Below are 57,671 nucleotides of genomic sequence, written 5' to 3' on the forward strand. Positions count from 1 at the left end.
ACCTTCACTATCTACTACACCACACAACGTGCCGACAACTACATTATACTGATAAGAGAACTTTTGGTCAAATGTATAGGTGGCATTCAAGCTTTTATCCTTATTCAAGATATCTACCTGCACAGCCCCTCCATCCGCACGGGAAGGAACAATACAATAAATCTGTGTACCGGAAGAGCTAACAACTTTCGCTTCCTTACCACCGACAACCACTCGTATCAGTGAGGGATCAGTCCCAAAATTACTACCATTGATAAACATGTTCGTGCGCACAGCACCTTCTAAGGGAGAATAGTCAGTAAAAACAACTTCAACATTAGGGTCAGAAGCTACATAAGACGGAAGATTTACTTCCACATTTTTGTCCATGCAACTACCTAATCCACCCAAGCAAATCAAGGAAAACAATACAAACCTAACCTGTTTCCCTCCTTTTTTTGTTTTAAAAAGGCTTTTCATTGTATTAAATTATTTGTTAAACAATAAATATAAAAATCAAAAGAAAAAATAACTATGCATTATTCCAATGTGCACTATTAACGAAATGCAAAATAAAACGCTATCCTATTAATAGAATAAAAATAACGGTTCAATAAATGACAAAAACAGGTCAAAAACCTATAAAACGACTATCCAAGTATGTTTTGGAGCACTTTTACTATTTTAGCTTATGTTGTGTGCTTTTCTCTATTATCATCCAACCTATATCTACCTCCCCGAAAGCGATGTTACATATAGCATAGTTATATAAATGGTCATAAAAATACAAACTTTTTCTAAAATGGAGCAACATCAGAAAATATCAACTACAGTATCTGGCTTGCCCTTCATTACTTATATAAAAAAATAGTGGGATGCTTTTATCACCCCACTATTACATTTCTCATACTATTGCTTGCTCCAGCAAATAGATTGCAAAAACCAAGCTTTATTTTCGTCATTCAAACCTTGACGCTTCAAAACCTCCGGGAGGTCAGTATAACTTTTCCAAAAATCGGAAACTAAAGAAGAGATCTTCTCCGGTGCATAGATTACCGCTTCACTCAGACTTCCCATTTTACCAAATTCTTCCTTGAAGCCAATATATGAATCACGGTATTTTAACCGCTCCATAGATTTAGCAATTCGTCTAGATACTCCCAACAAGCCGTTCATATCAACTGTTTCCGTAGGATAAACTATTTTAACAACCTTTTCCTGATCACATGACAAAACAGGCAAATCAACCGAAAGAGCAAACTCTTCACCCAAATATTCATATTTGGCAGGTTGACCATTTACAGTGACAGACCGAGGAACAAGTGATGAGAGCACTTTCACTTTGAATGAACGAGATTCAGGCATATCTTTATATCGGCCATCACGTTTACCGATAACAATCGTTCGTTCCTGCCCTTGGCTGGAAGATGTTAATTTAGTCACAGCATATTCCGAAGCATAGTTCTTATCATTTCCATTATCTTCATAAAAATTAAAGGACGAAATTCCATTTCCACCAGGGAATACGGTAACAACAACCTCCTCATCATTACCGTTCAGGTTCATCACCTTTCTTGTATACATCGGCAATACCGCTCCCGCTTTTACATAAATCGGATATTCGTCAATAGCAAAAGGACGTTCCACTATTTGTCCTCCTTTCAGCAAGGTGCCTGTATGCAACTCATACCATTCACCTTCGGGCAGCCACACACGCACTTGTACATAACCATCTTTTGCAGGAGCTGTGGCAGGAGCAACCAGAATATCATCTCCAAACATATATTCATTACGGAACTCATATGCTTCCTTATTATCCGGATAATCATAATACATCGGACGACAAAGTGATAATCCTTCATCATAACCTTTACGAGCCATTGTATAAATATAAGGCGCCATCTCATAACGTTGCTGGATTGTCTTACGAAGAACATCACAATATTCTTTGTTGAATACCCATGGTTCCTTATTCAAACCGGCACTTTTTTGAGAATGTGTACGCATAATCGGGCTTAAGGCTCCGAATTGCAACCAACGAGTGTACATTTCCGGATCTATACTTTCACCGATATGTCCTCCCAGGTCATGGCTCCAATAACCATATAATACATTGGAAGCTGTCGAGTTGAAGTAAGGCTGAAAATCTAATGATTTCCATGAAACAACTGCATCACCGGAGAAACCCACCTGATAGCGATGATTACCCAAACCTCCCCAACGGTGATATAGCATCGGACGTGTGTCCCTGTTCTTTTCCATATTACTAAAGAAAGCATAATTAATCCACCAAGTGTTGCTCAAATTCTTCACCTTCGGATCATATATCCCTTGTTGCCAGTCCAGCCACCAAAAATCAACACCATCTTTCTCCATTGGCGTCAATACATTCTTAAACATATTTTTAATAAACTTCTTATCTGAATTTATCCATGGAATAGTCTGTTTGGACTGAGGATCGACTCCCATATCTTTTGCTAATCCAGGATATTTTTCTTCATAAGAAGCTACTCCATCCGCCGGATGTAAGTTAAGGGTGATTTTCACATCATTCTGTTTCAAGTATCCCAAAAACTCCTTTGGATTCGGGAATAAATCACGGTTCCATGTCCAACCGGTCCAACCACCTTTTCCTTGTTCTGTATAATGCCAGTCCATATCTACCACCAATACATCCAAAGGAATCTGATAAGTATGGAAATTATCAATCAGATTACGGAACTCCCTGTCAGAATATAACCAATAGCGTGACCACCAATAACCAAATGCATACCGGGGAGGTAATGGTACTCTTCCCGCAAAGAGGGTATAATCTTTCAAGGCAGCTTTATAGTCATGTCCATATGCCATGAAATACCAATCCTGTCCGCCATTAGCCGGACGCTCTTTCACCCAATCCCAATCTTTATTATCATCAAACAAAAGTCCCTGAGAATCATCAATCAAAGTCCAACCGTCCGTAGCCAACAAGCCATCTTCCAGTTTCAGTTTATCACCTTTCTTTGTATCAGCCACCCATGTTTGTGTCTGTGTATCACCATCCATACCATCCAATGTACGATAAGTTCCTTTCAAGTTGCCCTTCTGTTGCATACCGGGTTTCCAAGTAAAAGGTAATATTTCTTTAGAGGCAGTGATAACCAAGTTCTTATCTGTAAACTGTCCACTGTTTTTCTTATAACGCATCTTCATTTTGGAAGTCGTTATTTCAACCCATCCCCCTCTTGTTTTTAGCTTGTAATCTACCTGGGGATAGTTACGATTCACAACGATGTGAGATCTATCGTTCACGAATTTCCCATCCGGTGCATATTCCAGACGGATTGCTCCATCAGAAATGACTGTAAATCTTACATTGTCATCTGTATAAGCAATATTTCGCTGTGTGTTTTGCGCATGCAATACAAATATAAAACTCTGCATGACACAGAGTAAAAGCAATAATCCTCTTTTCATGATAACATTTAAAAGCAATAAATTTATAATTCGAGAATAAAATAGGGTCGTTGCAGTTATCATAGCTACAACCACCCTATGTCAACTACTTACTCTTCTTGAAAGTCGGAGCTTCCGCCTTCACAACCGGTCCGTCCCCTACGAGATACGGCCAATCATCGTCATCCCAATAAACTCTATCAAGCAATACTACACGACCTAAAGATGGATCGGCAGTCCGGTAAGCATGATAGATAATCCAATCTTTACCTTCATCATCCTGCACTATTTCAGCATTGTGCCCTGTCCCTAGGAACGCATCATTTCTGTGTATCAGTACCTCATGTTTATTATCATTCATGTTGTCACCTGATTTATTCAAATAAGGACCAAAAAGCTCGGTGGAACGACATACAACTGTCTGGTATGTACTATTTGCACCGTCACAGCAAGTGCCTGTAGAGCAGAACAAATAATAGTATTTACCTCTTTTCAAGATATATGATCCTTCATAAGCATTGGTACCTCCAGTATTGGCAGCGACCTGTATTTTTGTCGCTTTTGCATTTTCAATACCTCCTTTCAGTCCAAGACCGTCTTCAGTCAATTCAACACCCCAAATACCATACCAACTTCCCCAGAAAAGATATTTTTTACCATTATCTTCAATATAGAAAGGGTCGATACTATTATGAACATCGATCTCATTGCTACGGAATAATTTGCCTTGATCAGTAAACGGTCCTTCCGGCTTGTCCGAAACAGAAACACCAATACCACAAGTTGCTCCACCTCCCCACTTGGACAAGGAGTAATACATCACATATTTTCCATTGATATAATTGATATCCGGTGCCCAAATACCTGCTTCCGGTTCCCATGACGGTTTTTTATCATCCTCGTAAGCGCCGCCCACATAAGTCCAGTGCACCAAGTCTTTGGATTTGTGTATCCATGTATTTCCTCCGGTAGCATACAAATAGAAATATCCGTCTTCCGCTTTTATCACTGTCGGATCCGGATTATCAGAGTCGATGACAGGATTTGAATACCACACTTTGTCTGCCAATGGAGCTTGTTCTGCTTCACCTTTCTGTTTATCGCTGTTACCACACCCCCATGTAAGCAGGGAGAGTATTCCAAGCGTAATTGTATGTTGTAAGTATAACATAAGTTCTCAGTTTTTTATTAATTTTACTAATCTATTCCATACTCGAATTCAATTCAACACCAGGTCCCAATACAATATGGATTATGGAAGTCTTTGATTCTTTGTCTGTTTCTGAAGTAATTGGCATACCATCCGACTGAAACGCTTCCAATGTAATGCTAAACTGAGCTTCTTTTTCGTCCACTCCAAAAGCTTTCATATATTCCATTATCTGTTGATTGGTAAAAAGCTGTTCGCGTACTCCGTTATAAGTAAGTATGCTTTTATCTTCCACACCCATTGTTTCAGTTGTTTCTCCATCTACCTGCAGTCCTAAAGTCATAACATACTTCGATGCTGTTTCTATATCCAGCCAACGGTAGACAAAAGCAACCCCATCCATATTTTCCTGTGTAATCTGTACATAATAATCATCAGATTCCACTTCTACTCTCGGTACACGTGGTTGTGGGTCACCCTCACTTTCCACATCTCCACATGCTCCCAATACAAATATATTAGTAAGCAGATATAGTATTATAAACAGTTTTTTCATGATTTTCATATTTTAATTTACTTCTTATGGAGATTATTCAGTCGGCTCCAAATATATCTTCATCTCATTAAGGTCTACTGTCAAAATGTATTTACCATCAGCAGCAACAATCCATTTCAAGTCACCGCCATTATTCTGATCCCTTGCTTCTCCGAGTTCATGTTCTACGGCTGGATTTGCTCCTTGTGAAGGAGCAAAAAAGAATTTTCCTGTAAAATCTGCTCCATTCGGCTCCAACGCCAACTTAAACTCTTTACCGCCATAAAAGTTACCTGTATACGTCCAACGTTCTGGATGGCGTGGATCATTATTCACAAATGCACCTTCCTTTTTCATTTTACCCCAATCCCATCCGATGGTACTAGCATCGCCAACAATCCAAATCCCATCTTGCGGTAAAGGGTAAATACTAACGATATTCACATCCAAACGATTTAAGTCCACAACTATTGTGTAGGTACCGCTCTTTGTGTTTTCAAACATCTCACCATTCCCTGCTTCTGCCACATATTGCAAAGAATTATCTCCATTCTCAGCTTTCATGTAGCATGGATAATCAGAATCCGGACTAAGTGCAAAGAAGTACTCACATGGCTTCAGTTCTGCTGTCGACTGATATACTCCTGAACCCACAACCTTCTCGGTCATTCGGCGAACAGTTTTCTCTCCAGCATCATCCACCATCACCATATATATCGCAGTAGCATTCTTATCATATCCGATCACGTCCAATTGCGTCTTCGACAACTCCGGTTTCAAGTATTCTACAGATGAATTGACCTGTCCTATAACCTCTGCTTCAATAGTCACCTTATCTCCAGGAAGTATACTCCAGGAAGCCAGTATATCATTCAACTCCTTATGCGTAAAACTAATGGAACGTTCCTCCGATTCAATCTCATACAAATCTGTCACATTAGAATGTAAATCTGCCATATACATTCTGAAAAAATAGGTGATAGTAGCATCAGCTCCCCCACGTTGAGCCGCAGCATCCCATGTAAATAAAACAGCAACTTCATTCTCCTTCTCTTTCTCCAAAGTAATTTCAGAAGAAGAAGCCTTCAAAAGCATCTGATCTACAGGAGTTTCAAGCGCGTAATACTCCGGATCTTTATTACAGCTCGCTGCTATCGACATAAGAAAGAGCAAGCATATTAGTTTCATTATCTTATTCATAATTATGCTTTTCATTTTATTAATTCCAGAAAGGCGCCTGGACCAAGTTCGTGTTCTTATTCATCTCATCTATATATACCGGCAGCCAATACATCGCCTTTTTCCAAACACGGGTCTGAAAAACGGTTCTCTTGTAAAATTCCTGACTATTTATTCCTGCGAAGTTCATACCATAATCATCTCCACACATCTCCGGAAGTTGTTCTACAATTTTCCAACGGCGAATATCCGACCAGCGTGATCCTTCACAACAAAGTTCAACACGACGTTCCATACGAACGATCTCACGCACTGCTAATTGATTATCATCAACATGGATGTATTTGGGATCATCCAGTGCTACAGTATTCAGCGTATATTGACGTACACCCGCACGTTCACGGACTTTATTCACGTATTTCAATGCATCCTCACGATGTGCTCTATCATCGTAAGCCTCATTAACAGCCTCGGCATAATCCAAATAGGAAGCTGCCAAACGATACAAGAACATTTGACGCCATTTGTAACTACCATTCTTCGGATTATCTTGCGGATATACTTTTTTACGAACCAAATAACCATTTTGGGGGGCATCGTGTGTATAGTCATTATCTCTCTGATTCTTAAAGAATTCAAATTTACGCCCTGCCAAAGCATACCACGAACCATTATAGCTCACTGCCGTATAAAAACGTGGTTCTCGGTTACAATACATATTATATGTACCTTCGGCAGTTATTTCTCCCTTTTGCCCTGTTCCGCCAGTCCAGTTGGTAGACCTAGCTTCTACTTCTGTCGAGAAACCTTCTTCTACATATTCTGAATTGTCATCGTCTTTCGGAAGTCCGTTCTTCATAAAAAAAGCATCCACCAATCCTTGATATACGCCCAAACCATTTCCGCCACCATATTCTTTAGTAACCGCCTTGTTTGTATAGAACTGGTAACTTTGATAAGCATCTTCTTTTGTATATGGGAACAATATCTCCTTGTTTCCATCCTGAAATTTTGTAAACCAAAGATTCTCAAGTGAAGTGAACGGATCAATTTCTCCCTCATCATTATATTCTACATACAAACGATAACCAGCTTGCTCTGCCACATCAAGTAATTGTTTGCAAGCCTCTGCCGCTTTTACCCATTTCTCCTGGCTATAAGTAGAGTTAAACAATTCCTCACCCTCTTTATTCTTATGCCCGATATACCACTCATTTCCGTTTACTAACGGGCTTGCAGCAAATAATAACATCTTCGCACGAACAGTCAGACACATGACTGAAGTTATTCGCCCATATTTCTCCACACTCTGCCATACAGCAGGTAATTGTTTAGATGCTTCCAACATTTCATTATCCAAATGACTGACAACTTCATCAAATGGCCTTTGCCCCACCATCAAATCTGAAAGAGTAAAGTCAGTCGGGGCAATATAATTCGGTCTGAATGGAATAGGTCCATATGCTTCCAATAATTGCCACCAATAATAAGCTGCAAGAAAACGTGCTTCCGCTTTCATATAATCCACTTCTCTCTGAGGAAGGTCGGAATCAGGTAATGCGTGTACACGTTCTATAAAAATATAAGCCTGACGTATTTTTCTCGGAAGACCATCCCAGAAATTTCCTGCCCATTGTGTATTCGGTGTCCATCCACCAAAAATCTTGGTGATATTGGGCCAGTCCCATTGCTGCCAGCGTGCAGAAGCAGTCAAGTCATCTGCAAACACTTCCCAACCATACGTATTTAGCCAGTCATTACCCGGATTAGGGATACGGCTGTATACATTGGCCAGCCATGATTCTACTTTTGTCTTATTCTCAAAGACCATGTCTATGTCAATTTCCGTATCCGGTTCTTTATCAAGATACGTACAGGAACCCAACGATACGATGCCTATTAAACCGGCAACTATATATTTTTTAAGTTTCATTATCGTCATTTTTTTAATTAGAAATTCAGGTCAACTCCAAACATTACAGAACGCATAGCCGGATAACGCAGGCCGGTGTTCGTATTTAATTCCGGATCCCATAGTTTGAAAGGAGAGAAACAAAATAAGTTATTGCCACTCACGTAAAAACGAATAGCTTTGGAATGTATCTTATCAGTTACAAATTGCGGTAAAGTATATCCAAGTTCCAGCGTTTTCAAACGCATAAAACGCATATTCTTTTTCCACCATGTGGAATTCCGGTAATTCTGTCTATTAGGCTCCTCCGTCAGTCTCGGCCAAAAGACATCTTGAGCAGGGTTCTCTTCTGTCCATCTGTCGTTATAATTAGAGTAAATATTCCCTTGCAATGTTTGTCCGCTACCCGGAATGAAATACGTAGTTCCACCAATCACACGATAAGTATCACCTGTTCCCTGGAAGAAGAAATTCAAATCCCAGTTTTTGTAGCTCACATTACCTCCGAAACCATAAACAATACGCGGGTCTACCGTTCCACCAATGTATCCTTCATCCGCATCAGTGATAATGCCATCGCCATTCATATCTATATATTTGATATCACCGGGACGTACTTTTGAAGCTCCAACGTCCTGTGTCGGTATACCGAATTTCAAATTACCATTCGCATCGAAATCATCTTCTGTAAACAATCTTTCTGCCTGCAATCCATACAAAGTATTTAATGAACGGCCTGTCAATCCTCTGTATGTACCTTTCACAGTTTCTGGCTCATCGTATTCGTCCACCCTGTTGATAGCATATGTAAAATTAGAACGGAAACCTACAAACCAATCTTTATTAATTTGTTTATTATAGTTTAAGGAGAATTCCACACCGCGGTTAGTCACTTCACCAAAATTGGCCCAAGGATTAGTCAAGAATCCTGTCTGTGAAGGAATAATCTTACGCTGCATAAAGATATTGGTACGTTTTTCTTTGAAAACATCTACCTGTAATTCCAATTCATTCCATAATCCCAGTTCAAAACCAAGGTTCATTTTCAGAGCTGTTTCCCAGGTAAGATTTTCAACTCCAACTTCTCCTTCTGAAATACCGGTACGACCAATCTGTCCTGTATCACCCCAGTTATACTTATCTGCATTGGTATTCAATGTTGTTATATAGGCAAAACGACGTCCTCCGATATCATCATTACCTACTTTTCCTATAGAACCTCTTAATTTCAATTTACTCAATGTATTTCTGAAACGATCCATGAAAGGTTCTTCAGACAATAACCATCCAACTGCCACAGAAGGGAAAAAGCCGAAACGTTTACCTTTAGCAAAATTCTCTGAACCATTATATCCAAAGTTGAACTCCGTCACATAACGGCTATCGAAAGTATAAGACAATCTACCCGCAATACCTTGTTTTCTATAAGGTTGTACACTACCATTATCATAACTTTGCTGATTATACAGGAACAATGCATCTACGTCATGCTTTCCGAAAGTGCGAGCATACGTTAATGTTCCTTCAAAATAAACCCTCGAATTTCCATATTCCCCCTTATTTCCATGTCCCAAAGAGTCATCTCCATATTTAAGTACAGAATGAATCAGATTACCTTCAATGTCACGTCCGGTAGCAATACTATGATAAGTAGCATCCTTTCCCCTTGTAATCGAACTCTGATTCCAACGGTCGAAAGAAAAGGTTACTTTCGCTTTTAATCCCGGCGTGATCATCTTCAGATTCTGTTCAATAGCAAAGAGTGACTGAATCTGTGAAGCTGTAACTACGTCGTAACCTCGCTGTGTCACCGCTGCCCAAGGGTTCACATCATTAATAGCCATAATTGGAATAGTCCCATCTGAATAGCGGGCAGGATACACGAAAGGAGAAGTTATAAACGCTCTATCAAAAGCATCGTCCGTACTAAATGCCTGCTTGCGGTGTGTTTGAAGGAACCCACCGACATTTAAACGCAGTACTGTTGTCTTAGTCACATCCAAGTCAACATTCGCACGCATATTATAACGAGTTAGTTTCGTTCCTGTATCATAAGGCAAAGACTTATCCGTCTCCATGATTCCCTTCTCACCGAAATAAGAACCAACCAACGAATAGCGCAGGAAATCGGAACCACCTGATACAGTCAGATTCGCACGAGTAGAATAAGCATAATCCTTTGTTATTTCATCCAGCCAATTTACATCCGGATACAAATCTCTGTCATAACCATATCTCGTTCTGTCAATCTGCTCCTGACTGAAAGGCAAACGCGACTTATTCTCTGTTATTTCATTTATCAATGCCATATGATCGGCTGCCCCAATAAAATCCGGAAGTTTTGTCGGCTCTGCAATAGAATGTTCCACACGCAAATTGACAGAAGGAGCTCCTACTTTACCACGCTTCGTATTGATAACGATGACACCATTTGCACCACGCACACCATACATAGCACTCGCCGATGCATCTTTCAATACTGAGAAAGATTCAATTTCAGCAGGGTCTATGTTATTCAAGTCACGCTCGATACCATCTACCAACACTAACGGAGATTGTCCACCGGAGAAAGAAGCAATACCGCGAATCCAAAAATTCGAGGAATCGTAACCCGGTTCTCCCGAACGTTGAACCGCTATCACACCGGCAATCTGTCCTGCCAGATTATTAGACAAAGAGCGCGTGGCACCAACCTGTAACTTCTTAGGCTGTAATGTCTCGATAGAACCGATAACCGACATTTTCTTCTGACTACCATATCCAGTAACCACAACTTCATCCAAGGCTTCAATATCTTCTTCTAAAATTACGTCAAAGTTAATCTTACTTCCAACTTTTATTTGTTGAGTTTTGAAGCCAATATACGAAATCTCTATTACAGAATTCTTTCCGGGTACATTCAAATAAAAATGTCCGTCCATATCCGTAATGACTCCAGTCCCTGTCTGTTCCAGTACACGTACATTTACACCAGGAAGAGGATTCTTGTCCTTATCGGTTATCGTACCACTGATACGAATACCTTTCGCTTGCTCCGACATATTAGTCTTACCAGACATAGAAGAATGTTCCGGTAAAGCGGAGTTAGCGCTTGTTCCATAATACAACAACAAGCAAACAAACAATGCTTTCTTCAAGTCCATAATATTAAATTTAAAAAACTCATAATAAATACTTTATCTCATATTAAGTGAGAGCAAAAGTAGACAACTAATACAAAATGTAATAAAATAGATAGACCAATAATTAAAAAAAATCGTTCAAAATGAAATTAAAATATAATTGAGATATCTTCTGACCTATTTCTGTCATTTTAAGAAATGTTCCGCACGCCCCGGAGTCAATAACTCCCACAAAGAAGCGACTGTCCATCCCGGTGCGAAGATATCGTTATAATACCCTTTCCCATTTTTACCATAATCCCAGTTGGTATGTTGAACGACTTCCGGATAAAAACCGGATTTGGCAATTCCACATAGATGCCCTTCATGAGGTAACAATTGGCGCATGGAAGTAGAAATCACCTCCGCGAAATGGGCAAAGCGTGGTTCTTTATATTCCTTTGACAACCATTGTAGTACCGAAGCAAATTCAAAAACAAACACATCAATATGGTTATTTTCTACAGAAACATTACCCCAACCACGAGTTTTTAGACCGATATCACCCAACATCTGACCTTGAGCAAAAGGAACGTCCCATACATAATACCATGACAATGCAAAATAAGCAGCCTTTCTTGTCAGGTCGGCATAATGACGATGCTCATCTCCTTTCGTTATTAATGAAAGATAGTAAGTTGCTGTAGCAGCATAAAGAGAAGCCTCTTTATCTTCACAATTGGCATCGAGAGTAGATGAAAAATAGTCAGCTTTAGATATCAAGACTTTCTCCAGATAATCTGCTGTCCTTTTAGCACTGGCTAAATAACGTTTATCCTTAAAATATTTATATCCCATTATTAAAGGTAAAGTGGCCGAGGGTGTACTTCCTCCACTATTATCGACCACTGTAAAATCGTCGTGGAATTTACGGGGGAAACTACCATCTTCATGTTGTAACTGCAAAAGTATATCGAGCATATTTTTCATCTTTTGTTCCCATTCAGGATGACGACGGCCATTCTCCCTTTCATAAGCAAGAAAATGAAGCATAGCATAAACCCCTTCTGATTGACGACGAATACTATGTACAGGATCTTCATACCCTCTATCAAAGTTTACCGATTCTTTAAAGAAACCAGCTTGTGTAAAGCCATTCTTCAAATAACTATCGAATACTTTCATACTGTTTTCTTTCAGATCCTCTCTGCCACATTGCCAACTATATTCCCAAGCATTGAATGCATTAAGGAGTACACGACCGATAAAACCGACTTCTGCCTGACCGTTACTCTGACAATCAGCAGTCCGCAAATGAATACCCGAATTAAAAGTCAACGAATTACCAGTCACCAGACTATTCACAAAAAAACGGCTCATAACTTCTTTCATATCCTCTATAGAATAAGGAGTATCAACCGGAGCCGGAGCATAAGTGTCATAACTATACTCCCACGCATTCCGAATAAAATCAGAATAATCATCAGCTTTATTCTCCAGAATCTCCCATGTCAGTAACATTGTTTCTCCTTTTTTCAGAAACTGAAAAGCCTCTACCGCCGGAGCCAATGTTAATTTTCGAATATAGCTTTTAGGTGCTTCACGGTAAGGAAAACCGAAAGAAAGTGTTGCCACTCCATTCTGATTTTCGAATCCAGTAAAACCTATTGAAGTTTTACCTGAAAGAATGATTTCTCCCTCTCGATGAGTAGACAAAACCTCATTAGTAAAATTGTCTATACGACTCACCGTCACAAAGCTTTTTTCCTTTTCTGAATAAATACCTGTAAGAGGAGCACTCAATCTATCCTCACGCACCAACCAGCTGTCTGATGTATGAAATGAAGGTGCTTCCTTAGGAGATCGCAGATTGCGACGATACCAGAACCCCGGCATATAGAACTGGCAATCATCATGATTAAAACCGGTTGACAACTGCTCGCTAAAATTAAAATAAACATCCTCTAATGCAGTCAGACTGACATTGATACGTAACTTACCGTTCATATCCTCCATTTTCTGAGTTATTACCATCGGAATACCTTTGGAAGGTTCCAACAGATAAGATGAACGGTCATTCTTCAACTGCCGCATATCCAGCGAGTATTTTTCCGATTCATTTCCCGGTACTTTTAAGGAAATAGATGCTGAAATCTTTTCTGGAGTATAATTGACGGCTTCAACAGCCTCAACATATAACCCAATAAGTATTCCACAAAATAAGCATTTTAAATTCATGTAAATTCAATTAAATGAATCAGTAATAAAATAAATACTGGTTCTGTTAATACACTAATAATTCATTTTCAAACTTGAGCAACAGCTAATATTTTGTAGCCTGTGTGATACGCAACAAAAGTATGGAATTCTACCAGCTTAGGATATTAAAAACAGGTCAATAAATGAAATTCCAGTCTCAATTTCCCTCCCAAAGTATACATCTTCTGACTCTTATTTACGCAACCGAAAAATTGAACTCATTTCTGAAGCCGGACATATGTTTTACCATTCGGTCCGACTCCTTTAACTACCAACTTCTTCCAATGTCCTGGCAATTTCGAAGGCAATTGTTTAATACCGCTATCTGTAATATCCAAACCACAAAAGCCATTGATTACAGCCTGCAAAAGTCCTCCCGCACCAGTTGAGAAATAAGGATTAGTACCTCCTGCACCTTCAGAAAGTACACCGAACGGAGGTAGCTGGTTGGGACGGAAGCTTTGCACAAATAATTCATAAGCCTTATCCCCTTCACCAAGGCGTGCATATTGCAAAGCCAATACAGAGAATGACATTGCGGGGCCTCCTTTGTCAATCTTTCCCTCATAATACTCCAAATCCTTACGAATTTCTTCCGGACGGGTAATCAGGTTTAATGGATATACCAGTAAATTAGCATCCGCCTGCTTGATAACCTGTCCATTATAACCATCATACTCCATAGTCACTCCATTTTCAAATTTGGGGATGCGCAACTTTGCTGCTATTTCTTTCCAAATTACTGGAGCTTTAACCCCACATATGGAAGCAGCTTTAGCAGCATCCTGTAATGCGCGTATAACAGTACCGTTCGTGAAGGCATTATCATCACCCTCTGCGTATTCATCGGCACAAACCACATTACGAATCGAATAAGAACCATCGTCATTCTTTTCTACACGACTTACCCAAAATTCTGCCACTTTCTCCATTAAAGGGAATCCTTCTTCACGCAACCATCGCTGATCGCCACTCATACAGTAATAATTCCAGGCCGCAATGGCGATATCAGCTGTGATATGATGTTCAAAAGGACCAGTCAACGCCCAAGTCGGACACGCTTCTTCTCCTGCATCATCACTTTCCCAAGGAAACATAGCCCCATCATATCCATAACTTAATGCTTTCTGGCAAGCAGCTTCCAGCCTATCTGTACGATAATCCATCATTGTTCGTGCAATGCCCTGATTCATAAAGAGCATAGGCGGATACATCCAAAATTCGGTATCCCAGAAAATATGCCCATTATATCCCTGTGAAGAAAGTCCAAAAGGAGGTATACTCAACCGACTTCCTTTGCGTGCATTGGAATACAGATTATAAAGTGCAAAACGCACAGTACGCTGTGCTTCATCATCCCCCTCAATCACAATATCACCTTTCCACATCTCGTTCCAGAGTTTCCGGTGCCCATCCATCAGACGCATCAATCCCTCTTTCGCACCATAAATCACTTCACGGTCTGACTCATTGTATGGATCTATAAAATCACGTCCGGTACAAACAGCACCTAATAAAGTAAAAAAGAATTTCTCTCCTTTCTTTAATGAAATAGAAATCTGACCACTCCCATTATATTGTTGCTGCACACTGGAATTTTTATCATAAATAAATGCGGAAGAGGCTGAAACTTTTTGTTCGCGGTATTTTGATAAAGCCCAAGTACGCACTATTTTTATATCATTCCCATTAACATTCACATTGAGCAGTTTCGAACCTATATTTTTATACTCATCAGGTACCTCAATAGGATTTGACACTGTCAAATACATATCCCCCAGTGCCGTAACCTCCACACGAACCAGTCCTGCATAAGGTAAATTTCTTAGAGCACAGATGCTATAAGATACATCCGCTTTTCCATCACAAGTGAAGTGCGTATTATGGGTAGCCTCTTTCATATCTATACACTGTTCCCATCTCGAGATATTATCACCATTTACAGTCTGTCCATTAATTTGCATCTGCAAATTGAATGGATTGATTCCTCGTAAAACACGACTCACATCTTGAGGAGTAGCAGAATCAAAAACATGGTTTAGCATGACATGGCGAATAGAAAACGGTTCTTTCCACGGCAGGATACCAATCCCCCCATTGGCAACTGTTGCCCCGTAATAAGTTCCGTGATAATCAGTTGTCTGTATCTTCCACAAACTATCCTGTCCATTTGCCTTAATAGTGAGAGCTGATACCAGACAATAAAATACGATAAATAGATTTCTCATATAAAAAATAAGATATTTAATTTGTTAATGACATCCGGCACAAAAATAGGGCGTATCTGCCAATCATTAGGAAATAACTTGACCAAATGATGTGACAAATAAACCAAAAGCGTACTAAAAATAATATTTAAGCCAATTTTGTTACCAAAATTGGCTTAAATCAAAAGACAGATTATTTTATCTTATTTAAATGCGTACTTCAATCGTTTTTCCATTCGTAATCTTACTTCTTTTTACAATCTTATGATCCTTTTTTATCAGAACCAACAGTTTGTCATCTTTATCGCGCTTCACCTCAATATCGAATATGGAACCAAATGCACAGATACGTTTCAATGACATCGTATTCCAACTTTCCGGTAGCTGCGGTGTCATCATAAAAGCATCCAATGCAATGGGACGGATGCCGAACAACCCCTCGGTCATAATGCGACAATACAAAGCACTTTCTGTGGATAAATGCCTTTGGTTTCCCTCCGGCCACGCTTCCACTGCGTAAGGAACATGATCACCCAACAAACGAGTAGCAGAGTATTTATCCAAATATTCAGTAGCTATGTCTCTGGCACCACAAGAGTAAGCCCCCCGGAAAGCATAGAGTGTAGAACGATCCCAATAAGTAGAAGTACCCGATTGAGTTAACAACCCATTCTCCATCCACAGTTTATCAGAGAATAGAGCCTCCACAGTACCTTTCGCCTGATCATAAATACCCATAGTCAGAGGAATACAAATCCATGAACGCAGCACTGTATTACCATCATAATAACGATAGGTATCATACCCCTCTACATTACGGGCAAAATATGCATCAATATTCTTATAAAGTTCAGCAGCCCTATCCTGATAAGACTTTATCTGTCTATGTTCTTTTTTCAGCGCCTTTCCCAAATAAGCAGCTGAAATCAAGGCATCATAATATAATGAAGATGTACATAGATTGGCTTTTCCGGCAGGAAAACGATTTTCAAGTTCATCAGAATCAGATTTTACCACCCCATCCGCATTCAGCTGGCGATGACAATATTCCAGACACCATTCAATCAGCGGCCACAATTTTTCAGCCTCATTGCGATTACCGGATGCCAAAGCATAACGTGCTGCGCCATAGCCAACCATTGCTACATCACCACGATCACCCGCAACACCAAAACAATCAATCCCTTCTGCAATTATAGATGAAGGTAAAGGTTTATACTCATCATTCATATAGCGCATAAACAAGCCGAATGAATCCATAGCCGAACGGTTTCCGGCTTGATAACCTAAATATGGAAAAAATGGATTGATATATTCGGCCTGATCATTCGCCCATACAGCAGCATAATAAGCTTCCCCGCCAGGGCTTTGCATATATCCGCCTTTGGTATCGAATATGCTTTCCGAACCACGTATCTTGGCAAAAGAAAACATAGTATTGATTACGTCACTCGGAGTCTCTAACACAAGGTTACCCTGTATCTGACTCAAAAATCTCCGACGTGCCAGAAGTTCATTATTAACATCCAACGCCAACTCCTGATCATGTTTCTTATATCCTGCATAGATTACCTGAAACCAAGCCTTTTCTCCGGCTTTCAGTAAATAAGTACCATCTTTTACCGGAGAAGAAAGGGTAGCCGTTAATGTATAACTGCCTTCCACTCCTTTTGCCTCATCAGTATAATAAAAAAGAGTGGTCGATGGGAGCTGAACTGTCTGTGGGTGATCTGTCGTATTCTCCAACTCATATTTCTCACAGAAGGCCGGTTGTGACGTGGAAGGAAAAAGTGTACGTGTCAACGAAATCCCTCTAGTAGTATATACACTCTTTACAGTCATAATTCCATTCAGCGATACAGTCTCTACCTTTTCACCTACTAACGGCTGACCATTTACAAGGCATAAATGTGCCCAGTCTCCATTAAAATGATGCTGCAAACTACCATGGGTATCATTAGGGATAGTACGAAAAGTAGGTAAAACCATATTCCGGTCAATCACCCATTCACCAGCTTCATTAACACCATAGCGCAATACTGTTGAAACTTTCAGCCCACTCATTTCAATATGGTCATTATGCACACCATCCACTCTCCAGCAAATACTGTCAGGTGAAGTAATCACCCATCTCGTTATCTCACTGGCATTCAGAAAACTGGTATACAATCCAATTAGTAATAGTGTAAACCACAAAGTCTTTTGTCTGGTCATCATATCTTATAGTATTATTAAAATTTTCACACTTATAAATTATAAATCCTCAATATAACAGATGATATAGAGTGAAATACAACTCTATATATAATCTACTCTTCTTTCGAATTAACAAAATCCTTAGGCAATACCCCAAATTGCTTTTGGAAACATTTAGCAAAGTAAGACGGAGAATTAAATCCCACCATGTAGCAGATTTCATTCACCCGGTTTTCTCCCTCTTTCAACAATTGAGCTGCCTTTTTCAAACGCTCCAGGCGTAAGAACTCATTCGGACTCAAATCCAGCACTCCCTTTATTTTCCGATAAAAGTTAGACCTGCTCATATTCAGGTTATCTGCCATGTCATCCATGCTAAATTCAGGATTGGCATAATTAATCTGAATTACTTCGTTCAACCTCTTGATAAATTCCTCATCAGCTTTTGTTAAAGCCATTGTATTAGCAGCTATAAAAGGAGACTCCGCAAAAGCTTGGCGCAGTTTCTCTCTATTCTGAATAAGATTGGAAGCACATGCTTGTAGATATTCTACAGAAAAAGGTTTTTCAATATAAGCATCTGCTCCCAGTTCCATCCCCTCTATCTTTGATTGTATATTGGTCTTGGCAGTCAGCAGGATAACCGGAATATGGCTGTAATTCAAATCCGACTTAATCGTCTTACACAATTCGAAACCATCCATCACGGGCATCACAACATCACTTATCACCAGATTCACATAGTTACCATCAAGCACCTGCAATGCTTCTGCACCATTAGTAGCTGTCAGTACTGTATAATCTCTCGACAACTGACGAACAACAAAAGTAAGCATATCAGGATTATCTTCCACTACCAGCACAGTGGGACGATTATCTTTCTTTCCCGCCTGTTCGGCAGGGATTTCATTTACCCTATCAATTTCCACCTCCGCCTCTGGAGTTAAAGTGATTGTCGTATCCTGAACGACCGGTAAAGTCAGACAGAAAATGTTACTTTCTTCTCCTGCCTCCATAGCCAAAGTTCCCAGATGTAGTTCAGCCAACGAGCGAGAGAGTGCCAAACCGATTCCAGTGCCAGTAGTCACCTTTCCATCCTCTTGCTCATTGAAACGAACAAAAGGTTTAAAAATCTCCTCTTTCATTTCATCAGGAATGATTACTCCATCGTTTACTGTGCGAATACGGAATAGATTATCATCATCAGTTTCGGGTATTTCCAGCATTACATGTACATAACTCTCGGCATATTTCATTCCATTGTTCAATAAGTTACTGATAATCTTCGTAAATGCTTCCTGATTAACATGGGCATAAAAATCTTTTTCTGGTACCTGTAAGGTAAATTCCAACCCTTTCTGTTTTGCAAGAGAAGTGAAACGTATATGAGTTTCTTTCAACACTTCTGTTATATTGCATTTTGCAAAGTTCAACCGGAATCCCTGGCTTTCCGTCTTGCGGAAGTCAAGTAGCTGATTGGTCAGATTGAGTAATCGTTCCGTGTTCTGTTTCATGACGTTCAAGTCTTCACGGGTTTCAGCATCCACTTGTTTTTTCAGTATGATATTTTCCAACGGACCTTTAATCAATGTCAACGGTGTACGTATCTCATGAGCTACATTCGTAAAAAAGTCGATCTTTGCATGATAAACTTCACGTTCTTTCTCCTGCTCAAACTTCTCCATCTGCCTACGATGCTTGTTGTTACTACGCCTCTTGAAATATATAATTACATACAAAGAACAACCTATAATCAACAAAGCATATACAAAATAAGCCCAAACAGAAAGATAGAAAGGAGGAAGAATATGTACTTTTAACGATATTCCATTTTCATTCCATACTCCGTCACTATTAGAAACCTTTACTTTGAATGTATAATTGCCATATCGCAGATTGGAATAAGTAACAATAGGGCTTTCGCCAATTGTCAGCCAATCCGCATCAAAACCATCCAATTTATACATGATTTTACTCATTCTTGGAGCTTGAAAGTCCAATGCTGTTACCCGGAAAGAGAAAGAGTTCTGATTAGACTGAAGAATAAGCTCATCAGAGAAAGTGATACTCTTTTTCAATGGAGATCCCGGTTCACCGACATACACTTCTTTGCCAAACAATAGGAAATCCGTAATCACAATAGATGGAAGCGACCTATTCTCTGAAAAGGTCTTCGGATTGAAAGCGATAAAACCATCGATGCTTCCCAGATAAATCGTACCATCTTCCGTTTCCAGGCTGGAGCGATAATTAAACTGATCACCCAGCAAACCATTGGAGGTAGTATATACTTTCATTGCTCCGGTAGTAGGTTGGAAACATACGAGGCCATTATTCGTTGTCAGCCAGAAAAGTCCGTCTTTATCTTCCACAATCTGATAAACGACATCGTTTGGCAATCCATCTGCCAGATTATAGCTGGTAAAGGTTTCCGTTTCCGGATGGAACAAACAGAACCCTCCACCTTGAGTCGTCAACCAAACTTGCCGGTGAGAATCTTCGAAGATACTTACCACTTTATCATAAGGAAGGCTTTTCGGATTATTTTCATTATGTAGATAATTCTTCCATTTCTTCTCACTTACATTATAACAGTAAGCACCGTTTGCGTAAGTGGCCAACCAGAGGTTTCCTCCTGAATCTTCTTTTATGTCATATACAAACCGACCATTCAGTTCCGGTATCCGGTCAAAATCATCAGATTGTCTGTTGTAGCGCAACAAACCGAATAAAGTACCCAGATAAATATCCCCCGTCGTCGTTCGGCAAATGGAGAAAACGCTGTTGTCTATCAATGAGCGGGGCGAGTCTGTCTTCTGGTAGGTTTTCACAATAGCTCCTGTACGGGTATCCACCACTTTCACTCCTTTCGAAAAAGTTCCCACCCAAAGGTTATCATCAACCAGACACAGTCCATGAACATTTGTAAAAGCATTGCTTGGCGTGAAGAAAGAAAAAGTCTTGGTTTTAGGATTAAAACGATTCAAACCACCATCTTCCGTGCCAATCCATAGAATTCCCTGGTTATCTTGGCAGAACTCACGCACTCGTTTCCCGTGCAGGCCATTCTCTGTTCCTTTCGGATAATATTTCTCGAAGTTCGTATAAAAACGGGGATAATAGTTTATACCGCCGAAGTAAGAGCCAATCCAAATGCCGCCCTCACGATCTTTGCACAATGAATAAATGGCATTATCGGATAAAGAATAAGGATCATTAATCGAACTGCGCAAATGAACGTACTTACCTAGCCGGAGATTATAGATATAAAGTCCCGACTCTGCACCAATCCATAGTTCATTGTCAGAAGCAACCAACAGTTCACGACAGAAAACAGACTCCCCGGATTCATCTTCGAAAAGTAAATCGTGCAATTTGTTTGAAGTCAGATTCAGCTCTTTCACCCCTCCTTTTAAAGAACTTATATACAAACAGTTGTATGCACCTTTTACAATACAGGTCACTACGTCGTTCGCATAAATTTCCTTGTTATTCACAGGCGATAAATAAGGATGGAGAGTTTTCAGACGGTCTTTTGAATAGAAAAGTCCATCGCCATAACAGCCAATCCAAAGGGTTCCGCTATTGTCAAAAGCAAAAGTCTCAACATTGGTGGTAAGAAAGGAGAAGTTCTGTAAGGTATAGTTCTGAAGCTCTCCTTTTTCCAGATTATAACAGAACAATCCCTGTGATTCCACTGCCATCCAGACACACCCCTGATTATCTCCGGAGATAGCCGTCACAGTATGTTCTATCCTTGTATTCTCTACACTTTGTTTGGTAAAATGCTCGAAAGAATCTTTTTCCGGATAATAGATATAAAGCCCTACGTCCGTACCCACCCAGATACTTCCTTTTTCATCCTCGTAAAGTGCCGTGATGAAATTATTGCCTATGCTCCGCTGACTACGGTCATCATGCTTAAATTTACGGAATGACAGACCGTCATATCTGTTCAGTCCATCCTTGGTGCCGAACCACATAAAGCCCTGCTTATCCTGTAAAATTGTATTTACTGTATTCTGCGATAATCCATTCTGTACACTTAGATTTTTGAAATAATAGTGTTCATCTGCCACTTGAGCGTGACAGAGTATCTGATAACAAATAAGACAGATTAAAAGAGTCAGGGTTTTCTTCATACTACGTGTTTTCTATCCTTTCGTTTTGAGTTACCAAATGTAGGCAAAATCATAGCGGAAAGATAGTAAATATGTCTCAATGAATGAAAGAATAGTCCTATTTTTCTATTCGGATACACGCATCAACTGTTATAACGGCTCTTTGCGTAGCTAAAAACGGATTTATATCCATTTCTTTGATTTCTGTAGCGAAACGTAGCAAGGCGGACAAACGAACAATAGTTTCAGCAAATTTATCTTCTTTGACTCTCTTTTGTCCACGTGTTCCCTGAATAATTTTATAAACACGCAGTGAATGAATCAGAAATCTGCACCGACGAACGAAAGCTACTAGCTCCTCTTTATTATCGGAAACAAACTCATCTACCAGCGGAGTACCGGCAGCATGCAGTAATGCTTGTACGTAATTGGAAGCAATATAACCATTCTCCGGAATAGAATCAATAATGCGACGAATTCTCAAAACGTCTACCCCGCACCTTCGGCATAGACGATAATGTTCCTACAAAGACAAAATAAATTCCGAATAATGAAAAAGGTATATCAAAAATTCCATAATGAAAGTTTTTTTTAACATACCTCACTTTCTTTTTACCTATCTGTTTCAGTCTTTACAGCTGAACCGTTACCCAAAAGATTAGGCCAAGCTTTATCATCCCAGTAAACTCTATCAAGCAATACCACACGCCCTAAAGAAAAATACCTAGTAACCAATAAAGAAAAAACGGTTTAATACAGAAGAAAATTCAGCCAGCAAAGCCTTACGCTGTTCGCTGTCAGCAGCAAATAAACCGGTAGACAAGATTTCCCCTATTGATCCGTTAGTTGTTACTACAGCAATTTGTTTGACGCCTTCCACCAATTTTCCATTTTGGGGAGAAACGATGTGCCGACGGTTGGGAGAGTCATTGCCGGAGGTTGTAAGGCATTCGTTGTGAAGAAGTATATCATTAATTTTCCATCCCGAACCTACCGGATGATTACCCAAAGCAAGAATGGAACTGTTTCCCATATTTATCAATGCATTCTCTATCAGAGCCTCATTCAATATACCTCTGATCGTTTCCAAAGCATATCCCTTGAGAAAGCCGGACAAATTGATAGTTACTCCCGGCTGTGAAAAACAGATACTATGATCTCCGGCTGATAAATGTACTGAATATATTGTGTTCTGGTTGTAGTTTTCGGAATGAACTGTGACATCAAAGCATCCCAAAGTCCTGCTATTATATTCCAGGCAAAAATCAATCATTGAATAAAGTTCTTCGCTAAGAACGACCGGAGAAACAAAGGCTGTCAGGTTGACAACAGACAATTCACTGGCCGGATCATAAAAGTTCGCCATCTTTTCCAGCCGGCACAATGCATCATAAATACGATTGACCACAAGCAGCAGTTCTCCTTCCGACTTCCGGCTACATAAGATAATATCCACTCGTGTATGCATGGAAAGAAACCAAGCATAAAATAAGGAATTACCATCATTTGACGGTTTGTATAAATGTTGAATAGTGGTGGTCTGCATCGTATAAAATACAAATTAGGCACGGATTACACAGATTATACGGTTTTTATTTCATTAGAGTAACCGTGAAATCCGTGTAATCCGTGCCTGAATAAAAATCATAAAGGAGTTTTAGCGCATCTCCCAATAACCAGAAAACGGAACTATTTCAGTTCTTTAATCTTCACGTTCTTGAACCATACTTCATCTCCATGGTCCTGAAGAAGTATATTACCTTCCTCCGGATTTCCGAAATTAGGCCAATTTTTATATTTACTGTATGCTACCAATGCATTCCACATATCATTGTTACGATCATATTCAATCAGCTTAACCCCGTTCAGCCAATGTTCTACATGATTGCCTTTTACAATAATAGTAGCAGTATTGAATTCTTTCTTATTGAAAGGCTTATCTTTTGGAGCCGGAATCAAGTCATACAAAGAACCCAGCTTTCTGTTACCTTTCACACCCAGTTTTGCATCAGGATGCTTGTCATCATCAAGAATCTGGAATTCGCAGCCGATAGCAGAACCTTCACCCTTATTCAGCCCCGGATTTACGAAATATTTAACTCCACTATTTGCACCTTCAGTAATCTTGAAATCTACTTTCAGAATAAAATTCTTGTATTTACGGGTAGTCACAATATCACCACCATTAGCAGATTCAGCTCCACCACTCTTCATTACTTTCAAAATACCATTTTCTATCTTCCAGCCTTTTGCGGGGAAAGTAGAGATTTTAGCTCCTCTCCATCCGTCAGTAGTCTTACCATCCCATAATAGAGCCCAGCCTTCTTTTCCTTCACTAGGAGAAATCGTGTTGGCAATCAGATTCACTTCTAGTGCAGCTTGCGTTTCCGGTGTCTGATAGCGTTCTACATCCGTCGTACAAATACGGATATTCTTCCAGCTAACAGTTTTCCCTTCATCTGCCGCATTTCCAATAGCGTGCACTTGCAAAGCAATGAAACCTACAGGAGTCATGTCATCCCATATATTAGCACAAGGTACTCCGTTTATCCAAGTACGGATCGAATTACCAACAGCTTCAATACGGGCTTTATTCCATGCGTTATTCTTAAAAGCAGTTTTTGCAGACGGATTCAGCGTCAAAGGATAAAGCCAGTTTCTACGTGCCTCATCATAAATGCCACCCGACCAAGCGCGCTTAGAAGGATCAATCTCAAACTGATAACCGTGTACGCGCCCTTTCTTATAATCTTTCTTGCTTTCACTGCGAAGCTGTACACCGGAATTTAAACCATCATCTATCTTGAAGTCAAATTCAAGAATAAAGTCACCATAGTTCTTTGTAGTTGCCAAGAAAGTGTTGGGAGTTCCCATTTTAGATACGCCTACAATCGCACCGTCTACAATTTTATATTCGGCTTTGCCGTTCAATTTTTTCCATCCTTTCAAGTTCTTTCCATTGAAAAGAGGTTCCCAGTTTTGTGCACCCAACGAAGCGGCACAAAATAAAAGTAAAGTTAATACAATATTTTTCATGATTATTTATTGGTCCTTCTCCATCCCCTTATATTCGATAAAGGGATGAGAAAACTATTTTCTATTTATAATTTATAAAATTCATCCCAACCCTTACGCGGCGGAAGTCCTGCCAACATTGCATTAGCAAATTCATTATTTGTAATCTGCTTCGTACGACTGTCAAAGAACAGTTGTGTATTAAGACGTTGAGCCATTACACCCAGTGAGAACACCTGACTCAAAACACCGTTGATCTCGAACGGTGAGCGCGTCTTTTCAATGCCGTTACATGCCAATAAGAAGTTCTCGAAGTGATTGGAAGGACTTTTAGGAACCTTCGGTAATTTGCCAGCCATCTCTTTCGCTTTCTCTTCCGGAATAATAGACAAAGTGCTTCCATGACTACCCCCTTTAAAGATTAAGTCTTTCGTATAGATAATCTTTCCCGGATTCAATTTAGCCGCAGGAGTATCTCCCTGATTCGTCGAAGGAATGTTCGGATCCAATCCCGAAACTCCATAACCGGCAGGAATAGGAGGAAGATTATCCAGACCGTCATACCAGGTAATGTCTACCGGGGGCATTCCTTTACGTTGTGGGAAACGGAAGAGAATCGTGGAAGAATAAGGGAAGAAATAATCATTATGACCATTTGCGTATTGCATGGTGACTTCATAAGGCAATCCCAGTTCCAGGAACTCGTGAGCCGTATCGAGGATATGTGCCCCCCAGTCGCCCAATGCACCCATACCAAAATCATACCAGCAACGCCATTGTCCTAAATGATAATCTTTATTATACTCGTGATAAGGGGTAACTCCGAGCCAGGTGTCCCAATCCATATCTTTCGGCAGTTGCTGTCCCGAAGGAAGTTTGTAGATATTAGTATCCCATTTATGCCAACGGCGCGGGTTATTCATGTGGGCAGTGATAGCGGTAACGTCTTTGATAATTCCCTCATCCATCCAAGCTTTAAACTGGAAATAGTTTGCTTCAGAATGTCCCTGATTTCCTACCTGGGTAACCAAGTTAGGACGTTTAAGCGCAGCCTGCATCAACAACTCCGCTTCATAAAAAGTACGCGCCAGCGGTTTTTCTACATATACGTGTTTTCCGGATGCCAATGCCAGCATGCTGATCGGAAAATGTGAATGGTCGGGAGTAGCAATCGCTACAGCATCAAACTCATTACCGGCTTTATCAAACATCTGACGGAAATCCCTGAACTGTTTTGCTTTCGGATATTTAGCCATTATCTTTTGCGTATGTTTGGCACCCATGTCCACATCACATAACGCTACCACTTCTACCATACCTGTCCGCGCAAAATCCTCAATAATCTGTTCCCCGCGGTTACCAATGCCGATATAGGCTATCTTTACCTTGTCACCTCTTCCTTTCTTGGGTGAAATCGTTTGAGCATGCAGTAAGTCACCTGCTCCCAACGCCAATCCGGCAGAAGCCATTGACATCGTTTTCAGAAAATCTCTTCGTGTTACCATAAGTTATTTATTTTCATTGATATTGATTAAGTTCGTGAACGAGTAAACAATGCCCGTAGCCCATAAAACAAGAGACGTAAAATCCCCCAAAAAGCATAAAGCACAAAAGCAAATATGATGATATAGAAAATAGAGGTTATCATCTCCGTAAATGGCGCATGATAAGCAATAATTGCATAGAGGTGTATCAAATTGGATACTACGAAACAAATGAGTAAAGTAATTAACTCTATTTTCTTTCGTCGTGCGGTTACAATCGTGTCTTTCATACAGCTTCGGGTGTTTTTACAGATTGATGGTTCAGATAGTCTATTTTATACTCATCAGGGAAGTAGAGTGTCCGCTCTTCCTCCAATGCCTGATGTCCCAGCAAACAAAGCATACTTGCATAATATCCTTCTTCCGCTATTCTTTCCGGTTGTTTTTGTGTTATGACGGCTTCAACGAACGCTTCCAGCAACAAGGACGTACCGTCACTCTTGGGACGTTCTCCTATAATAAACTCTCCATTGTTTTCATTTGCAGTTTCCGGAGCCCAACTCGTTCCGGCAAAAGGAAGAGAATCGAAAACTTTGTTTTCCCAATCATTCACCATCTGCAGGAAAGCCGGTGCAGGAGCCACATTCTCAAAGTAGTATTTTCCTTTTTCCGGTTCTACCGTGCCAAGGTTACCCATGATCTGTTCTTCCAGTCCATAGAATTTATTGGAAATAACGGAGTCAAATGTCATCTTCACCCCATCATCAAAGACATATACACAACTCACATTGTCATACACATCTCTGCCATCCTTCCAGTAAGTAATGGCACCGTGCCCCATTACCTTTTCGGGAATCTTACGCAAAGCCCAACTTCCGATCTGAAGCTGGTGGCAAGCGAGTTCCGTCATCAGCCCCTTCGAGAATTCTTTGTAGAGACGCCAGTTTATCAGGCGTTCCAGATTGGGTGAAGGCACCGAGCGTCTCCAATCACCATTCCGGTTCCAGAAAGTTCGGATTGCATTTATTTCACCGAAGGTACCCGCATGAATCATCTCCATCGCTTTGATGTAACGAGGATCGAACAAGCGTTGTTGACCTGTGAAGAAAATCTTTCCCGTGCTACGATGTTTCTGATACATACGGTAACACTCTTCCATCGTAAAACCTATCGACTTCTCACAGAATACATGCTTTCCTGCGTCGAAAGCATCCAGCACGATTTTACAATGCGAACTAAGAGGGGTAGCTACGAGTATGGCATCTATCGACTTATCTTCCAGTACTTCCCGGTAGTCTCCATACACTTTGGCATTAGGCACAAGTTCCAACGCGCTCTCGATAGACGGTTTATAAATGTCACACAATGCTACGATCTCGACTTTGGGATTCTTAGCCAGAAATCCCATTAAAAAACGTCCCCGGGAACCAGGACCGATAATTGCCAGACGGCACTTTTCGTTTGAGGTGTTCGTCACCTCCGAAAAAGCAGAAAGCCAAGGACTTGCTGCAAGAAGAGTGCCAGCCCCGGCCATGCCTAAATTCTTTAGAAAATCCCGCCTGCTAATAGGGGTATGTTTCATGCTTGTGGTATTTAAGATTATAATTAGTTCATCTGAAAATCAATTATTAAATATAGGTGCTTTTTGTATTTCATAAGAAGGAGCTCCGCCTTCTACATAAGGCCATCCTTCTTTATCCCACTTAATCTGGTCCAGTAACAGGATACGCCCATTCTCCGGAGCCGATCTTGAAAATCCATGATACAAAAGCCAGTCTTGCCCGGCATCGTCCCGGATAATCTGTGAGCCATGTCCATTGCCTACAAAATGATTATTCGCACCTATCACCAAAGAATAACCATTCTTCAACATCGGTTTGCCCGACTTATCTTTGTAGGGTCCCCAGACTTTTTTAGAGCGGCCCACTACAACTTTATAAGTACTCCTAATTCCCTCGCAACAACTTCCGATAGAGGCAAACATATAATAATAATCGCCGTGCTTATGAATATAGGCAGCTTCAAAAGCTGTTCCTGCTATTCTCTTTTTTTCCGCTCCCGGCTTCAATGACAGACCATCTTCAGTCAGCTCAATAACATATATTCCCCGGAAGCTACCCCAAACCAGATAGTTTCTCCCTTCATATTGCAGGAAGCTGGGATCAATCGAATTCTGTACACCGATCTCATTGCTACGGAACATCTTACCATGATCTGTAAAAGGTCCCTGTGGAGAGTTGGCCGTAGCTACTCCAATTCCACACGTCTGTTCTCCTCCCCACACCGACATCGCATAATAAAGTACATATTTATTATTAATATAATTGATGTCCGGTGCCCAAATTCCAGCTTTAGGTTCAAATCTGGGACGAGTTTTATTTGTGAATGCCGTGTTGCAGTAAGTCCATTGCACCAGGTCTTTCGACTTCATGATCGGAACGTTTCTGGTAGATTCGGTGGCATACACATAAAAATACCCATCCGCAGCCTTAATTACCGTAGGGTCGGGCATGGCAATATCTACAACGGGATTCTTATAGCTCACTGCAGATTTTGTCTGTGCTTTCCCCTGTGAAAAACAAGCACCTACCATGAAAACGAAAACGAACAAATTTACATACTTTTTCATTAAATCATTCTTTTAAGGTTCCTTTTTACCTTATCTTTATAGCTCTAAATTAATATTAACTTACAAAATCTTTTGGAAGCACTCCAAATTGTTTTTGGAAACACTTGGCAAAATAAGACGGAGAATTGAATCCTACCATGTAGCAAATCTCATTTACCCGGTTTTCTCCCTCTTTCAATAATTGAGCAGCCCTTTTCAAACGTTCCAGACGAAGATATTCATTCGGACTCAAATCCAGCACCCCTTTTATCTTCCGATAGAAATTGGAACGACTCATATTCAAGCTGTCCGCCATATCATCCATACTAAATTCCGGATTACTATAATTCACTTGAATCACCTCATTCAATTTCTTTATAAAATCTTCATCAGCCTTCGTCAACGCCATCGTATTGGCTGCCACAAAAGGAGACTGTGCAAAAGCCTTACGCAATTTCTCCCTGTTCTGAATAAGACTGGAAGCGCAAGCCTGCAAATATTCCACAGAAAAAGGCTTCTCCAGATAAGCATCGGCTCCCAACTCCATCCCTTCTATCTTAGACTGGATATTTGTCTTCGCAGTCAACAGGATGACGGGAATATGGCTATAATTCAAATCCGACTTAATCGTCTTACACAGTTCAAAACCATCCATCACAGGCATCACTACATCACTAACTACCAAGTTCACATAATTACCGTCCAATACTTGCAACGCTTCCGCACCATTGGTAGCGGTCAATACAGTATATTCTTTCGACAGCTGACGCACTACGAAAGCAAGCATATCCGGATTGTCTTCCACAACCAGCACTGTAGGTCGGTTATCTTTCTTTTCCGTCTCCCCGGCATGAATCCCACTCATTCTGTCTATTTCAACTTCCGGTTCCGGAGTCAAGGTAATTGTCATATCCTGAACAATCGGTAAGGTCAGACAGAAAGTATTGTTTTTCTCTCCTTCTCCCATAGCCAGCGTCCCTTGATGCAGCTCGGCCAATGAACGGGAAAGAGCCAGGCCGATTCCTGTTCCGGTAGTCACCTTGCCGTCTTCTTTTTCATTGAAACGAACGAAAGGCTTGAATATTTCCTCCTTCATCTCATTGGGAATAATCACTCCATCATTCTCCGTACGAATACAGAATGAATTGTTATCATCCGCTTCCGGCACTTCCAAGGATATGTGTACATAGCTTTCAGCATACTTCACCCCATTATTCAACAGATTACTGATAATCTTCGTAAACGCTTCCCGGTTCACATGTGCATAGAAGTCCTTTTCAGGCACTTGCAAGGTGAATTCCAAGCCTTTCTGTTTGGCAAGGGAAGTAAAACGCACATGAGTCTCTTTCAATACCTCCGTTACATTGCATTTCGCAAAATTCAAACGGAATCCCTGACTTTCCGTTTTACGGAAGTCAAGCAACTGGTTAGTCAGGTTCAACAGCCGTTCCGTATTCTGCTTCATTACATTCAAGTCTTCCCGCGTTTCCGCATCGACCTGTTTCTTCAATATAATGTTTTCCAATGGACCTTTAATCAGCGTCAACGGTGTACGTATCTCATGGGCCACATTCGTAAAGAAATCAATCTTTGCATGGTAGACTTCCCGTTCTTTCTCCTGCTCGAATTTCTCCATCTGCCTGCGGTGCTTGCTGTTACTACGTCTCTTGAAATACATAACCGTATACAGTGAACAGCCGATAATCAGCAAAGCATACACACAATACGCCCATATAGAGAGGTAGAAAGGAGGAAGAATATGTAGCCCTAATGACACTTCGTCGTCACTCCATACGCCGTCACTATTAGCAACCTTCACCCGGAAGATATAATCACCATAACGAAGATTGGAATAAGTAACGATAGGGCTTTCGCCAACCGTCAGCCAATCCGTATCAAAGCCCTCCAGTTTATACATAATCCGGCTCGTTTTTGGAGCCTGGAAATCCAACGCTGCTACACGGAAAGAAAAAGAATTCTGATTGGATTGAAGCACAAGCTGGTCGGAGAAAGTTATACTCTTCTCCAACGGAGATCCCGGTTCGCCGGCATATACCTCCTTACCAAACAGAAAAAAATCAGTAATGGCAACAGACGGAATGAACTTATTCTCCGAGAAATTCTTGGGATTAAAAGCGATAAAACCATCGATACTACCCAGATAGATCGTACCATCTTCAGTCTCAAAGCTTGAACGATAATTAAACTGGTCGCCTAACAAGCCATTGGAGGTGGTATATACTTTCATCACTCCAGTGGTGGGTTGGAAGCAAACCAGACCGTTGTTGGTTGTCAACCACAAAAATCCATCTTTATCCTCCACAATCTGATATACAACATCGTTTGGTAATCCGGCCGACAAATTATAATTGGCGAATGTTTCCGTATCCGGCTGAAAACGACAGAATCCTCCTCCCTGGGTAGTCAGCCAAATTTGCCGGTGAGAGTCTTCAAAAATACTCAATACCTTGTCATACGGAAGACTCTTCGGATTATTTTTATCGTGCAAATAGTTCTTCCATTTCTTTTCACTCACGTTGTAACAATAGGCTCCATTTGCATAAGTTGCCAACCATAGATTACCACCGGAATCTTCCTTTATATCATATACAAACCTGCCGTTCAATTCCGGTATCCGGTCGAAATCATCAGATTGTTTATTATATCGCAGCAAGCCGAACAAAGTTCCCAGGTAAATATCACCTGTCGTTGTGCGGCAAATAGAGAACACACTATTGTCTATCAATGAACGGGGAGAATCTGTTTTCTGATAGGTTTTCACAATAGCCCCCGTATGCGTATCCACCACTTTCACTCCTTTTGAGAAGGTTCCTACCCAAAGATAATTATCAATCAAACACAACCCATGCACATTTGTAAAAGCATTGCTGGGTGTAAAGAAGGAGAAAGTCTTGGTCTTCGGATTGAAACGGTTCAAACCACCGTCTTCCGTACCAATCCACAGAATACCCTGATTATCCTGGCAAAACTCACGTACTCGTTTTCCATGCAAACCATTATCTGTTCCTTTTGGATAATATTTTTCGAAATACGTATAAAAACGGGGATAGTAGTTCACGCCTCCAAAATAAGAACCAATCCAAATGCCCCCCTCACGATCCTTGCACAATGAATAAATAGCATTATCGGACAAAGAATAAGAATCATTGATCGAACTGCGCAAATGAACATATTTGGCCGTCCGGAGATTATAAATATAAAGTCCCGACTCTGCACCAATCCACAGTTCATTGTCAGAAGCAACCAGCAGTTCACGACAAAAAACAGACTCTCCGGTTTCATCTTCGAAAAGTAAATCATGTAATTTATTTGAAGTCAGATTCAGTTCTTTCACCCCTCCCTTTAAAGAACTAACATACAGACAATTGTATGCACCTTTCACAATACAGGTCACTACGTCGTTCGCATAAAATTCCTTGTTATCCACGGGCGAGACATAAGGCTGAAGAGTTTTTAAATGGTCTTTTGAATAAAAAAGCCCATCTCCATAGCAACCGATCCAGAGAGTTCCGCTATTATCGAAGACAAAAGACTGGATATTAGTGGTAAGAAAAGAAAAGTTTTTTAACGTATGATTCCGGAGTTTTCCTTCCTCTAGGTCATAACAAAATAACCCCTGTGATTCTACCGCCACCCAGACACATCCTTTGTTGTCTCCGGAAATTGCAGTTACAGTATGTTCTATTTTAGTGTTTTCCTCACTCAATTCAGCAAAGTGCCGGAAAGAATCTTTTTCAGGATTATAAATATAAAGTCCTACGTCAGTACCTACCCAGATATCTCCTTTCGCATCTTCATAAAGCGCTGTGATAAAATTATTTCCGATGCTCTGCCGGGTACGGTCATCATGTTTGAATTTACGGAATGACAAACCGTCATATCTATTCAAGCCATCTTTGGTGCCGAACCACATAAAGCCTTGCCTGTCCTGCAAAATCGCATTGACCGTATTCTGGGATAATCCGTTTTGTACACTAAGATTTTTAAAATAGTAATGTTCGTCCACCATTTGCGCATGGCAGCCTATCTGATAGCCTATTAAACAGATTAAAAGTATTAGAACTTTCTTCATAAACATACGTGTTTTCTATCTTTCCGTTTGAGTTACCAAATGTAGGCAAAATCACAGCGGAAAGATAGTAAATATGTCTCAATGAATGAAAGAATAGTCCTATTTTTCTATTCGGATACGCGCATCAACTGCTACAATAGCCTTTTGTGTTGCTAGAAGCGGATTTATATCCATTTCTTTGATTTCTGTAGCGAAACGTAGCAAGGTGGACAAACGAACAATAATTTCAGCAAACTTATCTTCGTTGACTCCTTTTTGTCCCCGTGTTCCCTGAATGATTTTATAGGCACGCAGCGAATGAATCATTGAGTAGGCTTCTTCGTAAGAGAGCGGGGCCAGACCGGAAGACACATCTTTCAGCACCTCCACAAAAATACCTCCCAAACCGCAAAGTACCACATGACCGAACTTCTCTTCATACTTTGCACCGATAAACAGTTCCGTACCTTTCAGCATCGGCTGTACCATAATTGCCCTTGCATCAGGAATCTGCATCATACGATCGAATTCCAGTGCCAGATGTTGCTCGCTTTTGATGTTCAGAACTACACCACCGACATCCGATTTATGCACAGGACCAACGACTTTGGCAACTACCGGGAATCCGCACCGACGTGCAAAGGCTACTATCTCCTCTTTATTATCGGAAACAAACTCATCTACCAGCGGAATACCCGCAGCATGCAGTAATGCTTGTACGTAATTGGGAGCAATATAACCATTCTCCGGAATAGAATCGATAATGCGACGAATCCTCGGTACGTCTACTCCGAACAGTTCAATTTCAGGAACTGCCGGTTTAGGAACATTGACAATACGGGAAAGAGCAGTGCCCAAGGTCACTTCATCTGCAAAATTCACGTGTCCTTTTGCCAGGAAGGCGGCAACCTCTGTTCCGGCTGTATTAATAGAAGGAAGGATAGGGAAAATCGGTTTCTTGCAAGTCTGCATCTTCTCATGAAGCACATCATACATTTCAAACATGGTAACCAGTCCCGGAGTTCCGAAGATGGCCATCATGGCGTCTATATTGTCGAGTTTCTCCTCGCAGTAGTCGATACAAAGACGCAGATGCTCCGGTGTTCCGGTAGCCAGAATATCAATAGGATTCCCGACGGCAGCACCAGGGAATAGTTGAGCTTTTAGCTCTTCGGCTATTTCTCCTTCCAGTTTAGGGACATTCAGTCCGCCTTTACTCAACGCATCTGTCAGCATCACCCCCGGGCCTCCGGCATGGGTGATAATGGCAAAATTCTTTCCTTTCAATTCGGGCAGAGTAAACACGCAACCTACGGTAGTCAATTCCTCGCGGGAGAAACAGCGTACGATCCCCGCTTTACGGAACAAAGCCTCCACTGCCGAATCGGAACTGGCAATTGCGCCTGTATGGGAAGATGCCGCCCGGCTTCCGCTCTCCGAACTGCCAGCTTTGATTGCTGCAATCTTGCATCCTTTTCGAATCAAAGAGGAGGCATGGAATAACAGCCGGTCCGGATTCTGAATACTTTCAATATAAAGCAGTTTCAGACGGGAATCTTTTTCAGGATCAAAGTTTTCATCCATAAACTGCAATACATCTTCTACCCCGATCTGCTTGGCATTTCCCACCGACCAAACAGAATTAAATTGCAAACCTTTTGTCACAGCACTTTCCAGAATAAATACCGCCGTAGCACCGGAGCTGGAAATCAAATCCACTCCTTTCGGATTCAAATTAGGAATCGGCTGGCTGAACACACTATGATGCCATGTATTCATCAATCCGATACAATTAGGTCCAATCAATGAGGCCCCGTATTTATTGACTGTTTCCAGAATACGTTCTTCCAACAGTGCTCCTTCGTGAGTTTCTTCACCAAAACCTGCCGAAAGTATGATAAATGCCCTGGTCTGTTTTTTACTAGCCAATGTTTCCACTATATCAGGACACATTGAAGCAGGTACAGCCAACACCGCCAGATCTGTGTCCGGCAGATCATTCACGTCCGCAAAGGCGGGAACTCCCTGTACTTCCTTTTCCTTCGGATTCACCGCCCGAAGTTCTCCCCGATAACCTCCATTTATCAAATTCTTTAATATTGCGCCACCCGGCTTATGCACATTATTCGATGCCCCTACTACGACAATGCTTTCAGGACGAAGCAACTGGGTTGTTATCATATCATGCTTTGGTTTTCGTTTAACTTAGGTACAAATATATTCTTTCTTACGAGAAAAAAGAAAGAAAAAGGGGAGAAATATAGATGGAAATAGATGATAAAAGAGGAAATGAGCAAGAAATTATATAGATTATACTGACTTATTGAAATGCAAAGCTATAATCTTACCATGTAATTCTTATCATTAGAACAGAATATTACTTTATGCAGAAAAAATGGACATAAAACTCATACAGAATCAAAAATATACAAGATGAGTCCGGAGTATATTGGAAAACTTGAAGGATAAGCAAGTTGCATAATCCATATTCACACAAAACAGACTTTAAATCATTCGATTCAACATCAAAAAGGCAAAATTCCTAATTTCAGGAGCAGATTATTGCAAATATAAGTTCAAATAGAAACAACTCACATGTTACCTATTCGACAGCAACCAGCACAAAACAAGTATTCTAAATGCCCTTTTGTCCTTTCGTTTAAAAGCAAGAAAGTACTTCTCACTGACCAATAAACCGTTTCTTTAAAAGGAACGAAGTCTTCCTTTAAAAGCAATGATTCATGATTCTATCAACAATCATGAATATTCACTCATTTGTATTCAAGAAAGATTACTTATTCCGCATATTCATACAGTATTTTATACGTCACTTCTTTTATTAGAATACAATTTAGATACTCCTAATCTGTTTCAATCTTAAAAATAGAACATAATAGAAAATATAAAAATACCCCGATACAAATTGGCTATTTTCTAGCCAACTTATATCAGGGTAAAACACTTTCTTTTTACCTGTTTTTTTATTACGAAACGTTCCTGTTTCATTCTGTGACCACTTTTCAATGAAATAATCTGTGTTAATCCGTGTAATCTGTGGTGAAAAGTCACTATCTTTGCACATTGCAAAGCTGAAAACAACAAAAATCACACTATATAATGGAAAAGAAATTCAAAAGAACCACCGTCACATCGGCACTGCCGTATGCGAACGGTCCTGTCCATATCGGTCACCTGGCGGGTGTATACGTGCCGGCAGATATCTATGTACGCTATCTGCGTCTGAAAAAAGAAGATGTATTATTCATCGGAGGTTCGGACGAACACGGAGTGCCTATCACCATCCGTGCCAAGAAAGAAGGAATTACTCCACAGGATGTAGTAGACCGTTATCATTCGCTGATTAAGGAATCATTCAAAGAGTTCGGTATCTCATTCGACGTGTATAGTCGCACCACTTCACCGACGCATCACCAACTGGCTTCGGATTTCTTCAAAACATTATACAATAAAGGAGAATTCATCGAAAAAACATCCGAACAATATTACGACGAGGAAGCAAAAACATTCCTTGCCGACCGTTATATCACCGGAGAATGTCCTCACTGCCATTCGGAAGGCGCTTACGGCGACCAATGCGAAAAGTGCGGAACCTCACTTTCTCCTACAGATCTTATCAACCCGAAAAGCGCCATCAGCGGCAGCAAACCGGTGATGAAAGAAACCAAGCACTGGTATCTTCCTCTCGACAAACACGAAGCATGGCTGCGCAAATGGATTCTGGAAGACCACAAAGAATGGCGTCCCAATGTATACGGCCAATGCAAAAGCTGGCTCGACATGGGGTTGCAGCCACGTGCCGTGAGCCGTGACCTCGACTGGGGAATCCCTGTGCCAGTAGAAGGAGCAGAAGGGAAAGTACTCTACGTATGGTTCGACGCACCTATCGGCTACATCTCCAACACCAAAGAACTACTCCCCGACAGCTGGGAAACTTGGTGGAAAGATCCCGAAACCCGCCTGATCCATTTCATTGGAAAAGACAACATCGTGTTCCACTGCATCGTATTCCCTGCCATGCTGAAAGCAGAAGGCAGCTATATCCTGCCGGACAACGTGCCGAGCAACGAATTCCTCAACCTCGAAGGAGACAAAATCTCCACTTCCCGCAACTGGGCCGTATGGTTGCACGAATATCTGGCTGACTTCCCAGGCAAACAGGACGTACTCCGCTACGTACTGACCGCCAATGCACCGGAAACGAAAGATAACGACTTCACCTGGAAAGACTTCCAGGCACGCAATAACAACGAACTGGTAGCCGTATACGGCAACTTCGTAAACCGTGCAATGGTGCTGACTCAAAAATACTTCGACGGGCGCGTACCTGCACAAGGCGAACTGACCGACTACGACAAGGAAACGCTGAAAGAATTCGCAGACGTGAAAGCAGAAGTAGAAAAACTGCTCGACGTATTCAAATTCCGCGATGCACAGAAAGAGGCCATGAACCTGGCACGTATCGGAAACAAATACCTGGCCGACACCGAACCGTGGAAACTGGCTAAGACAGATATGGAACGTGTAGGAACCATCCTCAACATTTCCCTGCAACTGGTTGCCAACCTTGCCATCGCCTTCGACCCATTCTTGCCGTTCAGCTCGGAAAAACTCCGCAAAATGCTGAACATGGATACTTTCGAATGGTCTGAACTGGGACGTGACGACCTTCTTCCCGTAGGCCACCAGTTGAACAAACCGGAATTATTGTTCGAGAAGATTGAAGACGCTACTATCGAAGCACAGGTACAAAAGTTGCTCGATACTAAGAAAGCAAACGAGGAAGCCAACTACAAAGCCAATCCTATCCGGGCAAACGTTGCCTTCGAGGATTTTGAGAAACTGGATATCCGTGTGGGTACCATTCTTGAATGTCAGAAAGTACCGAAAGCGGATAAATTGCTGCAATTCAAAATCGACGACGGACTGGAAACACGTACCATCGTATCGGGTATTGCCAAGCATTATCAACCGGAAGAACTGGTAGGCAAACAGGTTTGCTTCATCGCCAACCTTGCTCCGCGCAAACTGAAAGGTATCGTCAGCGAAGGCATGATTCTAAGTGCCGAAAACAACGATGGCAGTCTGGCAGTTATCATGCCGGGACGTGAGGTGAAGCCGGGCAGCGAAGTAAAATAATAAAACTAGAATAGGGAATACATGAAAAGCTATCATCACGTATAGCCTTTTCATGTATTCTTTGCAAATAATATGAGCGAGAATCAGTCACTAAAAGAAAAGACAGCCAAAGGACTATTTTGGGGAGGATTCAGCAACGGCATACAGCAGTTGTTAAATCTGCTTTTCGGAATATTCCTCGCGCGGTTGCTCACTCCGTCAGATTATGGAATGGTGGGAATGTTGGCCATCTTCTCCCTCATTGCCAGTTCAATACAGGAAAGTGGTTTCACAGCTGCCCTTGTTAATAAGAAAGAAGTGACGCACAATGATTACAATGCCGTATTCTGGTTCAACGCGGCCATCAGTCTGTCGCTGTACCTGCTGTTATTCCTCTGTGCACCGCTTATCGCTGACTTTTACGATACTCCCGAACTGACACCACTGGCACGTTATTCTTTTATCGGCTTCTTCATTGCCAGTCTGGGAATATCCCACAGTGCCTATCTCCTGCGTAACCTGATGGTCAAACAGCGGGCATTGTCTTCGGTTATCGGACTCACCGTGTCCGGAATCACCGGAGTCACTCTTGCCTACTTTGGTTTCTCCTACTGGGGAATTGCTACGCAAAGCATCGTTTACGTAACCATCAACACAGCCTGTTACTGGCATTTCACCCGTTGGCGACCGAGCTTGCAGTTCAACTTCACCCCGATTAAGGAAATGTTCGGATTCAGTGGGAAACTACTGGTTACCAATGTATTCAATCACATCAATAACAATCTGTTTTCCGTGATACTGGGTAAATTCTACAGCGAAAAAGAAGTAGGATATTACAACCAAGCCAATAAATGGTGCGGCATGGGACAACTCTTCATCTCCGGCATGATAAACGGAGTAGCGCAACCGGTACTCACCAAAGTGTCCGACGACCTTGAACGGCAAAAACGGGTATTTCGCAAAATGCTGCGTTTCACCGCTTTTGTCTCGTTTCCCGCCATGTTGGGATTGGGAATCGTATCGGAAGAGCTGATTATCATCACCATCACCGACAAGTGGTATTCCAGCATATTAATCATGCAAATACTGTGTATCAGCGGAGCCTTTGCTCCCATCGCATACCTCTATCAACAACTGATTATCAGTAAAGGAAAATCCCGCATCTATATGTGGAACACCATAGCGCTCGGCATCATCTTACTGTCAAGCGTTCTATTAGCCCACTCTTATGGGATCTTTACCATGCTCACCGTCTATGTATCCATCAATATATTGTGGCTACTGACATGGCACTACTTCGTATGGCAGGAAATAGGATTGAAGCTTAGCCATGCCCTGATGGACATACTTCCTTATGCTGCCATTGCGGCTACGGTTATGGTAATCACCTATTACACCACCCGCTCCATCGAGAATATTTATCTCCGCCTGGCAAGCAAGATAGTGCTTGCTGCAGCACTCTACGTAGCAGCCATGTGGGGCAGCCGATCGGTTACTTTTAAAGAAAGCATCCAATATTTCATCAAAAAGAAGACACATGAACCCAAATGACCTTGCCACCCGATACCGCCTTCTGAATAGTTCTTTCAAAAAGACGATGATTTATCACATAGGCATAGATGCCGGTTTCTTCACCGAATATACCTATATGCTTCACGCAATGCTTTATTGCCTGCAACACAAAATACAGTTCAAGCTCTACTCCGACGACGCCAACTTCGGATGGGAAAAAGGTTGGGAAGATTGTTTCGCCCCCTTCTGCGAGCAAGTGCACGAACCGTTTCATCACACCTATAACACCCATCGCCTCCCCTCCTGGCAGGCATTGATGAAAGACAAAAAGCTGCCTAAGACGAAGTTACTGAAATGGAAACTGAAAGTAACCTGTAAGAACATCATCGGAAAAACGATTGCCTTTTTCACATACGGCAAACCGGTCTTGTTCAACTTTCAACTGACGTTCAACCCTAACCAGCACTTCCATATTCCCGAACTGGGAATAGACGGCGACTATCTCCATACCTTCCAAAAACTGACGGAAATCACTTGGAAACTCAACGACACCACCGCACAGGAATGTCGCCAATGTGCCGCCGACCTGCAACTTCCACCCCAATACGCAGGATGCCAGATACGGGGAGGAGACAAGATCACCGAAACCAATCTGCTTCCACCGGAACACTACATACGGCTTATTAAAGAAAAGACCGCCCTACGCGACGTCTTTGTATTAACGGACGATTACCGCCTTTTCGAACAAGTACAAACCCTTGCCCCGGACATACACTGGTACACCCTTTGCAGCCCCGACGAAAAAGGATACGTCAACAGCGCCTTCACGCAGACCACCAAAGAGCTGAAACAAAGACAAATGGCACGTTTCCTTTCCTCGATACAGATATTGATGGACGCCTCCGTCTTTATAGGAAGCATCACCACCGGCCCCAGCCTGTTCCTATTGAAGAAATTCTATCCGGACATCAATCCGGCAGACTGTCTGCTCAAGGACTTTCCGCAAGCATCCGTCCTTCCCATACCGGGACGCGGACAAGTGGCCACCGAATTTATGCAAGGAAACTCAACATGCAAGGGAACTTAAAGTGATAGTAACTCAAAGTTATAGTAACTTAGCAATATAATTACTACTTTTGTAGCACAACGTGCATTAACCATTTCCGATGAACAAGAAATATACAGCCGAAGAGCTTGATTTATTACATGCCGAACTCTACGACATATTGGGAGAAACCATCCGGGTGTGTCAGAAGCACAACATTCCCTATTTTGTGATTGGCGGCACGGCAATCGGTGCACTCTACGACCAGGCGATTCTCCCCTGGGATGATGATATTGACATAGGCATGACGCGGGAGAACTACAACAAATTTCTGAAAGTAGCTCCCGGGGAACTGGGTCCTTCCTACTTCCTTTCATGGATAGAGACAGACCCTCATACCCCATATTATTTTGCCAAAGTCAAGAAAAACGACACCCTTTTTGTAGAAGAAATGTTCAAGAATGTCCCGATGCATCCGGGCATTTTTGTCGATATATTCCCATTCGACAAAATTCCCGACAACAAGCTGCTGCGAAGAATACAATCCGAAACACTCGGCTTCCTCAAATGCTGCCTGATGGGAAAAGAGATATGGATGTGGAAACACTTCGGTACATGTGAAATAGAGAACCCCACGAACCGGGGAGCCTTCTCCTGTTTCCTGAACAGGGTAGTCGACCTGCTTTTCTCTAAAAAAGCAATCTACCGCATGCTGGTGTCAGTTCAAAGCTGTTTCAACTCACGAAACACCCGTTACTACAACAACGTAATGGCCACTGCCGACCACGTAACCGTAGAAAGCATCCGCCACCTGCAACCCGTGAAATTCGGCCCTCTCACAGTGACCGCTCCCGATGACCTGGAAGGATTTTTGCGTTACAACTATCCAACCCTGCATCGATTTACAGAAGAAGAGCAGGAAAAAGTGAACAACCACTATCCTGCCGCTCTGTCATTCAGTACAACCCCAAAACAAGAACTATGAATATGAAATCCGCTTTAGTAGACGTCCCGGTACTTATCCTGTTCTTCAACCGCCCGCAACAGTTGTCACAAGTGTTCGAGCAAGTGAAGAAAGCGCGTCCGTCCCGCCTCTTCCTCTATCAGGACGGAGCGCGAAACGAACGTGACCTGCCCGGAATAGAAGCCTGCCGTGAAATCGTATCACAGATAGACTGGGAATGTGAAGTAGAACGGCTTTATCAGGAAAAGAATTTCGGCTGCGACCCTTCGGAATACATTTCGCAGAAATGGGCCTTTTCGAAAGTCGACAAGTGCATCGTATTGGAAGACGACGATGTGCCCGCCGTCTCCTTTTTCCAATTCTGCAAGGAGATGCTGGATAAATACGAACATGACACCCGCATCAGCATGATTGCCGGATTTAACCCCGAAGAAATCACCCAAGACATGCCCTACGACTATTTCTTTACCACCACCTTCTCCATCTGGGGATGGGCGAGCTGGAAACGGGTAGTCGACCAATGGGATGAGTTCTACAGCTTCCTGGACGATTCCTTCAATATGCAACAACTGGAACAGCTTATCAAGGAACGTAAATTCCGGAGCGACTTTATCTACATGTGCCAGCGTCACCGGGAACAGCAGAAAGCCTTTTATGAAACGATCTTCCACGCCTCCATATTGTTCAACTCCGGGCTAAGCATCGTGCCTACCCGCAACATGATTAACAACCTGGGAGCAACGGCAGATTCCACCCATTTCGCCGGCTCGATTCATACCCTGCCCAAAGGTTACCGCCGCATCTTCACGATGAAGCGCTATGAGGTGGATTTTCCACTGAAACATCCCCGCTACGTCATCGAAAACGTTGCCTACAAAGAGAGCGTTTACCGCATCATGGGCTGGGATCATCCGTGGATCAAGATCGGACGTTCGTTCGAAGAACTGTTCCTCAACCTGAAATACGGTAATTTCTCCATCATTACGAAAGCTGTCAAAAACCGAATCAACAAATGGCTGAAAAGAAACAAGCACCACTAAATAAGTTGCTTACTATTTATTTTTACCATACCCGCCTCACGCGGGAAAGCTACGAGGAATGGAAAGAATATAAATTCCCCGGACACATCTTATACGGACTTCCTTTACTGGAGAATTACGGAATACGCTCCGTGATGCACAAATGCAAATATTTCTCCGGCCGTCTGAAACTGATGCTTTACGCCACCAAAGAGATTCTCTTCTGCAAGGAGAAATACGACGTCCTTTACGCCACCTCTTTCCGGGGCATAGAGCCCGTCATCTTCCTCCGTGCCCTGGGACTGTATCGCAAACCCATCGTGATCTGGCATCATACGGCAGTCGTGACCAATTCCAAACCGTGGCGCGAACAAATCTCCCGCCTTTTCTACAAAGGTATAGACCAAATGTTCCTGTTCAGTCGGAAACTGATTCAGGATTCGCAGAAAACCCGGAAAGCTCCGTCCCACAAACTGAAACTCATCCATTGGGGACCGGATCTTTCTTTCTACGACCACCTGCTTGCAGAAATGCCCGACCGGAAGCCCGAAGGATTTATCTCCACCGGCAAAGAAAACCGGGACGTAGACACCTTGCTCCAGGCATTTGCCGCAACGAACGAAAAACTGGATTTGTACATTGCCGTCTCATGCGGTAACATCAACTATAAAAAGATCATCGACCCGTATGCATTGCCCGACTCCATTCGCATCCATTATACCGACGGAGTGATTCCCTACGAACTGGGGAAACTGGTGGCACGCAAAAGTTGTATCGTGATCTGCTGCCTCGACTTCCCCTATACCGTAGGACTGACCACACTCGTGGAAGCATTCGCCCTCGGCATCCCCGTCATCTGTTCGCGCAACCCCAACTTCGAAATAGACATCGATAAGGAAGGAATAGGCATCACCGTAGAATATAACGACGTACAAGGCTGGATAGACGCTATCCGCTACATCGCCGACCACCCCGAAGAGGCACGGCGCATGGGAGAGAATGCCCGCAAACTGGCGGAAGAACGTTTCAACCTCGAAATCTTTTCACGCGAAATAGCAGAAAGCTTGCTGGAAATATCAAACATTTCCTCTAAAAACCGTACATTTGCATAAACTTTTGCCCATGAGAGTCCTGATTATAAATACATCTGAACGAATAGGAGGAGCAGCCATCGCAGCAAGCCGGTTGATGGAATCACTGAAAAACAACGGCATCAAAGCCAAAATGCTGGTACGTGACAAACAGACCGACCAAATCAGTGTTGTCCGCTTAAAAAGTAACTGGTTGCAAGTGTGGAAGTTCATGTGGGAACGGATTGTGATCTGGAGTGCCAACCGTTTCCGGCGTTACCATTTGTTTGACGTAGACATCGCCAACACAGGTACAGACATCACCTCACTCCCGGAATTCCGCCAGGCCGACGTGATCCACCTGCATTGGATCAACCAGGGAATGCTCTCACTGAACGATATACGAAAGATACTGACCTCCGGCAAACCCGTAGTCTGGACCATGCACGATATGTGGCCATGTACCGGCATCTGCCATTACGCACGGGAGTGCAACAACTATCAGCAGGAATGTCATGACTGTCCGTACATCTACAAAGGCGGGGGACGAAAGGATTTATCCTATCGTACGTTCCGCAAAAAACAGAAGTTATACAGCTATGCTCCCATTCATTTCGTCACGTGCAGCCATTGGCTGAAGGAACAAGCCCAGACCAGTGCATTGTTTGAAGGGAAAAGCGTCACCAATATTCCGAATGCTATCAACACCAGCCTGTTCAAACCCATGAACAAGAAGGAAGCGCGTGCCAAATTCATGTTGCCGGAAGGTAAGAAACTGGTTTTGTTTGGCTCGTTAAAGATCACTGACAAACGAAAAGGGGTCGACTATCTGATTGGAGCATGTAAACTGTTGGCAGAAAAGCATCCGGAATGGAAAGACTCACTGGGTGTAGTTGTATTCGGCAACCAATCGCAGCAGTTACAGGAACAACTTCCTTTCCATGTATACCCGCTCCCTTATATCAAGAATGAGCATGAAGTGGTGAATATCTACAATGCCGTAGATCTCTTCGCCATCCCGTCTCTGGAAGAGAATCTTCCTAATATGATTATGGAAGCAATGGCCTGTGGAGTGCCTTGTGTCGGTTTTAATGTGGGAGGTATCCCCGAAATGATCGATCATCTGCACAACGGCTACGTGGCACAATACAAATCTTCCGAAGATTTTGCCAACGGAATACATTGGATATTGACGGAACCGGAATACAATGAACTCTCCGCACAGGCCTGCCGCAAGGTTCTGGGTAATTATTCGGAGAGTATCGTTGCAAAGAAATATACAGATGTCTACAATAAAATAACGGGGAAATATGCATAGTGTCCATCCTACTCCCAAGTTCTCTATCATTACGGTGACATACAATGCTGAAAAGGTATTGGAAGACACGATTCAAAGTGTTATTTCACAAACCTATCATCATATAGAATATATTATCGTGGATGGAGCTTCCAAGGATGGGACTCTCTCTATTATCAACCGCTACCGGTCACGCATACACACCGTCGTCAGCGAACCCGACAAAGGGCTGTATGACGCCATGAATAAGGGCATCGCCCTTGCCAGCGGTGATTATCTCTGTTTCCTGAATGCAGGCGACTGTTTTCATGAGGATGATACGCTGCAACAAATGGTGCACACCATCAACGGCAATGAACTGCCCGATATACTTTACGGAGAAACCGCTATCGTAGACAAGGACAGGCATTTCCTGCGGATGCGCAGATTGTCCGCCCCTGAAACGCTCACCTGGAAAAGTTTCAAACAGGGAATGTTAGTCTGCCACCAGGCATTCTTCCCCCGCCACACGCTCGTAGAACCATATAATCTGCAATATCGCTTTTCTGCAGATTTCGACTGGTGCATCCGCATCATGAAGAAAGCACGTACTTTGCACAATACCCACCTGACAATCATCGACTATCTGGAGGAGGGAATGACTACCCGGAATCAGAAAGCATCCCTCAAAGAAAGATTTCGGATCATGGCAAAGCATTACGGGCTGATTGGAACCGTGGCGCATCATGCATGGTTTGTGATCCGTGCGGTTACTCACCAGTAGGCGAAGGCATATAAAGCATTACCTGATCTAATATCACTCCTTCGTCCAATGCCTTGATTACCAATTTGTGGGACTTCTTTCCAGATATCGGAAGTCGAACCGTTCGGATGGCTTGATTGCGCAGCACGTTCTCTTTCCATTCTTCACTCCGTCCTTTCGTTTCATAAGAGATCACTTCAGGCGCTGCATCGTCCAACGATATTGAGAAACGTAATTGATCTCCTCCCACAGGATGATTAGGCAATAAGCGGATGTCAACCTCTACCAAGTCTGTTTTCCAATTGTCAAAAGAGAACATCAGTGCATCTCCCTTGTCAATGCCTGTCGCTTTGCTTTCATATCCCAGACCCTCACAAATAGCAGAAGTTCCTTTCCGTGCATTCAATGTATTCTTACCATTCGGGATATTCTTCCCATCCAAGCCGTTCCATTTATAGATAGCTACACGCTCTTTCATCATCAAAGAAGTAGCCGTTTTTCTTTCCACGCGATTGAATACGGGGAGTTTTCGGGGTTGAAAATCCATCATGCGGTTCCACTTTCCATCTTCCAGTGAGTTATACTGCTTCGTCAATACTACAATGCTGTCATAGGCAAGATCACTTTTCTCCCAATCCGCTTTCTCGTGGCGGGCTAATTGGGCATATAGCAATTTCCGGTTCATCTGTGTAGCAGCTTGTACCGGGTATTTCACCAATTCAAAATAGGCACTTTGTCTGCCGGATGGGATTTTCGAAGCTGCCCGTTCCACTGTCTCCGACAATTTATCATAAGCCTGCAAACGTCCGTTGATTTCTTTCTCACTCCATGGGAGATCTTTGACAATACGATAAACAGGATCTTTCTCCTCTTCCCTCGTATTTCCCATAAATTCAGGTTTACGAATATAGGCCAGGCGATAGTGTTCCTGCATCACAGGCAATACTGCCTTTGCACACGAAGCTCCCAATTCCCGTTCCAGCCAGTGTTTCAGATGGGAGGTCACTCCTTCCGAGGCCACAGCTTCTATATTCCAGGCCATATCCATAAACAACTCTATCTGATACTCGGCAGGCTTGATATCTCCGACGTTCAGTATCCACATCTTCTGTATGCCTCGACCGTAGGCTAGCTTCATTTGCTGGAAAATCAGATACGGGCTCATCGTACCCAACCAGAGATGGTCGTGCGGACGTCCCCAATAAGAAACATGATAATAGACTCCATTCCCTCCTTTACGTGCGCATTCTTCGGCCGTAGGAAAATGGCGGATATAGCCATAGTTATCGTCACACCACATCAATGTTACATCATCGGGCACCTGTAATCCGGCATGATAAATGTCGAGTACCTCTTTATAAGGGATAAAAACCTGCGGGACTTTAGTTACATCCTTATCAACATATTTTTCAATCAACCCGCGTTGATCTGCAAACACACGGTCTATTACGGCCTTCTGTTCTTCCACCGTCTTCGCTCCCTGCATCTTGCCATCGTGTACACCACGCATACCCAACGTATAGAGTATTTCCTGATCTGCCACCTCTTTTACACGGTCTTCCCAGAATTTGTAAACAGCCGGAGCATTATTCACATAATCATAAGCCCCTTCTCCTCTTCGTTTCCACTCACCGGCAGCGCTGCAAGCCATCGGTTCGCAGTGGGAAGCACCGATGAAGATTCCATATTTCTTGGCAGCTTCCCGGTTACCTTTGGTCAGGAAGAAAGGAAGTGTACATTCGTGCATTGCAGGCCAATAGGTATTGGCACGCAGACGAAGTAAGAGTTCGAAAATACGCTCGTTGGTACGCGGGCCTATCTCACCTTTCACTTTTGAAGGTTCATAGGTCCGACTGCTCCATGGCATCAAGCCCCAGTCTTCATCATTAATAAATATACCCCGATATTCCACCGAAGGAGCCTGAAGACTTTGGAATTTGGAAGATAGCTTAAAAAGTTTCTTCTTTTCCGGAGTTACGTCCGCCCACCATTCCCAGGGAGAGACACCTAACAAACGGGATATTTCGAGTATTCCATAAGCCGTACCATGTTTGTCACTGCCGGCTACGATCAATTTACCCTCCGGAGAAACAGATAATAGAAAAGCCTGCTTCTTGCCTTTTAGCGCAGAAACATCTATGTCGGTCCGGCTGATAAGCTCACTCTGTCCCACCGTTCCTATCACAATTTCACCTGTTTTCTCATTCGCTTGGGTAGTCGACGACAATACTGTCTGAATATCACGCCCCAGCATTTCCAATGCGGTTCGTACAACCAGTTCTTCAGAAGGGCTGCAAGCGATGACAACTGTTTGACCGGAAGTCAAAACAAAATCCTTACTACGAATCGGCAAAGCAACTATCAAAAAGATGAAAAAAGAAAACAGAAGTTTATGTCTCATAGGTTCTATTATTTATAGAAGACAAAATTACAGGTTTGCAGAAAATGTACTATAGAATAGTGTACAATTTCATAGAATTCTGTCCGGCCTATTTAAAATGTAGCAGGCAACGCAAGCAACTGATACATCAGCGTTCGTGCCATGCGTATCTGTCCTTTCGTATTGGGATGCAAACGGTCATATCCCGCATCGTAGAAATAAATCAGTTGTTCTTCCACCATCGGATTCAATCCGGTTATCGCATTAAAATCAATCACGGGGACTCCCCACACATTGCCGGCTTCTTTAACAGCCTGCACGTAGGCATCCACATATTCGCCACAACTGTTCTGGTAGTTTTCATCCGGTTGCACATTCGTTTCTCCAAAATTGGCCAGTGAACGGTGCAACGGGGTCAGCAACACAATCTGCTTGTCCGGGAAGAGTTGTTTCAGTCTATTGATTCCTATGTTGATACGTCCCTTATACGTGCTTCCATCCATTATAGGAGTGCGTTTCTTACGGGTTTCCAGCTTTTGGGTTTGCCCACGGGCTGCCATCACTTGTTCTTCTGTTTCCGTAAACCATTCTCCAATAGGTACACCGTCATTAAAATCATTCGTACCCATCAAAATCACGATAGCATCTACTTCTCCGCCGTGTTCTTTCTTCAGTTGCTCGGCTTGCCGGGGCACATCATTCCATTGCCTGCCACTGATACCATATACATAAGGAGTGATTCCCAGCCATTCCTGCAGAAAATCCCAGTATTTCTTTATCTTGTCACCATAACAGTTGGGATCTGTAATAGAGTCTCCCAAATATCCCACTCTTTTTCCTTGCCACGGGTGCCGGATGCATCCATTATTCGTTTCAACAGAGTTTGCCACTTTAGAAGATTGATTCTGTCCGCACAGAAAAGAGGAACAGAAAAACAGGAGGATACATGTGAGTAATAATTTGCTTTTCATCGGTATCATACATTAAATGAGAGATTTGTATTTAATATTCGACAAAAATAACTCAAAAAAATGTAGTTCCAATCAATTTGGACGATCAATCTCATCCATACAACCGGATATATAAACATATTCCTATTTGACTATTCTTGCTAAAATGCAGGTTTACAGTCTTTTTTCAATCAAGTTATCATTGAGTTTTACAGCTAAAACCCTATCTTTGCCACGAACTAAAAGAAAAATTGGATGTTTAACTCATTTTCATTCCATAAGGATTCCGTTCTGTAAATAATCTGTAAACCTTCCTCTCATTACAGATTATCCCTTATGTTTTCTGACATACTCTTGTCAGAGTTACTTTCTATATCTAAATTTTTAAACTATTTGTATGGTCAAATGGTTGCAAGCATCATTATATGCCTCCATTCGCCATACAACTAAAACATTAAAACAATGAGTAACGATTTTAAATCAATCCACGAATTCGATTTTACACTGATATGTAATTACTTCAAGGCATTAAAACGTCAAGGTCCCGGAAGTCCTGAAGTCACACAAAAAGCCGTAAGCTTCATCAACGAACTGTCCGACAAGGCACGAATAGCCGACATTGGCTGTGGCACAGGCGGTCAGGCAATGGCATTAGCCAACTATACGAAAGGACAAATTACAGGTATCGACCTTTTCCCCGACTTTATCGAGCTATTCAACAAAAATGCAATAGAAGCCCATTGTGAAGACAGAGTAAAGGGTATCGTCGGCTCCATGGACGCTCTGCCGTTTCAAGAGGAAGAACTCGATCTGATCTGGTCCGAAGGCGCTATCTATAACATAGGATTCGAACGCGGTATGAACGAATGGAACAAATTCCTGAAAAAGAACGGATTTATCGCTGTAACGGAAGCCTCCTGGTTCACCCCTGAACGTCCCTCCGAAATAGAAGACTTCTGGATGGCCAATTACCCGGAAATCGATACGATCCCAAGAAAGATAATGCAAATGGAAAAAGCAGGATATATCCCGACAGCCCATTTCATTTTACCGGAAAATTGCTGGCTCGAGCATTTCTATGCTCCCCAGTTCCCGGTTCAGGAAGCTTTCTTAAAGGAATATGCAGGAAATGACGCAGCCACAGACCTCATCACCGGGCAACGGTATGAAGAGAGCCTATATAATAAGTATAAAGAATATTACGGCTACGTATTCTATATAGGACAAAAAAGAGATTGATTATCTGCCGGAGAAGTTAGCAAGATAGGACAACTCTCCGGCATTTATTATCCTTTACTTTGCAGAAAACATGGAGACGAAAGATATCAATAAACAGGAATATCAGTTACGGATCAATAAAGTGACCGACTATATTCACAATCACATAGACCAGCCGTTATCATTACAGAAAATGGCAGGTATTGCCTGCTTTTCTCCTTTCCACTTCCATCGCGTATTTACAATTCTGACGGGCGAAACGCCTACGGATTATATCAAACGTACCCGGATTGAAAAAGCAGCCCTATTATTAAAACGAAACAAGGAACTTTCCGCCACTGAAATCGCCCGCCTTTGCGGCTTTAGCAGCCTTTCACTTTTAAGTCGCAATTTTAGGTTACATTTCAGTATGACGATCCGGAAGTTCCGTTCATTAAAATAAAACTCTAAAGAATATGGAAAAAGAAAATAAGATTCTGATTTTTCGAACTTCTATCACTCAAAAGCGTGACATCAAGCGCATAGGAGAGCTTTTGGCAGAGTTCCCCCAAATAGACAAATGGAATGTGGACTTTGAGGACTGGGAGAAAATATTAAGAATCGAGTGCAGGGATATCTCTGCACTCGAAATATCGGAAGTACTCCGGAACAATCATATTTTTGCCACCGAACTGGAATAAAACCGGGAAGAGAAAACCTCTCAAACTCCCAACAACTGTTTCAATTCAGTCACTCCTTCAGAAGCTCCCTTCTGAATCACATGTATCGAACGGGAAGTATGCGTATCTACCGGTTTCGGATCAATCAGATACACCTCTGCTCCTCTCGGTACATAATGAAGCAACCCCGCCGCAGGATATACATTAAGCGACGTACCGATAATAACGAAAATATCCGCTTTCTCCACATATTGGATGGCTGTTTCAATTTCCGGCACAGCTTCTCCAAACCATACGATAAAAGGTCGCAATTGAGTGCCGTCGCCGGCTTTGTCTCCCATCTTCACTTCATATTCTTCCGGTTTCAGCTCTTTTATGTAATGGGGATTATGAGGATCTCTACTGGAACACACTTTCGTCAGTTCACCATGCAGATGAACGATATGGCTGCTCCCGGCACGTTCATGCAAGTTATCGATATTCTGTGTCACCACCGTTACATGGAAATTTTTCTCCAGTTCCGCCAACAATTCATGTCCACGATTCGGTTTTACCTCCAACAACTGTTTCCGACGCTCATTATAGAAATTAATCACCAAAGCCGGGTCACGCTGATAACCTTCAGGAGTAGCCACCTGCTCCACAGGATATTTATCCCACAAACCGCCTGCATCGCGAAATGTACTAATCCCACTCTCGGCACTCATACCCGCACCCGTCAAAACTACCAGATTCTTCATTACTATTCCTCCTTCTTTTTTAATAGCCACACAAATGTAATCAGAATCATCGAATAAAAGAATACTTTCTTACGCTTAATATAATCCGGTTTATACAGAACTTTAAGATGAAAGATGCAGATAGTTAGCATTATTTATGGCAACAACTATTCGTCTGACTACTGTTATTCTTTCGTCTGACAACTGTCAGACGAAAGAATAACAGTAGTCAGACGAAAGTTCAACAGTTGTCAGACGATTAATTATCTACATAAACCAACCTAAAGAATAAGAATAAGCCGATTAAATCCTACGAACAAAAAAACTAATTCTTTAAAGAAAAGCGATTAACTTTCACAGATATAAGAATTTTTAAATAGCAAATGCTAAATCATTCAAATAAAACACGTACTTTTGCGATTCATAAATTTGCAATTGATTGAAAGCTAAAACCATGATGGTGATACATTTCAATCGCCAACAAAAAACATTATATGGATAAATTCAGTTACGCTATTGGCCTCGGAATTGGTCAAAACTTATCAAGTATGGGAATCGGAAACCTTGCGGTAGATGATTTCGCACAAGCAATCAAAGACGTATTGGAAGGCAATCAGACGGCTATCAGCCACAATGAAGCCCGCGAAATAGTAAACAAGTATTTCGAAGAACTGGAAGCTAAAATGGGTGCCGTTGCTATCGAACAAGGACAGGCTTTCCTCGAAGAAAACAAAAAAGGACCGGGCGTAGTTGTTCTTCCCAGCGGACTACAATATGAAATTATCAAAGAAGGCACAGGCAAAAAGCCGAAAGCTACCGACCAGGTAAGATGCCACTATGAAGGAACATTGATCGACGGTACACTGTTCGACAGCTCTATCCAACGCGGAGAACCGGCTGTATTCGGTGTCAACCAAGTAATCCCGGGATGGGTGGAAGCATTGCAGCTGATGCCGGAAGGTTCTAAATGGAAACTGTATATTCCGTCAGAACTTGGCTATGGCGCAAGAGGTGCCGGAGAAATGATCCCTCCTCATAGCACACTCATTTTTGAAGTAGAATTACTCGAAGTATTATAAATAAAAAATTTCAAAGCAAAATGAAAAAAGTTAGTATTTTTATGGCAATCGCCGCTGCTGCAAGCCTTGCTTCTTGTACAGCTCAAGCTCCTAAAGCAAATCTGAAATCAGACATCGACTCACTGTCGTATTCTATCGGTATGGCGCAGACTCAAGGTCTGAAAGGCTATCTGACAGGCCGTCTGGACGTTGATACTACCTACATGGCAGATTTCATCAAAGGTTTGAACGAAGGTGCAAACAAGACTAGCAAAAAAGACATCGCTTACATGGCAGGTCTGCAAATCGGTCAGCAAATCAGCAACCAGATGATGAAAGGTATCAACCAGGAATTATTTGGCACTGACTCTACTAAAACTATCAGCAAAGAAAACTTCCTGGCAGGTTTCATCGCAGGTACTTTGGAAAAAGGCGGCGTAATGACTATGGAAGCAGCTCAAGAATATACTCGTACAGCTATGGAAACGATCAAAGCTAAAGCTTTGGCAGAAAAATATGCTGACTACAAAGCTGAAAACGAAAAATTCCTTGCTGAAAACAAGACTAAAGACGGTGTAAAAACAACTCCGAGCGGTCTGCAATACAAAGTAATCACTGAAGGTAAGGGTGAAATTCCTGCTGACACTTGCAAAGTGAAAGTAAACTATAAAGGTACTTTGATTGACGGAACAGAATTCGACAGCTCTTACAAACGTAACGAACCGTCTACTTTCCGTGCTAACCAAGTAATCAAAGGCTGGACAGAAGCATTGACTATGATGCCTGTAGGTTCTAAATGGGAACTTTACATCCCTCAAGAACTTGCTTACGGTGCAAGAGAATCTGGCAATCAGATCAAACCGTTCTCTACTTTGATTTTCGAAGTTGAACTGTTGGGCATTGAAAAAGATAAGAAATAAGAAAGTTCTTTCTAAATAGAAAAAGGAAAGAGGTGCAAAACATTTGCGCCTCTTTTTTTTGCTTTTTCCTATTTTTTTTCTCGGAAAAGAAGAATAATTAAAATAAATCTCTATATTTGCTTACTATTTGATAACAACAGGAAATTACAATTTATTATTATGGAAAGAATAGACAACCTCGACAGGCAGATCTTAGAGATTATCTCCCAGAATGCCCGCATCCCTTTTAAAGACGTAGCAGCCGAATGTGGAGTGTCACGCGCAGCTATTCATCAGCGTGTGCAAAGACTGATTGACCTAGGTGTCATTGTAGGCTCTGGTTACCACGTTAACCCGAAATCACTGGGATACAGAACTTGCACCTACGTGGGTATCAAGCTGGAAAAAGGCTCCATGTACAAATCTGTCGTAGCGGAACTACAAAAAATTCCCGAAATTGTGGAATGTCATTTCACTACAGGCCCGTACACAATGCTGACAAAACTTTATGCGTGCGACAACGAACATCTGATGGACTTGCTGAATAACAAAATGCAAGAAATACCGGGTGTGGTAGCTACCGAGACATTGATTTCTCTGGAACAAAGTATCAAGAAAGAAATCCCCATCCGCGTTGAAAAATAATTGTGATGGAGTTTCTAAATGAATATCACCTTGCAGGGTTATTCATCGGAATATGTACCTTTTTGATTATCGGCCTTTTTCACCCCGTCGTGGTAAAGGCCGAATACTATTGGGGTACAAAATGCTGGTGGATATTCCTGGTACTCGGCATAGCCGGTGTGGTCGCCTCATTAAGCATCGATAATGTGATTTTATCTTCTTTGCTTGGCGTGTTTGCGTTTTCTTCCTTCTGGACGATTAAAGAGGTCTTCGAACAGGAAGAGCGGGTACAAAAAGGATGGTTCCCCAAGAACCCGAAGCGCAAATATAAGTTCTAAAAATAAAGTATCGTAGTTTTTTATCAAAAGGATTTGCATAATTCGAGGGAAAATACTACTTTTGTCACCGCATCCAACAAAGGATACATCGGACTTGTAGCTCAGTTGGTTAGAGCAACAGACTCATAATCTGGAGGTCCCTGGTTCAAGCCCAGGCTGGTCCACATTAAAAATCAAGCAGTTACGAATTTCGTAGCTGCTTTTTTCTTGCTCTTGCGTAAACAATGCGTAAACAAACTGTTTGAGTTGGTTATGTTTACGCATAGAACTTCTGTGAAACTCCATGCAATCCTATATCATGTTTATCAAGGCAGGTAGTCAATGTGCTCATACATGACGGTTAAATAAATTCAAATATATCCTATTTGCATCTGATTTATAGAATAATATTGTAGTTTTGTACTGCATAATGCATTTGTGGCAAGCCATGACCATTATAGTGCTCTTTCTTGAAAAAGGAAAGTGAGTTTGCCTAACCATCGTGGGAGGGTTATCCCATTCCGATGAATCAATGCGTAGAGGGAATGCCAGTCGGAGGGTGTTCTACGACAAACGAAACGCGAGAGTTGCTTCAGGGGTTGAGACCGATAAGCATAAGCCCGGCTACCAGTCAGCGACAGAAGACAACGAGATTGCACCGCTGCATATAACAACAATGTTTTTATCCACCTAAGGATAGGGACTTAGTGGTTATATGCAGCGTTTTGTGTATGTATGCCTCACATTGCAAAGCGTCTGTGTTCAGAGGTTATGTTGAACATAAACAATGAATGCAATGGAAAAACTGACAAAGTCCATGTCCCTTTTCAAAGAACGGAATTGTTCTGTCTCTATCGTGTTGGATTCACGCACTCGCAGAAAGAATGCGTATGAGTTCCCTTTATCCCTACGTTTCACAATTGACCGCAAGTTCTTTTATCTTACAGTTGGAAGTTCTTTTACTGAGAAAAAGTTTTCGGACATCTGCAATGCGACTAAATGCAAGAGCGAGAACTACAAACTTCAAAAGGAATGGAAAGATACCATTACTCCCAAATACAAGGATATTCTGACGAACCTGAACAAGGGCGGTATCCTGACATTTGAAATGGTACGTCAATGTATCATGGGCGAAGGAGTGGTGCTTTTTAATGAGGACACAACAAAGGCTCAATCCTTTGTTAGTGTATGGGAGCAAGTCATTCACGAACTACGCACAGACGACGGTGGAGTGCGTTTTACCACAGCAGAGAGCTATGAGTGTTCGCTCAAATCATTCAGAAAGATACTCGGAACAGATGTGGTCAAGGGATTCTGTATCAGTGCCGCAGAAATCCAGAAATGGAAAGAGGGGATGCACAATGGAGTGAAAGATGAAAATGGGGCAATCATTGGAAAAATCAGCGATACTACGGCAGGAATCTATCTGCGCTGTTGCCGTGCTGTATGGAATCGGTGCATACACGAGGGCTTCCTTAAAGATGTTCCTTACCCTTTCTCTAATAAGAAGGAGAAGGGGCTTGTAAGCATACCCAAGAGTACGAAGCGCAAACAGAGTTTCTTGAACGTTAGTCAGATGACGGAACTCTACAATCTTTTTGTCTCGAAGAAATACCCCGAACACTGGTCGGAAGACTATGTGAAACGCGCACATTATTCATTGGGACTTTTCCTTGCCCAGTACCTGTGCAATGGCTTCAATATGGCTGATGCCGGACGATTGACTTACGATAATTACTATTATCAGACAGATGGCAAGGCTTTTCGCTTCAACCGAAAGAAAACTTCCCGAAGAAGTGCTGACGGTTCCGAGGTAATAGTTCCCATCATCCCTCCTTTACAATATGTGTTAGACGAAGTGGCGGCACCTCCGACTCGGGGCGGTCTGGTTTTTCCCCATATATTAAAAGGTGCGGAAACAGAAGAACTGCGCCGTAAATACACCATGCAAGAAAACTCAAATGTAAAAGACCGCATCATCAAGATATGCCATGAAGCACTGCACTGGGACAAGTCCATCCGTCCGTCCGGTACATGGTGTCGTCACTCGTTTGCCACCAACCTGCATAATGCAGGGGTAGATATGGATTATATCTCTGAAAGTATGGGGCATTCATCTTCCGAGCATGCAATCACCCAAATATACATTGAACATTACCCTCTGGAAATTCAGATGGAGAATAACTCAAAGCTGTTAAACTTGGAAGAATCTTCTGCAAGGGATGTGTTGTTGGCGAAACTGGCAAGTATGTCCACGGAAGAATTGGCCAAATTGTTTACACGATAATACGACTTTGAAGATGATAAATTTCATAGAGAAAATAAGTGACTACTTCAAGAGGAAAGATCACGCAGATATGGCTATTCATGCATGGAAATCAGCTCATGAAGAGTCGTATGCCGATTTCTGTAAACGCATGGACGCTGTAGGCAAGGGGAACTTATCTGTTTTGATGGATATATACCAGATGATGCGGGATTGTACACCGCCCGAAGCCTTAATGCTGTATAACTGGCTTTCTGATTTCATGAATGGCAAAGATGTACAGAATATAGCCGATCAACAGTGGGCTGGTAGATATACAGATATTATAGCCCAATGTATCACTAACAAACGGCTGTGGATAGGTATCAATGTAAAAACGGGCACAGTAGAGTTACTCACATCTCCAAAGTCAGAACTACTGATGGTTCGTTCTGAAACACCTATTGAAATTTGGAACCGTCTGCCACAGGAAACGAGAGCCTATTTGACAGGACAGTTGGATGTACTCATAAGGAATAGTAAAGGATGCTATCTGATGAGCAA

The 57,671-nt window shown here is 42.1% G+C and carries 39 protein-coding genes, 1 tRNA gene and 1 pseudogene (2 of these 41 running past the window's edge); 18 read left to right on the forward strand and 23 right to left on the reverse strand.

What is annotated here, in order from left to right:
• The 20 genes and pseudogenes from H8796_RS04060 to H8796_RS04150 all read right to left on the reverse strand — a co-directional run.
• Nucleotides 1-459, reverse strand: partial view of an IPT/TIG domain-containing protein gene (locus tag H8796_RS04060; protein WP_117932805.1) — the 5' portion only. Its footprint begins 972 nt before the window's first position; the window shows 459 of its 1,431 coding nt (coding positions 1-459); it begins with the start codon at nucleotides 457-459; its stop codon lies off the left edge, out of view.
• Between the two features lie 429 nt (nucleotides 460-888).
• Nucleotides 889-3,435: a glycoside hydrolase family 31 protein gene (locus H8796_RS04065; RefSeq protein WP_117932803.1), complete on the reverse strand. Its 2,547-nt coding sequence runs from the start codon at nucleotides 3,433-3,435 to the stop codon at nucleotides 889-891.
• 85 nt (nucleotides 3,436-3,520) lie between these two features.
• Nucleotides 3,521-4,585, reverse strand: coding sequence for a family 43 glycosylhydrolase (locus tag H8796_RS04070; RefSeq protein ID WP_117932801.1), 1,065 nt, complete (start codon nucleotides 4,583-4,585; stop codon nucleotides 3,521-3,523).
• Between the two features lie 31 nt (nucleotides 4,586-4,616).
• A complete protein-coding gene (locus tag H8796_RS04075; protein ID WP_117932799.1) occupies nucleotides 4,617-5,129 on the reverse strand; it encodes a hypothetical protein in 513 nt (170 codons plus the stop codon).
• Nucleotides 5,130-5,153: 24 nt separating this feature from the next.
• Entirely contained in the window at nucleotides 5,154-6,299 is a 1,146-nt protein-coding gene (locus tag H8796_RS04080; protein WP_117932797.1) for a SusE domain-containing protein, read from the reverse strand.
• A gap of 19 nt (nucleotides 6,300-6,318) precedes the next feature.
• Nucleotides 6,319-8,211, reverse strand: a complete 1,893-nt coding sequence (locus H8796_RS04085; protein ID WP_117932795.1) for a RagB/SusD family nutrient uptake outer membrane protein — start codon at nucleotides 8,209-8,211, stop codon at nucleotides 6,319-6,321.
• A gap of 17 nt (nucleotides 8,212-8,228) precedes the next feature.
• A complete protein-coding gene (locus H8796_RS04090) occupies nucleotides 8,229-11,333 on the reverse strand; it encodes a TonB-dependent receptor (RefSeq protein ID WP_117932793.1) in 3,105 nt (1,034 codons plus the stop codon).
• A gap of 165 nt (nucleotides 11,334-11,498) precedes the next feature.
• On the reverse strand, nucleotides 11,499-13,529 hold the full coding sequence (locus tag H8796_RS04095) for a hypothetical protein (protein WP_117932791.1): 2,031 nt from the start codon (nucleotides 13,527-13,529) through the stop codon (nucleotides 11,499-11,501).
• A gap of 239 nt (nucleotides 13,530-13,768) precedes the next feature.
• Nucleotides 13,769-15,778: a glycoside hydrolase family 65 protein gene (locus H8796_RS04100; protein WP_117932789.1), complete on the reverse strand. Its 2,010-nt coding sequence runs from the start codon at nucleotides 15,776-15,778 to the stop codon at nucleotides 13,769-13,771.
• Nucleotides 15,779-15,964: 186 nt separating this feature from the next.
• Nucleotides 15,965-17,974 carry a hypothetical protein gene (locus H8796_RS04105; RefSeq protein ID WP_117932787.1) on the reverse strand — a complete coding sequence of 670 codons (2,010 nt, stop codon included), beginning with the start codon at nucleotides 17,972-17,974 and terminating at the stop codon, nucleotides 15,965-15,967.
• 92 nt (nucleotides 17,975-18,066) lie between these two features.
• Entirely contained in the window at nucleotides 18,067-22,095 is a 4,029-nt protein-coding gene (locus tag H8796_RS04110; RefSeq protein ID WP_117932785.1) for a two-component regulator propeller domain-containing protein, read from the reverse strand.
• Nucleotides 22,096-22,192: 97 nt separating this feature from the next.
• Nucleotides 22,193-22,570 (reverse strand): annotated as a pseudogene (locus tag H8796_RS04115) (acetate--CoA ligase family protein); the annotation flags it as partial.
• 228 nt (nucleotides 22,571-22,798) lie between these two features.
• Nucleotides 22,799-23,620 carry an FAD:protein FMN transferase gene (locus H8796_RS04120; protein ID WP_117932781.1) on the reverse strand — a complete coding sequence of 274 codons (822 nt, stop codon included), beginning with the start codon at nucleotides 23,618-23,620 and terminating at the stop codon, nucleotides 22,799-22,801.
• Between the two features lie 143 nt (nucleotides 23,621-23,763).
• The gene (locus tag H8796_RS04125; protein ID WP_117932779.1) at nucleotides 23,764-25,113 is read right to left on the reverse strand and encodes a DUF1080 domain-containing protein; all 1,350 of its coding nucleotides are present in this window, start codon (nucleotides 25,111-25,113) and stop codon (nucleotides 23,764-23,766) included.
• Between the two features lie 62 nt (nucleotides 25,114-25,175).
• Nucleotides 25,176-26,594, reverse strand: a complete 1,419-nt coding sequence (locus H8796_RS04130; protein WP_117932777.1) for a Gfo/Idh/MocA family oxidoreductase — start codon at nucleotides 26,592-26,594, stop codon at nucleotides 25,176-25,178.
• Nucleotides 26,595-26,620: 26 nt separating this feature from the next.
• Nucleotides 26,621-26,863, reverse strand: coding sequence for a hypothetical protein (locus tag H8796_RS25330; protein WP_117932775.1), 243 nt, complete (start codon nucleotides 26,861-26,863; stop codon nucleotides 26,621-26,623).
• The gene (locus tag H8796_RS04135) at nucleotides 26,860-28,155 is read right to left on the reverse strand and encodes a Gfo/Idh/MocA family oxidoreductase (RefSeq protein WP_117932773.1); all 1,296 of its coding nucleotides are present in this window, start codon (nucleotides 28,153-28,155) and stop codon (nucleotides 26,860-26,862) included. Before H8796_RS04135 ends, H8796_RS25330 begins: the two co-directional genes overlap by 4 nt.
• A 39-nt stretch (nucleotides 28,156-28,194) precedes the next feature.
• Nucleotides 28,195-29,202 (reverse strand): family 43 glycosylhydrolase, encoded by a 1,008-nt coding sequence (locus H8796_RS04140; RefSeq protein WP_117932771.1) that lies wholly within the window; start codon nucleotides 29,200-29,202, stop codon nucleotides 28,195-28,197.
• A gap of 55 nt (nucleotides 29,203-29,257) precedes the next feature.
• Nucleotides 29,258-33,274, reverse strand: coding sequence for a two-component regulator propeller domain-containing protein (locus tag H8796_RS04145; RefSeq protein WP_117932769.1), 4,017 nt, complete (start codon nucleotides 33,272-33,274; stop codon nucleotides 29,258-29,260).
• Nucleotides 33,275-33,373: 99 nt separating this feature from the next.
• Nucleotides 33,374-35,434 (reverse strand): acetate--CoA ligase family protein, encoded by a 2,061-nt coding sequence (locus H8796_RS04150; protein WP_117932767.1) that lies wholly within the window; start codon nucleotides 35,432-35,434, stop codon nucleotides 33,374-33,376.
• A 936-nt stretch (nucleotides 35,435-36,370) separates the two neighbouring features.
• Between H8796_RS04150 and metG the strand changes: the two genes are divergently transcribed.
• From metG to H8796_RS04190, 8 genes are all read left to right on the forward strand, one after another.
• Entirely contained in the window at nucleotides 36,371-38,410 is a 2,040-nt protein-coding gene (metG, locus tag H8796_RS04155; protein WP_117932765.1) for a methionine--tRNA ligase, read from the forward strand.
• 72 nt (nucleotides 38,411-38,482) lie between these two features.
• The gene (locus H8796_RS04160; protein ID WP_117932763.1) at nucleotides 38,483-39,940 is read left to right on the forward strand and encodes a lipopolysaccharide biosynthesis protein; all 1,458 of its coding nucleotides are present in this window, start codon (nucleotides 38,483-38,485) and stop codon (nucleotides 39,938-39,940) included.
• Nucleotides 39,927-40,988, forward strand: coding sequence for a hypothetical protein (locus H8796_RS04165; protein ID WP_117932761.1), 1,062 nt, complete (start codon nucleotides 39,927-39,929; stop codon nucleotides 40,986-40,988). The genes H8796_RS04160 and H8796_RS04165 overlap by 14 nt, the downstream gene beginning before the upstream one ends.
• Before the next feature lie 79 nt (nucleotides 40,989-41,067).
• Complete coding sequence (locus tag H8796_RS04170) at nucleotides 41,068-41,931, forward strand: phosphorylcholine transferase LicD (protein WP_009001110.1); 864 nt, start codon at nucleotides 41,068-41,070, stop codon at nucleotides 41,929-41,931.
• On the forward strand, nucleotides 41,928-42,950 hold the full coding sequence (locus H8796_RS04175; RefSeq protein ID WP_008775234.1) for a hypothetical protein: 1,023 nt from the start codon (nucleotides 41,928-41,930) through the stop codon (nucleotides 42,948-42,950). Before H8796_RS04170 ends, H8796_RS04175 begins: the two co-directional genes overlap by 4 nt.
• Nucleotides 42,923-44,041, forward strand: a complete 1,119-nt coding sequence (locus H8796_RS04180) for a glycosyltransferase family 4 protein (protein ID WP_117932759.1) — start codon at nucleotides 42,923-42,925, stop codon at nucleotides 44,039-44,041. The genes H8796_RS04175 and H8796_RS04180 overlap by 28 nt, the downstream gene beginning before the upstream one ends.
• Nucleotides 44,042-44,051: 10 nt before the next feature.
• On the forward strand, nucleotides 44,052-45,317 hold the full coding sequence (locus H8796_RS04185; protein WP_008775236.1) for a glycosyltransferase family 4 protein: 1,266 nt from the start codon (nucleotides 44,052-44,054) through the stop codon (nucleotides 45,315-45,317).
• A complete protein-coding gene (locus H8796_RS04190) occupies nucleotides 45,310-46,059 on the forward strand; it encodes a glycosyltransferase family 2 protein (protein WP_004311135.1) in 750 nt (249 codons plus the stop codon). The genes H8796_RS04185 and H8796_RS04190 overlap by 8 nt, the downstream gene beginning before the upstream one ends.
• Here H8796_RS04190 and H8796_RS04195 read toward each other — a convergent pair.
• Nucleotides 46,046-48,439: a glycosyl hydrolase 115 family protein gene (locus H8796_RS04195; RefSeq protein ID WP_117932757.1), complete on the reverse strand. Its 2,394-nt coding sequence runs from the start codon at nucleotides 48,437-48,439 to the stop codon at nucleotides 46,046-46,048. The two genes, H8796_RS04190 and H8796_RS04195, sit on opposite strands and share 14 nt — an antisense overlap.
• Before the next feature lie 92 nt (nucleotides 48,440-48,531).
• Complete coding sequence (locus H8796_RS04200) at nucleotides 48,532-49,389, reverse strand: SGNH/GDSL hydrolase family protein (RefSeq protein WP_117932949.1); 858 nt, start codon at nucleotides 49,387-49,389, stop codon at nucleotides 48,532-48,534.
• Nucleotides 49,390-49,830: 441 nt separating this feature from the next.
• Here H8796_RS04200 and H8796_RS04205 point away from each other — a divergent pair, with 441 nt between their 5' ends.
• The 3 genes from H8796_RS04205 to H8796_RS04215 all read left to right on the forward strand — a co-directional run bounded on the left by H8796_RS04205 (nucleotide 49,831) and on the right by H8796_RS04215 (nucleotide 51,266).
• Nucleotides 49,831-50,607 (forward strand): class I SAM-dependent methyltransferase, encoded by a 777-nt coding sequence (locus tag H8796_RS04205; RefSeq protein WP_117932755.1) that lies wholly within the window; start codon nucleotides 49,831-49,833, stop codon nucleotides 50,605-50,607.
• Between the two features lie 70 nt (nucleotides 50,608-50,677).
• Complete coding sequence (locus H8796_RS04210; RefSeq protein WP_117932753.1) at nucleotides 50,678-51,028, forward strand: helix-turn-helix domain-containing protein; 351 nt, start codon at nucleotides 50,678-50,680, stop codon at nucleotides 51,026-51,028.
• 13 nt (nucleotides 51,029-51,041) lie between these two features.
• Nucleotides 51,042-51,266, forward strand: a complete 225-nt coding sequence (locus H8796_RS04215; RefSeq protein ID WP_009001116.1) for a hypothetical protein — start codon at nucleotides 51,042-51,044, stop codon at nucleotides 51,264-51,266.
• 20 nt (nucleotides 51,267-51,286) lie between these two features.
• Here H8796_RS04215 and H8796_RS04220 read toward each other — a convergent pair whose 3' ends face one another.
• Nucleotides 51,287-51,985 carry an NAD-dependent deacylase gene (locus H8796_RS04220; protein ID WP_117932751.1) on the reverse strand — a complete coding sequence of 233 codons (699 nt, stop codon included), beginning with the start codon at nucleotides 51,983-51,985 and terminating at the stop codon, nucleotides 51,287-51,289.
• A gap of 473 nt (nucleotides 51,986-52,458) precedes the next feature.
• Here H8796_RS04220 and H8796_RS04225 point away from each other — a divergent pair, with 473 nt between their 5' ends.
• The 7 genes from H8796_RS04225 to H8796_RS04255 all read left to right on the forward strand — a co-directional run.
• A complete protein-coding gene (locus H8796_RS04225) occupies nucleotides 52,459-53,043 on the forward strand; it encodes an FKBP-type peptidyl-prolyl cis-trans isomerase (RefSeq protein WP_008775241.1) in 585 nt (194 codons plus the stop codon).
• A gap of 20 nt (nucleotides 53,044-53,063) precedes the next feature.
• Complete coding sequence (locus H8796_RS04230) at nucleotides 53,064-53,942, forward strand: FKBP-type peptidyl-prolyl cis-trans isomerase (RefSeq protein WP_117932749.1); 879 nt, start codon at nucleotides 53,064-53,066, stop codon at nucleotides 53,940-53,942.
• Nucleotides 53,943-54,101: 159 nt separating this feature from the next.
• Nucleotides 54,102-54,566, forward strand: coding sequence for an Lrp/AsnC family transcriptional regulator (locus H8796_RS04235; protein WP_004302580.1), 465 nt, complete (start codon nucleotides 54,102-54,104; stop codon nucleotides 54,564-54,566).
• 5 nt (nucleotides 54,567-54,571) lie between these two features.
• Entirely contained in the window at nucleotides 54,572-54,883 is a 312-nt protein-coding gene (locus H8796_RS04240) for a DUF4491 family protein (RefSeq protein WP_004302581.1), read from the forward strand.
• 90 nt (nucleotides 54,884-54,973) lie between these two features.
• Nucleotides 54,974-55,047 (forward strand) — tRNA-Ile (locus tag H8796_RS04245).
• 611 nt (nucleotides 55,048-55,658) lie between these two features.
• Nucleotides 55,659-57,149 (forward strand): tyrosine-type recombinase/integrase, encoded by a 1,491-nt coding sequence (locus H8796_RS04250; protein WP_187343937.1) that lies wholly within the window; start codon nucleotides 55,659-55,661, stop codon nucleotides 57,147-57,149.
• A gap of 13 nt (nucleotides 57,150-57,162) precedes the next feature.
• Nucleotides 57,163-57,671 carry the start of a DUF6043 family protein gene (locus H8796_RS04255; RefSeq protein WP_117932945.1) on the forward strand. 736 nt of this gene lie beyond the right edge of the window, so the window shows 509 of its 1,245 coding nt (coding positions 1-509); the start codon lies at nucleotides 57,163-57,165; its stop codon lies beyond the right edge, outside the window.

Origin of the sequence: Bacteroides sp. M10, from assembly GCF_014334015.1 — a bacterium.
Taxonomy (GTDB): domain Bacteria; phylum Bacteroidota; class Bacteroidia; order Bacteroidales; family Bacteroidaceae; genus Bacteroides; species Bacteroides intestinigallinarum.

What these genes read in the sequence shown, in the direction of transcription:
- H8796_RS04065 (WP_117932803.1), bottom strand. Translation starts at nt 3,435, where the DNA reads ATGAAAAGAGGATTATTGCTTTTACTCTGTGTCATGCAGAGTTTTATA.
- H8796_RS04070 (WP_117932801.1), bottom strand. Translation starts at nt 4,585, where the DNA reads ATGTTATACTTACAACATACAATTACGCTTGGAATACTCTCCCTGCTT.
- H8796_RS04075 (WP_117932799.1), bottom strand. Translation starts at nt 5,129, where the DNA reads ATGAAAATCATGAAAAAACTGTTTATAATACTATATCTGCTTACTAAT.
- H8796_RS04080 (WP_117932797.1), bottom strand. Translation starts at nt 6,299, where the DNA reads ATGAATAAGATAATGAAACTAATATGCTTGCTCTTTCTTATGTCGATA.
- H8796_RS04085 (WP_117932795.1), bottom strand. Translation starts at nt 8,211, where the DNA reads ATGAAACTTAAAAAATATATAGTTGCCGGTTTAATAGGCATCGTATCG.
- H8796_RS04090 (WP_117932793.1), bottom strand. Translation starts at nt 11,333, where the DNA reads ATGGACTTGAAGAAAGCATTGTTTGTTTGCTTGTTGTTGTATTATGGA.
- H8796_RS04095 (WP_117932791.1), bottom strand. Translation starts at nt 13,529, where the DNA reads ATGAATTTAAAATGCTTATTTTGTGGAATACTTATTGGGTTATATGTT.
- H8796_RS04100 (WP_117932789.1), bottom strand. Translation starts at nt 15,778, where the DNA reads ATGAGAAATCTATTTATCGTATTTTATTGTCTGGTATCAGCTCTCACT.
- H8796_RS04105 (WP_117932787.1), bottom strand. Translation starts at nt 17,974, where the DNA reads ATGATGACCAGACAAAAGACTTTGTGGTTTACACTATTACTAATTGGA.
- H8796_RS04110 (WP_117932785.1), bottom strand. Translation starts at nt 22,095, where the DNA reads ATGAAGAAAACCCTGACTCTTTTAATCTGTCTTATTTGTTATCAGATA.
- H8796_RS04120 (WP_117932781.1), bottom strand. Translation starts at nt 23,620, where the DNA reads ATGCAGACCACCACTATTCAACATTTATACAAACCGTCAAATGATGGT.
- H8796_RS04130 (WP_117932777.1), bottom strand. Translation starts at nt 26,594, where the DNA reads ATGGTAACACGAAGAGATTTTCTGAAAACGATGTCAATGGCTTCTGCC.
- H8796_RS25330 (WP_117932775.1), bottom strand. Translation starts at nt 26,863, where the DNA reads ATGAAAGACACGATTGTAACCGCACGACGAAAGAAAATAGAGTTAATT.
- H8796_RS04135 (WP_117932773.1), bottom strand. Translation starts at nt 28,155, where the DNA reads ATGAAACATACCCCTATTAGCAGGCGGGATTTTCTAAAGAATTTAGGC.
- H8796_RS04140 (WP_117932771.1), bottom strand. Translation starts at nt 29,202, where the DNA reads ATGAAAAAGTATGTAAATTTGTTCGTTTTCGTTTTCATGGTAGGTGCT.
- H8796_RS04145 (WP_117932769.1), bottom strand. Translation starts at nt 33,274, where the DNA reads ATGAAGAAAGTTCTAATACTTTTAATCTGTTTAATAGGCTATCAGATA.
- H8796_RS04150 (WP_117932767.1), bottom strand. Translation starts at nt 35,434, where the DNA reads ATGATAACAACCCAGTTGCTTCGTCCTGAAAGCATTGTCGTAGTAGGG.
- metG (WP_117932765.1), top strand. Translation starts at nt 36,371, where the DNA reads ATGGAAAAGAAATTCAAAAGAACCACCGTCACATCGGCACTGCCGTAT.
- H8796_RS04160 (WP_117932763.1), top strand. Translation starts at nt 38,483, where the DNA reads ATGAGCGAGAATCAGTCACTAAAAGAAAAGACAGCCAAAGGACTATTT.
- H8796_RS04165 (WP_117932761.1), top strand. Translation starts at nt 39,927, where the DNA reads ATGAACCCAAATGACCTTGCCACCCGATACCGCCTTCTGAATAGTTCT.
- H8796_RS04170 (WP_009001110.1), top strand. Translation starts at nt 41,068, where the DNA reads ATGAACAAGAAATATACAGCCGAAGAGCTTGATTTATTACATGCCGAA.
- H8796_RS04175 (WP_008775234.1), top strand. Translation starts at nt 41,928, where the DNA reads ATGAATATGAAATCCGCTTTAGTAGACGTCCCGGTACTTATCCTGTTC.
- H8796_RS04180 (WP_117932759.1), top strand. Translation starts at nt 42,923, where the DNA reads ATGGCTGAAAAGAAACAAGCACCACTAAATAAGTTGCTTACTATTTAT.
- H8796_RS04185 (WP_008775236.1), top strand. Translation starts at nt 44,052, where the DNA reads ATGAGAGTCCTGATTATAAATACATCTGAACGAATAGGAGGAGCAGCC.
- H8796_RS04190 (WP_004311135.1), top strand. Translation starts at nt 45,310, where the DNA reads ATGCATAGTGTCCATCCTACTCCCAAGTTCTCTATCATTACGGTGACA.
- H8796_RS04195 (WP_117932757.1), bottom strand. Translation starts at nt 48,439, where the DNA reads ATGAGACATAAACTTCTGTTTTCTTTTTTCATCTTTTTGATAGTTGCT.
- H8796_RS04200 (WP_117932949.1), bottom strand. Translation starts at nt 49,389, where the DNA reads ATGAAAAGCAAATTATTACTCACATGTATCCTCCTGTTTTTCTGTTCC.
- H8796_RS04205 (WP_117932755.1), top strand. Translation starts at nt 49,831, where the DNA reads ATGAGTAACGATTTTAAATCAATCCACGAATTCGATTTTACACTGATA.
- H8796_RS04210 (WP_117932753.1), top strand. Translation starts at nt 50,678, where the DNA reads ATGGAGACGAAAGATATCAATAAACAGGAATATCAGTTACGGATCAAT.
- H8796_RS04215 (WP_009001116.1), top strand. Translation starts at nt 51,042, where the DNA reads ATGGAAAAAGAAAATAAGATTCTGATTTTTCGAACTTCTATCACTCAA.
- H8796_RS04220 (WP_117932751.1), bottom strand. Translation starts at nt 51,985, where the DNA reads ATGAAGAATCTGGTAGTTTTGACGGGTGCGGGTATGAGTGCCGAGAGT.
- H8796_RS04225 (WP_008775241.1), top strand. Translation starts at nt 52,459, where the DNA reads ATGGATAAATTCAGTTACGCTATTGGCCTCGGAATTGGTCAAAACTTA.
- H8796_RS04230 (WP_117932749.1), top strand. Translation starts at nt 53,064, where the DNA reads ATGAAAAAAGTTAGTATTTTTATGGCAATCGCCGCTGCTGCAAGCCTT.
- H8796_RS04235 (WP_004302580.1), top strand. Translation starts at nt 54,102, where the DNA reads ATGGAAAGAATAGACAACCTCGACAGGCAGATCTTAGAGATTATCTCC.
- H8796_RS04240 (WP_004302581.1), top strand. Translation starts at nt 54,572, where the DNA reads ATGGAGTTTCTAAATGAATATCACCTTGCAGGGTTATTCATCGGAATA.
- H8796_RS04250 (WP_187343937.1), top strand. Translation starts at nt 55,659, where the DNA reads ATGGAAAAACTGACAAAGTCCATGTCCCTTTTCAAAGAACGGAATTGT.